Raw genomic sequence first — 57,427 nt, 5'->3', positions numbered from 1 at the left:
GCCGGTGCGCGTGCTGATCGTGGACGACGACGCGTTGGTCCGGGCCGGGCTCTCGATGATTCTCGGCGGTCTGCCGGACCTGGCAGTGGTCGGCGAGGCGGCCGACGGTGGCGAGGTGCCGGCGGCCGTCGCCGCGTACGCCCCGGACGTGGTGCTGATGGACATCCGGATGCCCCGCGTCGACGGGCTGACCGCCACCGAGGTGCTGCGTGCCCAGCCGCACCCGCCGGAGGTGCTGGTGCTGACCACCTTCGACGCCGACGAACAGGTGCTGCGGGCGCTCCGCGCCGGGGCGGCCGGTTTCCTGCTCAAGGACACCCCGCCGGCGGAGATCGTGCGCGCCGTACGCCGGGTCGCGGCGGGTGAGGCGACGCTCTCGCCGACGGTGACCCGGACGTTGATCGCCCACGTGACCGCCGCCGCCCCCGGCCCGGTCGGCCCGGACCCGCGCCGCGAACGGGCGCTGCGGTTGCTCACCGAGCTCAGCGAGCGGGAGCGGCAGGTGGCGGTCGCGCTGGGGCGGGGCCACACCAACGCGGAGATCGCGGGGGAGTTGTTCATGAGCGTGGCGACGGTGAAGGCGTACGTCTCCCGGCTGCTGACCCGACTGGAGCTGAACAACCGGGTCCAGGTGGCGCTGCTCGTGCACGACGCCGGCCTCGTCTGACGGTCGGTCGGCCGGCTTGTCGGCGGAGGATCTGCTTACCGCGTACCGGAATTGAACTTTCGTCCGGTGTCCGCCGTACCCATGGCCGAGGATGTCGGTGCGGTAGGTCCGCCGTACCGCTGCCGAACTGCGGGAGGCCTGCCGTGCGAGTTGGTGAGCAGTCGACGGATCCCATCGATCAGGTACTGGGTGAGGTGCCAATGCCGGCACCACTGACCCCGGAGGATGTCCGGCTCGCGGTCCGGGCGGTGGTCGTGCACACCGCCGAGGAGTGGCCCACCGGGCCGCTGTGCCGCAACGACGGCGCCTCCTACCCGTGCCGTCTGCACCGTTGGGGGCGTCGGGTGTTGGAGACACACGGGCTCAACGAGCGGCAGATCGAGGCGTTGATCCGGCATGGCAATCCGTTTGTGCACGTGCCGTTCCCGTTCACGGCGACCGGGCCGTCGCGGCAACAGGCCGCGCGAGTCGTCCCCCAGGGGGTACGGCCCACCGCTGCTGGCCGGCCGGTGACTCCCCCCGTCACCGCGCCGCGCTGGCCCCGGGCGAGCTGAGCGCGCCACCCCTCCGCCCATCCGACCCGGGGCGACACGACGTCGGCCCGGCGCGAAGATTCCCCCTCCGCGTCGGGCCGACGTCGCTTCGAGCGGGTGGGCTCAGTTGCCGACCCCGCAGTCCGGGGCGGACCAGCTGGTCGTGTTCGAGCTGTCGTCGCTGTTGTTCTCCCGACGCGAGTCGACGTGCACGTGGTCGTCGTGGTCGGGGTAGCCCGGCCCGTAGATCCCACTGAAGCCGTTGTTACGGGCGCCGCGGGCGACCTGGCACAGCGAGGACGTCCGTGAGGTCACGTCAGCCGCGTTGCCGTACAGGTGTTGGCTGTCGGACGCGCCGCCGACCTGGTTGTTGCAGGCGCGACTGCGGAACCCACTCGACACGTAGAGCGGCTTGTCACCGAGGCCCTTGCGCAGCGCCTCCAGCTTCCACATGGTGCGCAACGCGTTCTGCTTGGTCTGGTTCGCCGACAGCGGGCCGCCGCTCCACCCGCTCCCGCCACAACCGTTGTCCAGCTCGCCGTAGTTGAAGTGTGCGGGCGTGCAGTCGTTGTCCTGGAGTTGGTACAGCTTGGCGAAGGTCTGTGGGCCGGCGATGCCGTCGGCGCGCAGCCCGTACGCCTGCTGGAACCGCTTGACCGCGGCGGCGGTCTTCGGCCCGTAGCGGCCGTCGTTCTCCACGATGTCCCGGTAGCCGGCCCACCCGGCGACCCGGATCTGCAACTGGCGGACGTCGTCGCCGGAGCGCCCCTGGGTCAGGGTGCGGTTCCAGGTGTAACAGCCGTCCGCGTGCGCCGCTGGTGCGGCGATCACTGTGGCGATCGCGGCCCCAGGCAGTGCCAGGGCGAATGCGACGGCGACCCGCTTCAAGGTGTTTACGCGCACAGAAGTCCTCCCGATAGGAGAGCGAATGGGGTGGCTCCAGGACATCGACCGAGAAGTCCCGTGATTTCCACCCTCGCACTGATCAGTGCCGTTGGAGGTGGTTAACGAGAATCGTGCTCACAATCCGCTGTCCCTGGGTATTGACTGGGAATTCGGCTGATTTGCGAAACAGCCATTTCCCACCGATCACCCCTCCTGCGGCCAAGTGCACCGAACGTCGCAATCTGCCCCACGGAGGGTGATGTTCCCGGGGCGGTGGCGGCCGGTAACGTCAGCTCCGGGGCGGCAGACTGGCGGAGGTGCGCGTGGCACGCGGTGGCGTCTTCTGTGTCGAGGGTCAGTGGCACCGTGACCTCAACGAGCGGGGCTCGGTCCTGCCCACGCTGGAGCTGCTGGAGCGGCTGGGCAAGATCCGCTTCATCCACAAGGACGCGGCCACCCGCGACGAGTTGTTCTACTTCCTGGACCGTTGGCTGCTCAAGCAGTACGCCGACCACCGGGTCGGCTTCTTCGCCATGCACGGTGAGCCGAGCCGGCTCTGCCTGACCGACTGGCAGTCGGTGGAGTTGAACGAGGTGGCCGAGCTGATGGCCGGCCGCGCGGAGGGGCGGCGACTCTATTTCGGCAGCTGCTCGGTGCTGCGCGCCTCGGACGCGGTGCTGCGCGAGTTCCTGGAGGTCACCGGAGCCGCTCTGATCTGCGGTTTCACCCGGGAAGTCGACTGGGTCGAATCGGCGGCGTTCGAAACCGTGCTCCTCGACGTGCTCGCCAACGGCCAGCGACACAATGCCGCCGAGCTGCGGATGGGCTCCGCCCACTGGGCTCCGCTCGCGTCGTACCTCGGCTTTCGGGTGATCTACGCCAACGGTCGGGCCTGGCGTCCGTCCGGCCGTCCCCGGGTGCCCACCCAGGCGGTGCACCGCGCCGCGGCTCGACCCCGCTGACCCGCCGGCGCCGCTGCGCCCGCACCCTGGTAGGAACGGGGAATGGCACGCAGCATCGCAAGGAACACCCGGGTCGACCGGGACGGCCTGCTCGACTTCCTCCGGCCGCGACACCGCGTCGTGCTGATGACCACCCGCGCCGACGGGCGACCGCAGTCCTCCCCGGTCTCCGCCGGGGTCGACGGACAGGGGCGGCTGGTCGTCTCCACCTACCCGGAGCGGGCCAAGGTGAGCAATCTTCGCCGCGACCCCCGGGTCTCGGCCTGCGTGCTCAGCGACGACTGGAACGGCCCCTGGGTGCAGATCGACGGCACCGCCGAGGTGCTCGACCTGCCCGAGGCACTGGAGCCGCTGGTCGAATACTTCCGCAGCATCTCGGGTGAGCATCCGGACTGGGACGACTACCGGGCGGCCATGGTGCGTCAGGGCAAGTCGCTGATCCGGGTCACCATCGACGCCTGGGGTCCGATCGCCACCGGTGGCTTCCCGGCCCGCCTCGCCGACTGACCGCGGCTGGCCCCGCAGCCGGGTCAGTACGCGGCGGTGAAGCGGGCGTTCGGGTGTCGCGGCTGCTCGATCTCGTCGATGATCGCCACCGCCAGGTCCTCATAGGTGAGCACCGAGCGGCCCTGAGCATCGGTGACCGGCTGGTCGGTGCCGGTGCGGTAGTGCCCGGTGCGAGCGCCGGGGTGGAACTCCAGCGGGGGCGGCGAGACATATGTCCAGTTCACCCCGTCGGCCGCGGCGCGGTAGTAGTCCAGCGCGTCCGCCTGGCCCAGCGCCGATTCCCGGTACTCCGCAGGGAAGTCCGGTTCGTCGAGAATGCGGGTGCCGCCCGGGGTGAGCAGGGTGGACCCGCCGCCCAGGTGGATGATCCGCGGTGCGGCAGGCATCCCGCGCAGCGTGGTCACCAGGTTCTCCGCCGCGTTCCGCCACAGCTCGCGCTCGCCGCCGCCGATTGCCACGACCAGCGCGTCGGCGTCCGGCGCCAGTTCCCGAACACTCCGCTCGCTGGTCGCGTCGCCGGTGACCGTCCGCACCCCGGCCGGCAGATACGAGGTGGCCTCCGGGCGACGGACGGCGGCGATCACCCGGTGCCCCCGGTCGACCGCCTCGGCAACGACCCGCGAACCGGCGGTGCCGCCCGCGCCAAACACGACGATGGTGCTCACCAGCTCAGGCTAGGGACTGGTCCAGCTCCCGGTTGGTGGAACGACGATCCCGTCAGTCGATCAGGGCGGCGTAGACGAGCTGGCGCAGCTGGGAGCGGAGCGGGTAGGTGCTCGACGGCATCAGCTGCGTGAACAGCAGCGCGGTGATCTCCTCGGCCGGGTCGACCCAGAACGCGGTGCTGGCCACCCCGCCCCAGTAGTACTCGCCGACGCTGCTCGGCACCCGGCTGGGGATCGGGTCGTCGACCACCGCGAAGCCGAGGCCGAAGCCGATCCCGTCCAGGGTGGTCTCGGCGAAGCCGCCGGTGGACAGGGTGCCCAGGTCCTGACCGCCGGGCAGGTGGTTGCGGGTCATGAACCGCACAGTGCGTGGCCCGAGTAGCCGGACGCCGTCCAGCTCGCCGCCGCGCAGCAGCAACTGGGTGAATCGGTGGTAGTCGGCGGCGCTGGAGATCAGGCCGCCACCGCCGGAGAGCAGGGCCGGCTTGCTGAACGCGAGCGACCCCAGGCTGTCGTAGCGGACGGCCCGGCCGCTGCGCGGTTCCGGTACGTAGAGCGCTGCCAGCCGCTCGGCCTCGTCGCCCTCTACCCACCAGCGGGTGTCGGTCATGCCGAGGGGGCCGAAGATCCGGTCGGCGAAGAACGCGTCGAGGCTCTGCCCGGAGATCACCTCGACGAGTCGGCCCAGCACGTCGGTGGCGACGGAGTAGCCCCACGCCGAGCCGGGCTGGAACAGCAGCGGCAGCTCGCCGAAGGCCGCGCAGGCGCCGGCCAGGTCGACGTCCGCCGGCGGGTACAGGTCGTAGCCGGCGGCCCGGTAGAGGCCGTCGACCACCGAGGTCTGCATGAAGCCGTACGTCAGGCCGGCCGTGTGGGTGAGCAGGTGCCAGACCCGGATCGGCTCGACCGCCGGCACGGTGTACGGCTTGAGCGCCGACCCCTTCGAGTAGACCCGCAGGTCGGCGAACTCGGGCAGCCAGCGGCTGATCTCGTCGGTCAGCTCGAACCGGCCCTCCTCCCACAGCATCATCGCCGCGACCGAGGTGACCGGCTTGGTCATCGAGTAGATCCGCCACAGGGTGTCGGCCTCGACCGGGGCGCCCGACTCCCTGTCGCGCAGCCCGTACGTCGAGGAGTGCGCCACCTCGCCGCGACGGGTGACCACCACCTGCCAGCCGGCCAGCCGGCCGTCGTCGACGTACCGGCCGAAGTGCTCGTCGATCCGCGCCAGCCGCGCCCTGTCGAAACCGATCTGATCCGGGTCCCTGCTCCGAGCCACACTCACGCCGCCGAACGTACTCGCCCGTACACCGCCACCGGAAGGGGGCCGGCGCCGGCCTGCCGGCCGTCGGCTGTCGGCGGCGCCCACTAGCCTGGCCGGATGCCGGAGTTGACCGAGGACGTGACCTTCCGCAACGAGGACTGGTACGGCGAGGAGCTGACCGACCGGCACTTCGTGGGTTGCGAGTTCTTCGGGGTGGATCTGACCGAGGCGGTGAGCAGGGGCGCGGTCTTCACCGGGTGCACGTTCGGCAACGTGGCGTTCAACGCCTCCCGACATGTCGACTCCGCCTTCACCCGTTGCGTCTTTCGGCGGTGCAACTTCTTCGAGGCAGAGTTCACCGGCTGCAAGCTGGTCGGCAGCACCTTCAGCGAGTGCGATCTGCGCCCGTTGACGGTGGACGGCGGTGACTGGTCCTTCGTCGCGTTGCCCGGTGCCGACCTGCGTGGCGTCCGACTGACCGGGGTGCGCATGCGCGAGGTGGACCTCACCAGGGCCAACCTCACCGGTGCTACGGTCACCGCTGTCGATCTTTCCGGGGCGCAGTTGACCAACGTCCGGCTCGGCGGTGCCGACCTGCGGGGCAGCGATCTCACCGCGCTGGACCCGACGGTCGTCGAACGGGCCGGTGCCGTGATCGACGTCGAGCAGGCCGTGGTCGTCGCGCAACTGCTCGGCTTCCGGATCGGCTGAGCCGAAAGGCGCTCCTGGTCTGCCGAAGTGCCCGTCCGGGCGGGCCGGGTTGTCCGACAGCGTCCCATTGTGGGCTGGACACGTCCGGCAGTCCGGATCTAGCGTGTCGTCCACGCTCGGGTAAACGTGAAACTGCCCACAGTGGATGGTGTGGTCCTCGGCGGTGCAAGACGGCCGGGCGGCGGAGTTGGAGGGGTCGGTGGCGGACGAAGACCGCACGCGGGCTGGTTCGAGGGCTGGCGACGCGCCGCCGAAGCACCGTCCGCGTGCCATTACCGCCGGGTTGACCCGCAGCCTGTTGCGCCGCGCCCGACAGCGGCGGCGCTGGGCGGTGGAGGGAGCCGCCGTGCTCGTCTGCCTGGTGGCGTTGATCTCGTACCTCGCCACCCGGTCTGGTCCGGCGCCCGACGACGACCAGGCGGGTCCGGGCGGCGTGCCCGCCGGTGCCGTACGTTCCCCCGGTTTCCCGGCCGCCGACGGGCGCACCGGCGAGGCGGGGCCGGCGACGCCCGGCCTGCGTCCGCGTCAGCGCCCACCCTCGCCCGACCCGACGCCGTCGGCCAGCACGCCTGCCCCACCACCGGTGAAGCCCCATTCGCCGGCGCTGACGGTGAGCCGGGGCGAGATGCCCGCCATCGTCGACCTGACCGCCGTTGGCGCCCGGGACTGGGTGCACTGGGGGGAGCGCGGCGCCAGGTCGATGAACCGCAAGCGCTCCGGCTCCGGCGAGATCATCGACGGGGGTGGCCCAGGCCGGCGGGTCGGTTGGGACGGCAACCAGGAGTACGTGCGCTGGACCGACGGCACGCCGGAGCGGTCGACGAACGGCAGTTCCAACGGCGTCTACGCCTGCGGTGCCGGGAACGGGTTCAGCCTTGCCGTCGCCGGCAGTGGTGAGCCGCGCACGGTCCAGCTCTACGGCGGCATCTGGATGGCGCGGGGGCGACTGGAAGCGCGGCTGTCCACCGGCGGGCCCGCCAGCACCGCCCGACTGGAAGACCCGTACACCAGTCAGAGCGCCCAGTTCACCATCCGCTTCACTGTGCCGAAGGGTGCCCGGCTGCTGCTGAGCTGGACCGTCGAGAAGGTCTTCACGCCGCACTGCGGCAACGTCGGCCTCCAGGCCGTGACGGTGCGTTGACTGACTGACTGATCGCTGCGCGTTCGGACGGCGGGACAGTTTGTCCGTCGCGGACTGTCGAATGCGTCGTAACTTTCTGCTGTCCCCATCCGACCATCCAGTGTGGAGGCAGCGGAGATGAGTAGCAGCACCGCCCACCGCGTCCGTCGTGCCGCTTCGTCCGGCACCGGTGAAGCGTCTGGGGAGGTTCTTCGCGACATCCCCCTGCCGCCGTACGTGACGGGCGAGGACACCCAGTTCGCCGTACGGGCGGTGGTGGTGCACGCCCCCCGACGATGGTCCGGGGGTGTGGTCTGCCGTAACGATGCCAGCCCGCACCCGTGCCGCCTGCACCGCTGGGGCACCCGGGTGCTGGCGCTGCGCGGGCTGCGGGCCGCTGAGATCGCCGCGCTCATCGAGCGAGGTGACCCGACGGCGGTGGTCCCCCCACCGGACCGTCCGGCCTGAGCGCTCGCCGGGCCGGGAGGCGCGTTCGCGCCTCCCGGCCGTCGCTCAGCAGGTGATCGGTTTGACCCAGGAGCACTCGACGCCCTCCGGGGTGCGCGGCGTCTCCGGCACCGCCGGCGGGGCCACCCGTGCCGTCGACGCACCACCCTCGCGGAAGCCGGCCAACGCCACGGCGATCTGGTCCTCGAGCGACTTCACCGACGCCGTGAGGTAGTTGTTCAGCAGGATGGAGAACGCCAGCAGGCGACCATCGGCGCTGGTGACGTAGCCGGAGAGCCCGGAGACACCGGTCAGGCTGCCGGTCTTGGCGTGCACGTTGCCCGCGGCCGGCGTTCCGGCCATCCGGCTGCGCAGGGTGCCGCCGACGAATCGCTCGGGCTGACCGGCGATCGGCAGCGCCGCGTACCAGGTCGCGAACCACGGTTCGGCGCGGACGGCGCTCAGCAGGTCGACGAATTCCGTCGCCGGGATCAGGTTGCGCCGGGACAATCCTGAGCCGTCACGCTGGCGGAGTCTCCCGGTGTCCATTCCGGTGTCGGCGACATACTCGCTGATCGCTGTGAGACCGGCCGTCCAGGTGCCCGAGCCGGAGAGCACCCGCCCGATCTCCTTGGTCAACACCTCGGCGTGTCCGTTGTTGGACAGCTTCAAGAACGGCGTCATCAGCTCACCCAGGCTCATCGAGTCGTGGCGCGCCACCGGCTGGGCCGTCTCCGGGGTGGGCTGGCCGAGCACGGTCCGGCCGAGCACCCGCACGCCGTGCCGGTGCAGCGCCGCCCGGAACACGTCGGCCGCGTAGCCGGTGGGCTCCCAGACGGTGACCCAGTCGCTGGCGGGCTCGCCGCCGACGGCGATCTGACCGGTCACCACGACGGTGTTGCCACCGTGCTCGCGCTCGATCGAGATCGAGGTCTCGCCGTCGCTGACCGTGTGGGCGCGGTTGTCGACGCGGACGTACCCGGTGGCGGGGGTGGTGGTGACCACCGGCGGGGCGCCGGCCCGGTCGGCCGGTGCGGCGTGCACGATCACGGTGCCCGCGTCGTAGTCGGTGTCCGGGGCGACGGTCAGCGCGGAGACCTGGGCGGCGTAGTAGTAGGGCTCGTCGTCCCAGGTCCAGTCGGGGCCCAGTCGGGTGCGGTCGTAACGGGTGTCGTCGGCGACCAGGTTTCCGGTGACCACCCGCACGCCGTCGGCGGCGACCTGCGCGGCGAGCGCGTCGTAGTCGGTGGCGAGCATTGTCGGGTCGCCCCCGCCGCGCAGGTAGAGGTTGCCGGAGAGCAGGCCCGCACGGCGCTTGCCGCTGGCCCGTACGTCGGTGCTGAAGCGGTGGCCCGGACCGAGCAGCTCAAGGGCGGCCGTCGAGGTCAGTAGCTTGGTGTTGGACGCCGGAACCAGCCGGCGGTCACCGTTGCGGTCGTAGAGCGTCTGTCCCGTGCTGGTGTCGACCACGACCACCGACGCCTGCGCGCCGGCCAACCGGGCGTCGGCGAGGATCGTGTCGATGGTCGCACGCAGGTGGGTCGTCGCGGGGGTGGGCGACTCGGCCGTGGCACCGGGCGCGGCAGCCGTGGCCGCGGTGGCGACCAGCGCGAGCAGTGCGAGGGCCCGGGGAAAGTGACGGCGATGCATCTGCTGATGCTGCCACGGAGATATTCGCCGGAGAAGGCCCTCAGGCGAAAGATATTGCCGTCTGGGTTATTTCGGTGGTCGAAGCCGGGATGGCAGGCTGTGATCGGCGCGACGGTCGAGGCGGGCACAGCGGTGACATCCGGGGCGTTGTAGCCCACGTGGACACCCACTCCGCGGACGTCGTGGTGATCGGCGCCGGTCAGGCCGGCCTGAGCGCCGGCTATCACCTGCACCGCACCGGCTTCGCGCCCGGCAGCGGCTTCGTCATCCTCGACGCCGACAACGGGCCCGGCGGCGCCTGGCAGCATCGCTGGCCGACGCTGGTCTTCGACCGGGTGCACGGCTTCCACGACCTGCCCGGGCTCCCGCTCCCGCCCACCGAGCCGCAGCGCCCGGCTTCCGAGCAGGTCCGCGCCTACTTCGCCGCGTACGAGAGGGCCTTCGACCTGCCGGTGCGGCGACCGGTGCGGGTCCGGGCCGTGCGCTCCCGCCCCGACGGCCGGCTGGATGTGCACACCGACCAGGGCACCTGGACCGCCCGCGCCTTGATCAACGCCACCGGTACCTGGACCCGACCGTTCTGGCCGCACTACCCGGGCCGGTCGACGTTCCGGGGACGCCAGTTGCACACCGCCGACTACCGAGGGCCGGCCGAGTTCATCGGCCTCCGCGTGGTGGTGGTCGGCGGCGGCACCTCGGCCGTGCAACTGCTCGGCGAGGTCTCCACCGTCGCGGCGACCACCACCTGGGTGACCCGCCGGCCGCCGACGTTCAACGACGAGGAGTTCGGCCCCGAACTGGGTCGGGCCGCTGTGGCCCGGGTGGACCAGGCGGTCCGGGCCGGCCGACCGCCGGGCAGTGTGGTGGGCGTGACCGGTCTTCCGGTCACCCCGGAGGTACGCCGACTGCGCGAGCACGGCGTCCTCGACCGGCTACCCATGTTCGACCGGATCACGCCCGACGGGGTGGCCTGGACGGACGGGAGGTTCGTGCCGGCGGACATGATCCTGTGGTGCACCGGCTTCCGGGCGGCCATCGACCATCTCGCCCCGCTGGGGCTGCGCGCGCCCGGCGGCGGTATCACGATGGACGGCACCCGGGTGGTCGCCGACGCGCGGGTTCACCTGGTCGGGTATGGCCCCTCGGCCAGCACGATCGGTGCCAACCGGGCCGGCCGCGCGGCGGTCAACGAGATTCGCGCCTGGCTGACGCCGGCCCCCGCTCTCCACTGACCTGGCTCTATTTGACGGATGGTCCGCCAGCGGGCACGGTGGGAGTGACGGGGCCATCAGCTGCCCCGATTCGATGCGACGGCGATGACCGTTCGCCCCTCTGCCGCCTCCCACGTGTGCTCGTACGCGGGCCGACTGTCCGGTCCGCGCGGTATCCGACCGCGAGCCGAGAATCCACGAGGAGTTCCATCAATGCTCACCATGACCGACAACGCCGTGCTCGTCATCCGTGACCTCGCCAACCAACAGGACGTCGCCCAGGACGGCGGTGTGCGTATCGCCGCCGACACCGAGGCGGGCTCGCTCACCGTCGAGCTGGTGCCCGAACCGGTACAGGGCGATCGGGTGGTCGACAACCAGGGCGCCCGGATCTTCCTGGACGAGGACGCCGCCGAGCTGCTCGGCGACGCGTCGGTGGACGCCACGGTCGACGACGAGGGCGTCATCCAGTTCGGCTTCACCGAGAAGCAGTAGAGCCGGCTTCACCGCAGCGATCGTCCCCGCTGCGGTGGTGGCCCCTGCCCGGGGTGCCACCGCGGCGCGCCGTCGCCGGCTCGATGCAACAGCGTGGCGAGCACGTGGGCCAGGTGGTGCGAGGTGCTCCACGCCGCCCAGTTGGCGGTCGAGCCGGCCCCGGCGCCCCGGCGGGCCCGGCGCAGCAGCTCATGGTCACCCCAGGAGAAGGCCGCCCCGGTGGTAGGCCAGTGCGGTGCCGACACCAGCGTGCGACACAGGTCGGCGAACCTGTCGTCGCCCCGGCCGCCGCGTCGCGCCCAGCGGTAGACCCACCAGCTGCCGTCGTCGGTGTAGCGCACGGTCGGCAACCGGTCGCCGGGGTCACCGGTGCCCCGCCCGGCCGGCTGGACGCCGTAGTCGCCGTAGTCGACCCCGGCGTCGGCCAGTCGTCGCCACAGTTGCCAGTCCCAACGGTCCAGCTGGACCGGCTCGTCGGTGGGCAACCGGGACAGCGTCGGCGGCATACCGCCCGCCGCCACCGTCACCGACCGCCAGGCGTGTCGGCGCGCCCAGTCCAGCAGGTGGCGTACCCGGGGCTCGGCGGTCCGCACGTCCGCCGGGCAGCAGACGTCACCCGCGTCCACCAGCAGGTCGCACTCCTCCGGGGCGAGGCCGGTGAACCGCCAGATCCGTTCCACAGCGGTGGTGCTCGCATCCGGCCCGGCCCGGTCCTGGCCGGCCCGCAGCCGGATGAGTGCGCGCCGGCCGTACGCCCGCGCCGCAGCGCCGTGCGCGACCAGCCGGTGGTCGCTCTCGCAGAGACCGATCACCGGCACCACCGGTACGCCCCAACGCGTCAGCTCCGCCTCGGGGATGTCGGGCAGTGCGCTGACGTCGATGGCGGGCAGCAGCCCGGATGGCAACCGTCGAATGGTGTCCAGCGTGGACCGACCGATAGCGCCGATCTCCAGGATCGGGGCGACCAGTGCGGCGTACGCGGGATCGAGGTGGCTCAGGGCCTCAAGCTCGCCTCGTCGGCTGGCGAGGATGGGGCGGTAGACCGGCGCCGCCGCCCGGCCCCCGTGGGCGGGCACCATAGTTCAATCTAGCCAGGCGTACGCACATCCCCCAGGAATGTAAGCCGGAATTCGGCTGCTGCACTGTCGGTTCGGCGACTACCATCCACCGATGCCCACGCCGATTCACCGTTACCAGTCCGACGAAGAGGACAGCGCGCGGTGGACCGGTTTCCCGTTCCGCGACGGCGACATCGTGATCAGCACCCGGTCGAAGAGCGGCACCACCTGGATGCAGATGATCTGTGCGCTCCTGGTGCTGGGCACCCCGGAGTTGCCGGCGCCGCTGACCGTGCTGTCGCCGTGGCTGGACTGGTTGGGCGAGCCGCAGGCCACGGTGCACGACCGGCTCGCCGCCCAGCCACACCGGCGGTTCATCAAGACGCACACCCCGCTGGACGGGGTGCCGCTCGACCCTCGGGCGCACTACGTGGTGGTGGCCCGGCACCCGCTGGACATGGCGGTCTCCCTCTACCACCAGAGCGCCAACCTGAACCGGGCGCGCATCGCCGAGTTGACCGGCCAACCCGCCCCGGCCGGGCCACCCCGGGGGCGGCCTCCGGTGCGGGAGTGGTTGCTGAGCTGGGTCGACCGGGAGGTGGACCCCCGCGTCGAGCTGGATTCGCTGCCCGGGGTGCTGATGCACCTTAACGACGCGTGGGCCCGCCGGCACGAGCCGAACGTCGAGCTGGTGCACTACGACGACCTGCTGGCCGATCTGGGCGGTGAAATGCGCCGGCTGGCCGACCGGTGGAAACTCCCGAGCCCGCGGCCGGAGTTGGTTGAGGCCGCCACCTTCGGTCGCATGCGGGAGCGTGCCGACCGGCTCGCACCGGACACGCTCGGCGTGCTGCGTGACCGGCAGGCGTTCTTTCGCCGGGGAGGCTCGGGTCAGGGACGTGACCTGCTGGACGAGGCCGGTCTCGCCCGCTACCAGCGACGGGTCGCGGCGCTGGCTCCGCCGGACCTGCTCAGCTGGCTGCACCGCTAGTCCGTTGGGCACACAAGAGCGCGCGGCGCCGTTTCGACAGTGGTCGGAACGTCGCCGCGCTCTGGCCGTCTCCCACCACCGCAGCCGTTCGGCGGTACGCCAGCGGGGACCTGGCTCGACCGGCCGTTCGTGCCGGTCCGCTTCTCGATCCCCGGTCCGTGCGGATCCAAACCCGCCAACCGTGGGGAATTCCACCATCCGCCAGTCCCGGCGTGACGCGCCGCCGGACGGGGTATGAGCGTGGACATGGAGCATTTCACTATCGCGACTGTCGCCGAGAAGAGCCCGGATTTCCGGCGCGTGCTGTGGACCGGTGAGCACACCCAACTGGTCATCATGACCATCCCCGCCGATGGGGAGATCGGCGAGGAGGTGCACGAGGACATCGACCAGATCCTCACCTTCGTGAGCGGCGTCGGCGAGGCGCGGGTCGCTGGCGCGAAGCGGAAGGTCGTCGCGGGCGACCTGGTCGTGGTGCCAGCGGGCACCAAGCACAACTTCGTCAACACCGGTCCCAACCCGCTGGTGCTGTACACGGTCTACGGGCCGCCGGAGCACGCCGACAAGGCCGTGCACAAGACCAAGGAAGAGGCCGACGCGGCCGAGGCGGCGGGCGAGGACGAGCCACCGACCGAGTGAGCCGTCCGGCCTGATCCGGGCCGATGCGGGTACCCCCGGCGGGTGGAGCAGCAGCCGCAGATCTCCGACTACGGGTTCCTCTCGGACTCTCGTTCGGGCGCCCTGGTCGGCAAGGACGGCTCGATCGACTGGTGGTGCCCGCACCGGTTCGACGGTTCGTCGGTGTTCGCGCGGCTGCTCGACCCGGGAGCTGGCCACTTCCGGCTGGCGCCGATCGGGGTCGGCGGCCCGGGTCACCGGGTGGAGCGCGCGTACCTGCCGGACACGTTGGTGCTGCGGACGGTGCACCACACCCCGCACGGCAGCGTGGCGGTCACCGACGCGCTGGCCGCCGAGGTCGGCGCACGCGCCCACGAGCTGGGCAAGAACTCACCCGCCGTGCTGATCCGGGTGGTCGAGGGGCTCTCCGGGCGGGTGCGGATGGCGTTGGATTTCGCGCCCCGCCCGGAGTACGGCCTGCTCACGCCGTACCTGCACGAGCAGCCGGACGGCGGGGTGCTGGCCGGCGCCGGCCCGGTGGTGCTGGTGTTGCGCGCCGGGGGTCTGCACCTGCGGGCGGGCACCGACCGGGTGACCCACGAGTTCGAGGTCTCGGCCGGTCAGGTGATCGGGATGGACCTCGCGTTCGGCGAGGCGTACGGCGAGCCGCCGGCCCGAGTGGACCCGCTGACCACCCTCGCCGAGACGACGCAGGCGTGGCGGGCGTTCCGGGAGACGCACACGTACTCCGGCCGCTACCCCGAACTCGTCACACACAGCTCGACGGTCCTGACCGGCCTCACGTACGCCCGCAGCGGCGCTGTCGCCGCCGCGCTGACCTCATCTCTGCCGGAGCAGATCGGCGGCGACCGGAACTACGACTACCGCTACTCCTGGCTGCGGGACTTCTCATTGACCATGCGGGCGCTCTGGGTGGCGGCCTGCCCCGACGAGACGTCCCGGCTGTTCACCTGGGCGACCCGCTCGATCGGCCGGTTCGGCGACGAGCCCGTGCCGGTGCTCTTCGGGCTCGAGGGAGAGCGTGACCTCTCCGAGCACCACTGCAACCACCTGCGCGGCTACCGCGACAGTCGGCCCGTGCGGGTCGGCAACGACGCCTGGCGGCAACGGCAGCTCGACGTGCCGGGTGAGGTGATGTCGGCGGTGTGGCGGCTGCGCGACTACCTGGGCGCGCGGTTCGAGGACGAGCTGCGGGAGATGGTGCTCGGGTTGACCGAGCAGGTGGCCGCGACGTGGCGGCTGCCGGACCGGGGCATCTGGGAGACCCGCGACGAGGAGCGCCACTACGTCTCGTCCAAGGTGTCCTGCTGGTTGACCATGGACCGGGCGGTGGGGCTCGCCGACCGGCTCGGTGATCGGGCCGACCCCCGTCGCTGGGCGCGGGTACGCGACGAGATCCGCGACACAGTGCTGCGCGAGGGGTGGAACGACCGGATCGGGGCGTTCACCGGCGCGTTCGGGTCGGCGGAGCTGGACGCCTCGGTGCTCGCCCTGCCGGTCACGCACTTCCTGCCGGCCACCGACCCGCGGATGCGCTCGACCATCGCGATGGTCGAGCGCGAGCTGGGCACCGAGGACGGCCTGCTGCGCCGCTGGACGACCGACCCGGCCGGATTCCTGCTGTGCTCGTTCTGGCTGGTGGAGTGCCTGGTGATGACGGGCGAACCGCAGCGCGCCGAGGCGCTCTTCGAGCGGGTCGTCGGGTACGCCAACGACGTGGGGTTGTTCAGCGAGCAGATCGACCTCACCACCGGGATGCAGCTCGGCAACACCCCGCAGGCGCTCTCGCACATCGGGCTGATCAACGCGGCCTGGCGGATCACCGAGCCGGAGAGCTACTGATCGCTCAGCGTTACGTCGCGGCCGGAATCCTGCAACAGACCTGCAAGCGCCAGGCATTGACGCTGATGGTTGGACCGTCCTAGCCTCGAAGCATCGGGAAAGCCCTTTCCCCAGGGCTTCGATCCCGCTTCACTCCGCTTCGGATCCGGGCGTCCGGCGGAGGCGCACACCGATCCCGTTCAGCGCAGCACGCCGATGCGAACACGTCTCGGTACGGCGGCCGAGGGATCACCACCACATGCGTCAAGGAGGACACCTGTGCAGAAAAGACGACTCTCCGGCCGCCGACCACTCCTGCTGGCGGTGGGTGCCGGGGTGACCGCGGCGGCCCTCGCCGCCGGCATGAACTCGGCCTTCGCGGCCACCGTCTTCAACGACGACTTCAACGACGGCAACACCTCCGGCTGGTCCAAGTCCGGCGGCACCTGGACCGTCGACGGCTCTGGCGTGCTCAACCAGTCCAACGCCGGCAGCGAGCTGGCCCGCCAGTTCGCCGGCCAGACCAGCTGGACCAACTACTCCGTGCAGGCCCGGGTCAGGCCGACGAGCTTCGGCTCGTCCAGCGCCCTGGTCGGGCTCGCCGCCCGCTCCACCAGCAGCACCAAGATGTACCGGCTGGCCCTGCTCGGCTCCGGCCGGACCGAACTCCAGGCCGTCAACGGAAGCTCCGTCACGGCGATCGGTTCCGCCTCGATCGGGGTCGGCGCCGGCACCTGGTACACACTGCGCATCGAGACCAGCGGCAGCACCATCCGCGGCTTCGTCAACGGCACCCAGATCGCGTCCGGCAGCAACAGCCTGGCCGGTGCGGGCCGGATCGGCCTGGTCACCGCGTACGCCAGTGGCGGCTTCGACGACGTGCTGGTCGACTCGTCCGGCGGCGGCACCCCGACCACACCGCCACCGACGACCACTCCGCCCCCCACCACTCCGCCGCCGACCACCACACCTCCGCCGGCTGGCTGGCCGACACCCACCGGCAGCCAGAAGGTGGACGCCACGATCCCGGTCTCCGGCTCCTTCGACGGTGGGCTCAAGCGCTACTACGGCATCGGTGACGGCGGGCAGAGCGAGAGCCAGGACCCGATGTTCGAGCTGGCCGCAGGCGCCACCCTGCGCAACGTGATCATCGGTGCTCCGGCCGGCGACGGCGTGCACTGCGAGGGCAACTGCACCCTGATCAACGTCTGGTGGGAGGACGTCGGCGAGGACGCGGCGACCTTCCGCGGCGGCACCACGTACACCGTCGACGGCGGCGGCGCCCGCTCCGCCAGCGACAAGGTCTTCCAGCACAACGGCTCGGGCACCGTCTACATCAAGAACTTCCGGGTGGAGAACGCCGGGAAGCTCTACCGGGCCTGCGGCAACTGCTCCACGTCGTACCAGCGGCACGTGGTGATCGACAACGTGATCGTCCGCAACACCGACGCGATCGCCGGCATCAACACCAACTGGGGCGACACCGCCCGGTTCAGCCGGATCACCATCGTCGGCGACCCGGACCGGGAGACCTCGATCTGCGTGAAGTACAAGGGCGTGCCGAAGGGCAGCGAACCGACCGAGATCGGCGAGGGCGCCGACGGCGTCAACTGCCTCTACTCGCCCTCCGACATCACCTACCAGTAGACCGGCACGACGGCACCCCGCGAACCGCCCGGTCCGCGGGGTGCCGCCATGTCACCCCATCAGGGGTACGCCGGAGACGTCGACAGTGTCCGGATACTTCAGCCCGGCACCGGTGTTGAGCACCACCACCCGTTCGCCGGCCCGGATCCACCCGCCCGCCCGCAGTTGCCGGGCCGCCGTGAGACAGGCCGCCCCCTCCGGGCAGAGCAGCAGCCCCTCCCGGGCGGCGAAGTCCCGCAGATCGGCCAGGATGTCCGCGTCGTCGACGGCGACCGCCGTGCCGGAGGACTCCCGCAGCGCTGCCAGGATCAGCTCGTCGCCCAGCGGGGCCGGCACGGTGATGCCGAACGCGACGGTGTGCGCGTCCGCCCACGGCTGCGCCCGATTCTCGCCGGCGGCGAAGGCCCGCACGATCGGCGCGCAGCCGGTGGACTGCACCGCCACCAGGCGGGGCAGCTTGTCGCCGATCCAGCCCAGCTCGCGCAGCTCGTGCAGGGCCTTGTGGATGCCGATCAGACCGACCCCGCCGCCAGTCGGATAGATGATCACGTCCGGCGTCTGCCAGCCGAGCTGCTCGACGATCTCGTACCCCATCGTCTTCTTGCCCTCCAGCCGGTAGGGCTCGCGCAGGGTGCCAGCGTCGAAGATCGTCCCGTTCGACTCCGCGATCAGCTCGGCCACCCGCCGACCGGCGTCGCCGATCAGCCCGTCGACCAGGCGCAGGTCGGCACCGGCGGCGACGCACTCGCGCCGGCAGATGCCCGGCGCCTCCAGTGGCATGACGATTGTCGCGCCCATCCCGGCCCGCGCGGCGTACGTGGCCCAGGCCGACCCGGCGTTGCCGTTGGTGGGCATCGCGATCCGCTCGACGCCCAGCTCGCGGGCCCGGCTCACCCCGACCGCCGCGCCCCGGGCCTTGAACGAACCGGTCGGGATCAGCCCCTCGTCCTTGACCATCAGGTCCGCGATGCCGATCTCGGCGCCGTACGCCGGGGCGCGCAACAGCGGCGTCCAGCCCTCGCCGAGCGTCGTGACGTGCCGTGGGTCGCCGACCGGCAGCAGCTCGCGGTAGCGCCACAGGTCAGCCGGACGCAGCGGGAAGCGTTCCGGGGTGACCGCCTTCGCCACCGCCGGCAGGTCGTAGCGGGCCAGCACCGGCGAGCCGCACCCGCAGAGGTTCTGCAACTGGTCGGCGGAATGCTCCCGCCCGCAGCGCGGACAGTCCAGGTGAGTCAGGTACACGTCGCTCCTCGCCGTCACACAGCGTCGATGCTCAGCCAGTGCCGGCTGCGCCGCCCCGGCTGGTAGACCGAGTCCAGTCGCTTGGCGACCACGCCCGGCAGGCCCTGTTCCCGACCGGCACGCAGGGCCTCGTCGCCCGTGCCCGGGAACCACGGCGGAGTCTGCCAGTGCGTACCGGACAAGACCAGCCCATCGAGCAGCTCCCGGCGTTGCGCGTACGGCACGTCGACGCTGCTCACGCCCTCCAACCAGAGCAGGTCGACGATCAGGTACTGGGCGCCGGCGGGGACCCGGCTGCCGGTGGCCGGCCGGACCGGGCGGACCCGCCCGGCACCGTCGATGCGGACCAGCACACCGTCGAGCACCGCCTCGGTGGGCGCGAGCGCCTCGGACATCGGGCGCAGCCACGGATACCCGGCGGTGATCTCCTCGTCGGTCTCGGAGAGCAGCCGCAGCCGCCCGCCGGAGACGTACGCCATCGCCCGGACGCCATCCCAGCGCAGCTCGTACCCCCAGGCGGCGCGGTCGCGGGGGAGCCCGGCGGCGGACGTGGCGTGCATCGGTCGGACCAGATCCGGCATCGCTGTCCAGCCCGGCGGCGCGGGGTCGGTGCGGCGGACCATCCAGTCCCGCCCGCCGGTGGCGAAGAGGACGTAGCGGCCGGCGGTCCGCTCACCGGAGAGCGTCACGATCACCTCGTCGTCGCGCCACTTCTCGCAGCGGTAGGTGCCCCGGTCGTGGATCAGCATCCGGCCGCCGCCGTACTCGCCGGCGGGGATCTCGCCGGCGAAGTCGAGGTACTCCATCGGGTGGTCCTCGGTGTGTACGGCGAGGTGGTTGCGACCCGGATCGCGGGGGAGACCGCGTGGCACCGCCCAGGACGCGAGCACGCCATCGCGTTCCAGGCGCAGGTCCCAGTGCAGGCTGCGGGCGTGGTGCTGCTGGATGACGAAGCGGGCGGCGTCGGGGCCGGCCGACGGAGGGCTCTCCAGCGGCACCGGCTCGGGCGTGCGGGCCGCGTTCCGCCGTCGCCGGTACTCCTCCAGCCGGTCGGTCACACAGGCATTCTCCGGCAAACCGGACCAGCGCGCTGGACGCCGGAGTGTCCGGTTCGCTCGGCGACCAAGGGCGCGGCGGGGTAGAACGGACCTCATGGACCTCACCGACCAGCCCACCGCCCTGCTCCCCGGTGACGTGCGGATGCCCCTGCTCGGCTTCGGCACCTGGCAGGCCACCGGCCAGGCCGGTTACGACGCCGTGCTGGCCGCGCTCGACACCGGCTACCGGCACCTCGACACCGCCACCGTGTACGGCAACGAGCGGGAGGTCGGCCGGGCGGTGCGGGAGAGCGGGCTGCGCCGGGAGGACCTCTTCATCACCACCAAGCTCCCGCCGGATCGGGTGGGCCGGGAGCGCGCGACGCTGGAGGCGAGCCTGGAGGCGCTCGGCGTCGAGCACGTCGACCTGTGGCTGATCCACTGGCCGCCGTCGTCGCCGGGGGACAGCATCCCGCTCTGGCGCGAGCTGCTTGCCGCCCGCGACGAGAACCTGGCCCGGGCGGTCGGGGTGAGCAACTACAGCACCGCGGAGATCGATGAGCTGATCCAGTCCACCGAGGAGAACCCGGCGGTCAACCAGATCCGGTGGAGCCCGTCGCTGTACGACCGGCAGCGGCACGCCGAGCACCGGGACCGGGGCGTGGTGCTGGAGGGGTACAGCCCGTTCAAGACCAGCGATCTCAGCGACCCGGTGCTGACCAGGATCGCCGGCGCGCACGGCGTCTCCCCGGCGCAGGTGGTGCTGCGGTGGCACATCGACCACGAGATCGTGGTGATCCCGAAGTCGGTGACCCCGGAGCGGATCACCGCCAATTTCGACGTCTTCCACTTCTCGCTCACGGCGGAGGAGATGCGCGACATCGACGCGCTCGGCGAGGTCTGATCGGCGGTTTCTTTCAGCCTGCGGCCCGGTGATGAAGGGTATCGACATCGACGTACATGACGGTATAGCGTCCCCGTCATCACGTTCGTCGATCCGTTCGTACCTGCCGTCGCTGGAGGATCGCCATGGCCCGAACCCCGTCCATCCGTCTGCCCCGCCGTGGGGTGCTCGGCATCCCCGCCCTGGTGGCCGCCGCGCTGACCGTCGTCGCCCGCCCCACTGCGGCGAGCGCCGCGCCGAAGGCCGAGTGCCTCGCCGACCTGCTTCAGGACGCCTGATGGCGACGATTCCCTGGCTGGTGGACGTGCTGCGCGCCGCCGGCGTCCAGGTCGTGGTCGAGGGGGACTGGCTCAACCGGATGCGGCCCGGCTCGTTCGACCCGATCGGGGTGCTCTGGCACCACACCGCCTCGACCTCCAGCGCCAGCAACCCGCACCCGGCGCTGGGCATCTGCATCAACGGCCGGTCCGACCTGCCGGGCCCGCTGTGCCAGGCGCTCGTCGACTACAACGGTGTCTTCCACGTCATCTCCGCCGGCCGGTGCAACCACGCCGGGGTCAGCGGCGGCAGTGGGCCGATCCCGGCCGGTGACGGCAACACCCTCATGATCGGGTGGGAGATCGACTACAACGGCGTCAACCAGGAGATGACCGCCGCGCAGTACAACGCATCGCTCGCCGCCACCGCCGCCGTGCTCACCCGGCTCGGCCGGGACAGCAGCTACGCCCGGGGCCACCGGGAGACCAGCACCACCGGCAAGATCGACCCGTCCTTCATCGACCTGAACGTCATGCGCGCCGACGTGGCGGCGAGAATGGCCGGCGGCGGGACAGCCTGGTCCTCCACCGTGGACAACACCACCGGCGGTCGGTTCACCGCCAGCGCCAACTGGGGCGTGTCGTCATACTCCAGTCAGCGCTACGGCGCCGACTACCGGTACGCGGACCCGGTCGCCGCCAGCGACGTCGCGTGGTACCGGTTCAACGTCCCGGCCACCGCCAACTACCGGGTCGACGCCTGGTGGCCGGCGAACTCGGGCTACAACAGCGCCGCCCCGTACATCGTCGCCACCAGCACCGGCAACCAGACCGTGCGGGTCGACCAACGGGTCACCGGCGGGCAGTGGCGAATCCTCGGCACGTTCACGCTGCCGGCGGGCGACGCCAACCGGGTCGGCGTGAGCCGGTGGAGCAACGCCGCCGGCCTGGTCGTCGCCGACGCCGTACGCCTCACCCGCGTCTGACCCCGACCTCGTGAGCGGTGGGGGCGCGACCGGATGGTCCCGCCCCCACCGTCAGTTCAGGAGCGGGAGCAGGTTGCCCCGTTGAGCGAGAAGCTGGTCGGCGACGAGTACGACCCGCTCAGCGTCCCCTGGTAGCCGAAGCTGGCCGTGCCGCCGGGTGCGACCGACCCGTTGTGGCCGACGTTGCGGGCGGTCACCGTCGACCCGCTCTGGCTCACCGTGGCGTTCCAGGCGTTGGTCACCTGCTGACCGCCGGGCAGGCCGTAGGTCAGCGTCCAACCGTTGATCGCGCTGGAGCCGGTGTTGGTGATCTGCACGTCGGCCGTGAAGCCGTTGTTCCACGAGTTCGCCGTGTACTTCACCGCGCAGCTCGCGCCACCGCCCGGCGGCGGGGTCGTCGGGTTGGTCGGCGGCTGGCCGCCACCGTTGACGTTGGCCGAGAACGAGGTCACCGCGAGGCCGACGCCACCCTGCCAGGGCTCGAAGCCGGCCTGAATGCTGGTCAGGTACCAGGAGTTGGTGATCGCGCCCCGGTTGCGGGTGTCGTTGATGAAGTCCAGCACGCTGAAGTTCAGGCTGGAGATCGCCGACGACGCGACGTAGGAGATGACGTTGTTGGAGCCGTTGCTGCCCCGCCAGACCTCCCAGGTGCGGCCGGCCAGGTTCGTGGTGCCGACGACCGAGCCGATGGGCTGGATCGGGCCCTGCCGGTTGAGCCAGATCATGATCTCCATCTGGTTCACCCCGTCCCGCTTGGGCGACGGGTCGAGCCAGATGTCGTACGACGCGTTGTAGGTGGCGCCGCTGACGTAGCGGTAGGAGATGCTGCTGGTGGCGCTGCTGATCTGGCTCACCTGGATCGGCAGGTTCGTGCCGGGGGAGCAGTTGGTGTAGTGACAACCGAAGAACACCGAGGGGTACGCCGTGGGCGCCCCGTTGGTGGGGCTGCTGCCGTTCTGGGTGGTGATCTCGAAGCCGTTGCTGGTGACGTTGATGCACTGCTGGGCGGTGGTGCCCCAGCGGTTGTTCTGCACCACGTAGCGGCCCTGGATGGTGGTCGAGCCGTACTGTTCGCAGATCAGGGTGTCCGCGGAGGCGCTGCCGCCGAGGGCCACTGCCACCAGCGAACTGGCGACCAGCAACCCGGCGGCGGCCAGGGCCCGAAGTTGACGTTTCATGACGCTCCTTGACTCGGCGCGTGCCGGGCGCCGGATGTGGTGGGTACTGCGGGAGCGCTCCCACGCTCAACGACACATTTACATGTCTGAAACTGGTACGCAACCGTCCGCGTCGAACTGGTGAATTGTGAGGATTGCCATGCCCCGCCGGACGGCTGGCGACGGACGGCCAGCCAAGCGGTGCGGTCGCCGACGAGCGGCGGGGTGCGGACCGATTGGGCCTGGTGTGCGCCGATCGCTCCGAGTAGCGTGTTGCCTCCAACGCGTTCCGCTCCCCCTCCGGAGGCGTACACCACCATGGGTGGCTCCCCCCTGCGCATCCTCGTCGTCGGCGCGGGCATCGCTGGCCTCGCCGTGGCCCGGGCGCTGCGCCTGGCGGGCTTCCGGCCGGACGTCACCGACAAGCTGCCACCGGGGGAATCTTCCGAGACCGGCCTCTACCTGCCCGGTAATGCCGCCCGGGCACTGCACCGGCTCGACCTGCACGACCCGGTCCGGCCGACCGGGCAGGTGATCCACCGGCAGCGGTTCTTCGACGCCGCGGGCGCGCAACTCTGCGAGGTCGACCTCGACGCCCTCTGGGCTGGCGTCGGCGAGTGCCGCGCACTGCCCCGGGCCGACCTGCACCGGGTGCTGCTCAGCGGTGCTGGCGGCGCCGTCCGGCACGGCGCCGAGGTCCGCACGCTGAACCTCCTCCCGGGCGCGGTCGGCGTCACCTTCACCGACGGCACCACCACGGAGTACGACCTGGTCATCGGCGCCGACGGGCCACGCTCCTCGGTCCGCGCGCTGGCCGCGCTCGGTGGGCCACCACGCCCGGTCGGGCAGGTGGTCTACCGGGCCGTCCTGCGCGACGGCCCACCGGTCACCGAGTGGACCGCACTGCTCGGCCAGCGCTCCGGGTTCCTGATGGTGCCGATCGGTGCCGGGCGGCTGCACCTCTACGCCGACGAGGCCGGCACCGAGGAACCCGCCGACCCGCTGGCCCGGCTGCGGGACCTCTTCGCCGACTACCGCGGCCCGGTGCCCGAGGTGCTGGCAGCCCTCGACGAGGTGCACGTCGGGATCACCGACGAGGTGGAGTTGGGCCGCTGGTACCGGGGGCGCGTCCTGCTGGTCGGCGACGCGGCGCACGCCACCGCGCCGACACTGTCGCAGGGTGCGGCCATGGCCCTGGAGGACGCCGTGGTGCTGGCCGAGTCGCTGCGCGCCGCCAACAGCGTGGAGGCTGCGCTCGTGGCGTACGAAAGTCGTCGCCGTCCGCGTACCCGATGGGTGCGGGACCGGACCCGGGACCGCAACCGGACCAGGGACGTGCCGCCGGCGCTGCGCGACCCGCTGCTGCGCGGACGCGGCGACCGGATCTTCGGGGAGCACTACCGGCTCCTGCTCGGCCCGCTGTAGGCCCGTAGTAGATCGTGTCACGCCACCCCACGCGGCGCTGCGACCTGCCGGGGACTATCCTCCTTGCGGATGACGGCCCGCCGATAACCAGCGTGTGCCGAGCGGGACAACCGAGAACCGGAGGCCACTCGTGACCACCGTCGCACCCAAGCCGGTCGTGACCCGGCCCTGGCCGGTCCGGGAGCCGGTCAAGGGGTCGGCCATCGCGCGGCTGCTGCGAACCACGGACGCGAAGCAAATCGGGATCATGTACATGGTCACCGCGTTCGTGTTCTTCATGATCGGTGGCCTGATGGCCCTGGTCATGCGTGCTGAGCTGGCCCGACCCGGGCTGCAGTTCCTGTCGCCCGAGCAGTACAACCAGCTCTTCACGATGCACGGCACGATCATGTTGCTGTTTTTCGCGACGCCGATCGTGTTCGCGTTCGCGAACTACATCGTGCCGATTCAGATCGGCGCGCCTGACGTCTCCTTCCCCCGACTGAACAGCTTCGCCTACTGGCTGTACCTGTTCGGCGGGACGATGGCGACCGCCGGATTCATCACCCCGGGTGGCGCCGCTGACTTCGGCTGGTTCGCGTACGCGCCGCTGAGCAGTGTCGAGCACTCGCCGGGCGTCGGCGCCAACATGTGGATCATGGGTCTGGCCATCTCTGGCCTGGGCACCATCCTCGGCGCCGTGAACATGATCACTACGGTGCTGACCCTGCGCGCACCCGGCATGACCATGTTCCGGATGCCGATCTTCACGTGGAACATCCTGGTCACCAGCCTCCTGGTGATCCTGGTCTTCCCGCTGCTGGCCGCCGCGCTCTTCGCGCTCGCCGCGGACCGCATCCTCGGCGCGCACGTGTACGACCCGGCAACCGGTGGGCCGATGCTCTGGCAGCACCTGTTCTGGTTCTTCGGTCACCCCGAGGTGTACATCGTCGCGCTGCCGTTCTTCGGCATCATCAGCGAGATCATTCCGGTCTTCTCCCGCAAGCCGATCTTCGGCTACAAGGGTCTGGTCGCCGCCACCATCTCCATCGCGGCGCTCTCCATGAGCGTCTGGGCGCACCACATGTTCGCCACCGGCCAGGTGCTGCTGCCGTTCTTCAGCTTCCTGAGCTACCTGATCGCCGTGCCGACCGGTATGAAGTTCTTCAACTGGATCGGCACCATGTGGCGGGGCCAGATCAGCTTCGAGACGCCGATGCTCTGGTCGGTCGGCTTCCTGGTCACCTTCCTCTTCGGTGGTCTCACCGGTGTGCTGCTGGCCAGCCCGCCGATCGACTTCCACGTGTCGGACTCGTACTTCGTGGTGGCGCACTTCCACTACGTGCTCTTCGGCACCATCGTGTTCGCGGTCTTCGCGGGCATCTACTTCTGGTTCCCGAAGATGTTCGGCCGGATGCTCGACGAGCGCCTGGGCAAGGTGCACTTCTGGCTCACCATGATCGGGTTCCACACCACGTTCCTGGTGCAGCACTGGCTCGGCAACGAGGGCATGCCCCGTCGGTACGCCGACTACCTGCCCAGCGACGGCTTCACCACGCTGAACACGATCTCCACGATCGGCGCGTTCATCACCGGTATCTCCACGCTGCCGTTCATCTACAACTGCTGGAAGTCGTACAAGACCGGCCCGGTGGTCGAGGTCAACGACCCCTGGGGTCACGGCAACTCGCTGGAGTGGGCGACCAGCAGCCCGCCGCCGCTGCGCAACTTCGACCGGATGCCCCGGATCCGCTCCGAGCGGCCGGCGTTCGACGCGAAGTTCCCGGAGTTGGCGGCCGGTGGCCAGAGCCTGGCCGGCCCGCCGGAGGGTGGTGCCAAGCCGCTCACCAGCGAGTCGGACGGTGGAGCCAGCTACCGCGAGGACACCGCGAGCGACGCCGACCGGCACTGACGCTCAAGCTCAGCAGTACGACGGGCGCCGCCCCCGGGACACCGGGAGCGGCGCCCGTCGCCATGTCCAGCCCACTGTCACTCCCACCGCTCGCCCTCGTTGCGGCCGCTCCCCATCGCTTCCCCCAGGCCGCTCGGCGTCGACTCGGTCCGGCCTGGCGTCGGCCTGGCCTGGCCTGGCGTCGGCCTGGCCTGGCCTGGCGTCGGCCTGGCCTGGCCTGGGGTCGGCCTGGCTCGGCTCGGCTCGGCCCGGTGCTAGGCCCGGCCTGGCGTCGGTTTGGCCCGCCCGGCCCGGCGTGGCCCCAGGGCAGGCCATGTCCCTAGTGAGCGTGATGCCTGTGAGTCATTGTGATGACTCACAGGCATCACGCTCACTGGCGTGTATGCCTGCCGGCTGTTGGGCGGACACCGCGACGCGCAGTTGTCCCGGCACGCCTGGAACTGGCCGGGCCGATGTAGCTGCGTCAGACATGAACGCCTTGGCCGACATTGCCCCGCCCGGTTCGCTCCGGGCCGACACTGCGCGGCCCGGCCCGGCCGACACTGCGCGGCGCGGCCCGCAGTGCCCGGCCCGGCCGACACTGCGCGGCCCGGCCCGCAGTGCCCGGCCCGGCCCGCCGCCCGGGGCGCACACGGCGCAGATGGCCCTGTCCAGGCCAGGCCGCCGAATCTGGGCCCGGCCGTTAGTGGGCGGCGGAAGTGAGGTCGGCTTCGACGGGTGGCGGGATGGCCGTGGCGGCGATGCGACGGCGGCGCAGCTCGATCGGGAGCACCACCAGGGTGACCAGCGCGCCGAGCGCACCGGTCACCACGAAGCCCCAGAGTGGCGCGCTGGCGTCGATCACCGCGCCGGCGAGCGGCGCGCCGACCGCGATGCCGACGGTGACCGCGGAGCCGTGCAGACCCATCGCCTCACCGCGTACCTCGGCCGGAACCAGGCGGCTGACCGCGTCCGAGCCGGCCGCGATGGTCGGCGCGCAGAGCGCGCCGGCGGGGATCAGCGCCAGGCACAGCAGCCACCAGTGCGCACCGCCCAGCCCCACCGGAATGGTGCACAGGGCCAGTGCGGCGGTCAGCGCCAGCGGTGAGAACGAGCGGTGCACCGCCCCGTACGCGAAACCGCCGGCCAGCGAGGCGATCGCCCAGATGGCCAGGACCGCGCCGGTCCACCCGACCTCGCCGCTCGCCCGCAGGACGGCGACCACCGCCACGTCGGTGCCCCCGAGCACCAGGGTCGCGGCGGCGCTGAGCGCCAGGACGGCGAGCAGTCGGGGGGTCAGCCACTCCCGGCGCGGCACCCGGCGTTGTGGGCCGGTGGGCTCGGTGGCCTCCCGGATCGGTGGGTTGACCACCCACAGGGCGATCCCGGCGGCGACGATGCCGCCACCGACCAGATACATGGTGGTCTGCGCGGAGATCGCGGTGACCAGGGCCACCGCCAACGCCGGGCCGATCATGAAGGACAGCTCCACCGACATCGAATCCAGTGCGTAGGCCGGCCGGCGTTGGTCCTCGGGGACCAGCGCGGCGATCGACTGACGGACCACGGAGAAGATGGGCAGGGCCAGGGAACCGGCCACGAACGCGGCCGGCAGGAGCGCGGGATACGTCAGCGTCGGCGCGGTGGACCAGAAGATCGCCTCGGCGATGGCGGTGAGCACCAGGACCGGGCGCAGTCCACGCCGGTCCACGAGTCGGCCGAGCAGCGGCCCGCCGATCGCCGCGCCCACGGTGACCGCCGCACCCACCAGGCCGGCCGCCCCGTAGCCCCGATCAAGATCGAGCACCACGTGGAAGGTCAGCGTCACCCCGGTCGCGGTGAGCGGGATGCGGGCGAGGACGGCAACCACCAGCAGCGGCCGCAGGCCGGGCAGGGCGAGCGCCCGCCGGTAAGGCTTCATGTTCACGTGGGTCCGTACCTCCGGCGACATCCTCGACCGGCGGCGGCCCGTTGGCCAACCAATTAGCGCCTCATGCGGCCCTGATCACAGGCTGGCCGTGCATGATCACCCCGGCGCTCTCCATCGCGCGCAGGGCCACGTCGGTGGTCGCCGGGGCGACGGCGGCGGTCAACTCCAGCAGCACGGTGGTGGCGAAACCCTCCCGGGCGGCGTCCAGCGCGGTCGCCCGGACGCAGTGGTCCGTGGCGATGCCGACCACGTCGACCCGGTCCACGTCGCGCCGGCGCAGCCAGTCGGCCAGGCACTCGCCGTCGTCGGCATGCCCCTCGAAACCGGAGTACGCCGCCGCGTGCTCGCCCTTGTGGAAGATCGCCTCGACCCGGGCGGTGTCCAGTTCCGGGTGGAACTCCGAACCGCTGGTGCCGACCACGCAGTGTCGGGGCCAGGACTCCACGAAGTCCGGCGGATCGCCGAAGTGGGCACCCGGGTCGACGTGGTAGTCCTTGGTGGCGACCACGTGCGTCCACCGGTCCGGCTCGGCGGCGAGTAACCGGGAGATGCCGGCGGCCACCCCTGCGCCGCCGGCGACGGCCAGCGAGCCGCCCTCGCAGAAGTCGTTCTGCACGTCCACGATGATCAGCGCGTTGGCCATCGGGGTTTCCTCTCTCCGCACGGTCGGTCGGTGGCGCTCCGGGATGACTCAGCCAGCGGGTACGACGGTGACCGGCACTGCCGGATCGCCGGCCGAGAGCTTCAGCCCTTCCCACGGGATGGAGATCAGGCACTCCCGCAGGTGCTCCCGTGACTCGTCGAGGGTGGGCAGCGGCACCGACTCACCGGCGACCACGTACGACTGCTGGAGCAGACGGTCGTTGGGCTGCCGGTCGGGAACGCCCTGCGGGACGATGACCTCCTCGGTGGCGGTGCCGGTCGGCTTGTGCCGGCGGACCGCGACCTTCCGGCCGCCGATGGTGGCCTTGTGCTCGGAGCGCTTCACCACCGGCCGTCCCTCGACCTCGACCAGTTTGTAGACCAGCCCGGCGGTCGGTGCCCCGGAGCCGGTGACCACGGCCGTGCCCGCGCCGTACATGTCCACCGGTTCGGCGGCCAGCGCCGCGATCGCGTACTCGTCCAGGTCACCGGAAACGATGATCTTGGTTTCGGTGGCGCCCAGCGAGTCGAGCAACTCCCGGGACTGCTGAGCGATCACCGCGAGGTCGCCGGAGTCGATCCGTACCGCCCGCAGGTCCGGCCCGGCCACCGCGATGGCGTTGCGGATGCCCTGGCTGATGTCGTAGGTGTCGACCAGCAGCGTGGTGTCCTTGCCCAGCGTGGCGACCTGCGAGGCGAACGCCGCCCGCTCGTCGTCGTGCAGCAGGGTGAACGCGTGCGCCGCCGTGCCCGCCGTCGGGATGCCGTAGCGCGCGCCGGCGGCGAGGTTGGACGTGAACCGGAACCCGGCCAGGTACGCGGCCCGCGCCGCGGCAACCGCCGCCTCCTCGTGTGCCCGACGCGACCCCATCTCGATCAGCGTCCGGCCCCGCGCCGCGGTCACCATCCGGGCCGCTGCGGCGGCCACCGCGCAATCGTGGTTGAGCACGGACAGCGCCAGCGTCTCCAGCACCACACACTCGGCGAAGCCGCCGGAGACGGTGAGGATCGGTGAACCGGGGAAGAACAGCTCACCCTCGGCGTATCCGTCGATGTCGCCGGTGAAGCGGTAGTCGGTGAGCCACGCCGCCGCCGTCTCGTCGACCACCCCGGTCCGCAGCAGGAACTCGACCTCGGCGGGGTCGAACCGGAAGTCGCGGATCAGCTCGATCAGCCGGGCCGTCCCGGCGACCACGCCGTACCGGCGGCCGCTGGGCAGCCGGCGGCTGAACACCTCGAAGACACACCGGCGGTCGGCGGTGCCGTCCTTCAGTGCCGCGCTGACCATGGTCAGCTCGTAGTGGTCGGTCAGGAGCGCGGGGCGGTGGATGCTCACCGCCCCAGCCTAAGGTTCAGCTCGGGTCGCCGCCGTCGTGGCCCGGGATCGAGCGCAACGCCGCCCACAGCTCGGCCCGGCCGGTGACGCCGAGCTTGGCGTAGATCCGCTGGAGGTGGTTCTCCACCGTGCGCGCCGAGAGGTAGAGCCGTTCGGCGATGGCCCGGCTGGGAGCGCCGTGCGCGGCGAGGCGCGCCACCTGCCACTCCCGCTCGGTGAGCACGGGCGCGCCGGCCTGGAGCGCCGGCGTCCGGATCAGGTCACAGCGTCCGAGCAGACCGGCCAGGCGCTCCCGGGCGTCGTTGGCGGCAGCCGAGTGCTGCCGGCGCAGCCGCTGGACGGCCTGGGAGGTGGCCTCGGCGGCGTACACGGTCAACTCCAGGGCGGCATAGTCGTCGGCGACCGCGAGCAGATCGGTGGGGGAGTCGGTCACCGCGGCGCGGGCGTGCCGGGCCAGCAGCGGCGGGAGCACCCCGTCGACCCGCTCGGAGAGCTCGGCGAGGCGCTGCGCGACGGTGCGCCGACCTCCGTCGGAGCAGGTGGGGCCGACCGCCATGCCCGCCTGGTCGAGGCGGACGAGGTCGTGCAGGACATGTACCTCGTGCCCGGCGAAGCTGTCCGAGCGCAGCCGGTCCACCAGGTCGCCGAGGTGTTTGACAGCGCCCGGCAGGTCGCCCGAGGCGGCGAGCGACGCGCCCCGGGCCTGCTCCAGCCAGGGGTAGAGCACCGCCATACCTGGCGAGTGGGTGCGGTCGGCTTCGGCCATCGCCGAAACCGCCTGCGCGGCGTCACCGCGCAGCGCCGCCGCCTGGGCGCGTTCGGCCTGAGCCAGACCGGCGTAGACCCGACTCGTGGCCAGCACCGCGCAGGCACCCAGGGAGGTCCGCATGGCTGCGTCGCTCTGCCCGCGCAGCCGGGCCGCGTATGCCTGAAGGATGGCCAGGTAGCCGGTGCCGAGGCGGAAGTCGCCGGCTCCGGCGAGGTCGGCGAACTCGTCGGCCACGATCGCGTCGATCCCGGCCAGGTCGCCGGTGAGCATGAGCCGGGTGCCTCGGGCCAGCTCCAGGGCCAACTGGAGGTACGGCATGTCGGTGCGCCAGCTCGCCGCGGCCGAGTGCACCTGGGCGATCGCCGTACCGCTGCGGGTCAGCTCGCCCTGCGCGGCCTGGACGTAAGCGATGGTGGAACGGGCCAGTTCGCGGGCGGCGACGCCGGCCGCCGGCCGGTCCAGTACCCGTCGGCTGAGCTGCACCGCGGTGGTCGTGTCCAGTCGGTGCAGACGCATGATCGCCTCGAAGGCGTGCACCCGGGACCGGTCGGCGGAGTCGCTGAGCTGCTCGACCCGGCTCGCGATCTCCTCCACCGTGGACTCCCGGCTCAGCCCCCAGTAGCTGACCATGCCGCGTACGGTCAGCCAGCGGCAGAGCCGCCGCTCGTCGCCGGGCTCGGGGGTGACCGCGTCGAGGACGTCGATCGCCTCTTCGGGCCGGTCGGCGAACATCAGGATGGTGGCCAGCAGCTCCGCGGCGTCATAGCCGCCGTCGGCGTTGAGCGCGGCCCGCGCCAGACGGGTCGCCAGCGGCACGTCGTAGCGGGTGAACGCCTGCACCGCTGCGTCCAGCAGCAGAGCCGGATCCTGTGCGGTGCCCGAGTCGAGTCGCCAGACGGCCACCCGCAACAGGTCGTCGCGTCGGCGTTTGCCAACCTGCTCAAGCAGCTCGGCGAGGTGTGCCTGAAGTCGGCGGGTGCGGCTGACCGGGCAGCGACGGCGCATCACCTCGCCGTAGAGCGGGTGCGCCAGCCGGACGTTGGTGCGCCGGTCGTGCTGAATGACGGTGATCAGCCCGCGTTCCTCGGCGGTCTCCACGTCCGACTGCTCGGCGGCCTGCCTCAGGAGGTGCAGGCCCAGTGGTTCGCCGAACGCGACCAGCTCGACGACCGCGCGGACGCCGTCGGTGAGCTTGCCGACCCGGGTGTCGATGAGGTCGGTCAGGTTGGGCGCCAGTTCCAGTCGCCCGGTCCACTTCCAGATTCCGTACGTGCGCTTCAACTCGGCGCTGCCGTTGGCGGCGTGCACCAGCTCGCGCAGCAACAGCGGGTTGCCGGCCGACAGCCGGCCGAGCCGGTCGGCGGAGCCGGCGTCGACCGGGCCGCCCAGGATCGCCGCCAGCAGGTCGGTGGTCTCTTCCTGCGGCATCGGGGTCAGCTCGACGTGCTCGACCAGGTCGTCGGTCCAGAGTGCGCGGATCGGCAGTGGGATCTGCTCGCCGTCGCGCAGGGTGCCGACCACTGTGGCGTTCTCGGCGCGGGCGACCAGATGCACGAGTGCGGCCGAGGGGGGATCGAGCAGGTGGGCATCGTCGATGGCGAGCACGATCCGTCGGCCGGCCGCCTGCTGTTGCAGCACGTTGAGCGCCCAGCGCAGGATGCCGGCGGGGGAGAGGCCCTGGGGCTGCTCGGCGGGGAGGACCTGGACCAGCCCACCGAACGGCAGCGCCGCGGTGGTGGCGCTGGCGGCGATGGACCAGATCGCGAACCGGTCGGTGGGCAACGCGCCAACGCCCTCGCGCAGCAGCCGACTCTTGCCGATGCCAGCGCTGCCGCTGAAGAAGAGCCCGCGGCCGGCCTCACCGGTCACCGCCTCCAGCAGGCGGTTGAGCTCGCCCGTGCGGCCGACGAACTCCCATCGACTCATTCGCGCAGCATATCGACCGGAATCCGTCCGCGCCCGCACCGTCACAGTGCGAAGTTGAGTAATCGCACAATTACCGGTGAGTATTCGAGGTGTTCCGCCCGGTCGTCAGCCCGCCCGTAGTCTTCCGACATCCGGTTGACGCACCGGAATTTTCGCGACCGGACGTCCGGTCACCTGCAACGGGAGGCACCTGATGAAGCAGGGCCCTCTCCCCTCGGTCGATTCGCCGGACGACATGACCGGCCCAACCGACCTACCCACCTGCGGCCCTCTCCCCACTCGGGTCGGCGTGTCCCGCGCCGCCCCGGACGAGCCGCTCGGTGTGGTCGCCGTCGGCCCGGCCGGTGCCGAGCGGCGTGCCGTGCTCGCCACAGTGCTCGGGCTCGACCCGGTCATGCTCACAGTGCCGGCGGGCAGCTGGTTGGTGGTGCGCGACGCCAAGGTGCCCACCCGCGCGGCGTTCGTGCCCGGTTACCGCCAGCCGCACTCGTACGGCGCGGACCGGGACGCCGCCGGCCCGGCGTTGGCCCGCCCGCCCCGGCGGGTCGAGCTGAGCGTGCCCCAGCCGCTGCTGCGGCACTTCACCCTCGTCGACGTTCCGGACACCGCCACCCTCGGCGTGTCCGGCACCCGGGTGCTGCTCGACGCGGCGGGCCGAGCCGGCGCGCTGCTCTTCGTGATCGCCGCCGACCAGGCCTTCACCGCCGCCGAGTTGAACCTGCTCGCCGAAGTCGCCCCGACCTCGGTGGAGGTCGTCTTCGCGGTCACCCCCGGCGCGGCGGGGTGGGCTCCGCTGGCCGACGGCACGGCGACTACGGAGGGCGCGGGGGCGTCCGTCCCGCCGGTCGGGGGTGCGGAGACCGAGGTGGACGCGGTCGCGGTGACGGTGGAGGCGCATCGGGCGGCACTCCTGGCCGCGGTGCCGGCGCTGGCCGGCGCGCGGTGGTTCCCGGTCGACGGCGCCGACACCGCCGCCGACCTGCGGCGGGCGCTGGTGGGTTGGGCGTCGCGTGAGGGGTTGCAGCGGGCCAGCGTCGACCCACCGGTTCTGCCGGGCCAGCAGGGCCGCGTCGCCGTGGCCGCCGATCCGGGTGACTGGTCCGAGCGGCTCGACCGCCACGCCCGCTCGTGTGCTCAGCGGATCCGCCAGCATCTCGCCCTGGAGTTGGCGAACATCCACCTTCGGGCCGTTCAGGAGATCGTGTTCGGAGTCGGCTGTGCCGGCCTACCGGATCTCCTCGACCGGGAGATGGCGGCGTTGTCGTTGTTGGCCACCGCGCAGTGCGATCAGGCGGTGCGCGGCATCATGACCGACGTCGCGTCCCAGGTGCTCGGCGCGCCGCCGGCCGAAGGCGTGCGCCGCCGGATCGCCGCCGCTGTGCAGTACGGCCTGGCCGACCACCGGCCCGGCCAGGAATTGGACAAGGTGCTGTTGATCACCAGCACGGCCGGCGTGGCCGAGTTGACCGGCCTGGAGGCGATCGACGCCGCCGCCAGCTATCCGGTGGCGTCCCGGGACGAGGTGCTCCCGCCCATTGCGGTGGCGCTCTCCGGCGGGTGCTGGCAGCAGTGGCGTACGCCCGGCAACGGCGACCACAGCGCGGCGCGGGCCTGGTCCCAACGGGCGGTGCGCGAGGTCGAGTTGGGGTTGTCCAGGGAGATCTCCCGACGGTTCGAGGTGATCCGCCTCTCGCTGGGCGTGGTGCTCTCCGATGCAGTCGATCACGGCATACTGCTCGCCTGACGGCGCGCCCACCGGTTGGTCCGGGTCCGGGCCGGACCCCACCTCCGATGGCGTCCGGGGCGGGTCGGGAGGGCCCGGGGCGGGTGATCCGCGCCGGGCCGGCGTTCCGGTTCCTCGGTTCCGGGAAACCGGTGGCACGATGGGGGGCATGGCGGCTCCGCAGGTTGCACCGGTCGAGACGCCGGACACTGACGAGGTGCCGGCGTCCGACCGGCAGTGGGTGACGATCGTGTGGGACGACCCGGTCAATCTGATGACGTACGTGACCTGGGTCTTCCAGAAGCTTTTCGGCTACAGCCGGGAGAGGGCCGAACAGCTGATGCTGGACGTGCACCACAAGGGCCGTGCCGTGGTCTCCACCGGTGCCCGCGAACGGATGGAGCACGACGCGTCGCAACTGCACGCGTACGGGTTGTGGGCGACGGTGGACAGATCATGAGCATGTTCCATCGCCAGTCCGGTCACTACGTCGCCGTCTTCGCCGTCGACGAGGTGCGGGTGCTGCGTAAGGTCGCCTCCGAGGTGGTGGGTCTGCTCACCGATGGCTTCGACCACACCGACCCGGTGGTCGGTCGGCTCTTTCCGGCGGTCTACCCACAGGACGCTCCGGGCACCGCCGAGTTTCGCCGCTACACCGAGGGCGACCTGAAGACCGCGAAGATCGATCAGGCGGGGGCGATCCTGGCCGCGTTGCCGGACGACGCCGGTGGCGAGGTGCGGCTGGACGCCGAGGCCGCCGAGGCGTGGTTGCGGGCACTGAACGACGCCCGGCTCGCGATGGGCGTCCGCCTGGAGATCAAGGACGGCACGGATCTGGGCGAGGAGTTGGACGACGCGGTCGCCGAGGACCCGGGTTCCAGCCGGGTGTTCCAGCTTTCGGTCTACGCCTATCTCGGATATCTACAGGAGTCGCTGCTCAACGCCTTGATCGACTAGGGGTGACCGGCACCACTTCGGCCCGCGCCCGGCAGGCGTTAGGCTGGTGCACGTGCTGAGCATCGACCGGTCGATCATTGACGCGATCGTCGCCCACGCGCGCCGGGATCACCCTGACGAGGCGTGCGGCGTGGTCGCCGGTCCCGTCGGCAGCGACACCCCGACCCGGCACATCCCGATGGACAATGCCGCGCGGTCGATGACCTTCTACGAGTTCGACTCGATGGAGCACCTGCGCGTGTGGCGGGAGATGGACGACCGGGACGAGGAGCCCGTCGTCATCTACCACTCGCACACCGCGACCGAGGCGTACCCGTCGCGGACGGATGTCTCCTTCGCCGGTGAGCCGGGGGCGCACTACCTGCTCGTGTCGACCCGTGAGCCCGACTCGGAGGAGATCCGGTCGTTCCGGATCGTCGACGGCGTGGTCACCGAGGAGCCGGTCCGTGTCGTGGAGGCCGGTGTCGACCCGCACGCCGTCCAGTCCTACATGTTCGGGCAGAGCCCGGCGACGGTCGATTACGAGTGTTCCGGCCGCTGACCTGTCAGCGCCGCAGCCGTCTCGTCCCGTCACCGTAGGCACACCCGATCGAGGAGTTCCCCATCATGGCTATTGAGGTTCGCATCCCCACCATCCTGCGCAGCTACACCGGCGGCGCCAAGGTCGTCGACGGCACCGGCGACACGCTCGCCGACCTGCTCACCGACCTGGATTCCCGGCACGGCGGTCTGCGCGGCCGGCTGATCACCGACGCGGGCACGCTGCACCGCTTCGTCAACGTCTACGTGAACGACGAGGACGTCCGCTTCCTCGGCGCGCTCGACGCGAAGCTCTCCGACGGCGACAGCGTCACCATCCTGCCGGCGGTGGCGGGCGGTGCGTTCGGCTTCGCCGCGGCGGCGGCGATCAGCTCGCACAGCATTAGCTCGCAGCGTGCCGCCGCCGCGGTGGCCGGCGACGCCGTCGCGGCTCGCTGAGGTCGGCCGCCATGGCGCGGTACGACAGCCTGCTCGACGCCTGCGGGGGTACGCCGCTGGTCGGCCTGCCCCGACTCTCCCCGACGGTGCCCGACGGGGCCCCTCCGGTGCGGCTCTGGGCCAAGCTGGAGGACCGCAACCCCACCGGCAGCATCAAGGACCGCGCGGCGCTGTTCATGGTCCGGGCGGCGGAGGAGGCTGGCCGGCTCCGCACTGGTGACACCATCCTCGAACCGACGAGTGGCAACACCGGCATCTCGTTGGCCATGGTGGCGAAGCTGCGCGGCTACCGGCTGGTCTGCGTGATGCCGGAGAACGTCTCCACCGAGCGGGTGCAACTGCTCCGGATGTACGGGGCTGAGATCATCTTCTCGCCGGCGGCGGGTGGTTCCAACCAGGCGGTCGCCACGGCGAAGCAGATCGCCGTCGAGCACCCCGACTGGGTGATGCTCTACCAGTACGGCAACGAGGCGAACGCGCGGGCGCACTACGAGACGACCGGGCCGGAGCTGCTGCACGACCTGCCCAGCATCACGCACTTCGTGGCCGGGCTGGGCACCACCGGCACCCTGATGGGCACCGGGCGTTACCTGCGGGAAAAGGTCGAGGGCATTCAGATCGTGGCCGCCGAGCCGCGCTACGGCGAGTTGGTCTACGGCCTGCGCAACATCGACGAGGGGTACGTTCCGGAGCTCTACGACGCCTCGGTGCTCTCCCGGCGGTTCTCGGTCGGCACCCGGGACGCGGTGTTGCGTACCCGCCAGCTCGTGGAGGTGGAGGGCATCTTCGCCGGGTTCTCCACCGGTGCGATCCTGCACGCCGCGCTGGCGGTGGCGCACGAGGCGGTGCGCGATGGCCGGCGGGCCGATGTGGCCTTCGTGGTCTGCGACGGCGGGTGGAAGTACCTGTCCACCGGCGCGTACGGCGGCACCCTCGCCGATGCCGAGGACGCCCTGGAAGGGCAGCTCTGGGCCTGACCGATCTGGTCTGCCGACTACGGGCCGTCGACATTCGTCGACGGCCCGTGCGCTTCCCGACGTACCGCGAGCGGGTGTCACGTTCGTGACAACTTCCGTTGGATGATTCTTGCTGCCGGGTGCGCCAGCGTAGGCTGCGCAGCGTGGCGTACGCGTCGGTAGAGATCATGGCCGGGACCATCGCCGGCGCGGGTGCTACTGATAGTGACAGCGAGACCACTCGATGCGACTGACCGTTCTGGGAAGCGCCGGCAGTTTCCCTGGCCCCGAATCGCCCTGCTCGGCCTACCTCGTCGAGGCCGACGGCTTCCGGCTCCTGGTCGACTTCGGCTCGGGGTCGCTGTCCAGTCTCCAGCGGTACGCGGGGTTGCACGCCCCGGACGCCATCCTGCTGACCCACCTGCACTGTGACCACATGTTCGACGCCGTGCTGTACGTGGTGGTGCGGCGGTACGCCCCGGACGGCCCCTACCCGGCGCTGCCGGTGTACGCGCCAGCCGGCGCACCGGACCGGCTCAGCGCCGCGTACGGCGACGACGGTTCGGTGGAGGACGTGTACCAGTTCTACGCGCTCCAGCCGGGCACCTTCCCGATCGGCCCGTTCGCCGTCACCGTCGACCGGGTCAACCACCCCGTGGAGACGTACGGTGTGCGGCTGGAGCACGACGGCCGTTCGCTGTGCTACTCGTCGGACACCGCGCCCTGCGAGGCGCTGCTGCGGCTGGCCCAGAACGCCGACGTGTTCCTCTGCGAGGCCAGTTACCTCGACGGCATGGACAATCCGCCGGATCTGCACCTGACCGGTCGGGAGGCCGGCGAGGCGGCGACCAAGGCTGCGGTGGGTCGGCTGCTGCTCACCCACCTGGTGCCCGCCTGGGGCAGCGAGGCGCACACGTTGGAGTCGGCCGCTTCCGCGTACACCGGGCCGCTCGAGGTGGTCCGGCCCGGCGCCAGCTACGACGTCTGACGCTGCACGCGCGGTTCGCGAGGCCCGGCGGCGGTCGCCGGGTTCCTCGCTGTGCACGGCGCGGACGTTCTCCGGGGCACCCCGAGCGAGGTGGATCGCCGCACCGCATAGGGTGCAGGGATGGCGCGACCTGACGGGCGAGGGCCCTCTCAACTTCGACCGGTGACAGTGACCCGAGGCTGGAGCACCCATCCGGAGGGCTCGGTGCTCGTCGAGTTCGGCGGCACCCGGGTGCTCTGCACGGCGAGCGTCACCGAGGGGGTGCCCCGCTGGCGCAAGGGCTCCGGGCTCGGCTGGGTGACCGCCGAGTACGCGATGCTGCCCCGGGCCACCAACACCCGCTCGGACCGGGAGAGCGTCAAGGGTCGGGTCGGTGGCCGTACCCACGAGATCTCCCGGTTGATCGGCCGTAGTCTGCGGGCCAGCATCGACCTCAAGGCGCTCGGCGAGAACTCGATAGTGCTCGACTGCGACGTGCTCCAGGCCGACGGCGGCACCCGCACGGCAGCGATCACCGGCGCGTACGTCGCCCTGCACGACGCGGTGGGTTGGCTCGCCGCCCGCAAGGCGTTGGCCGGCAAGCCGGAGAAGGTGATGCACCGCTCGGTGGCCGCGGTCAGCGTGGGGATCATCGCCGGGGAGGCCCGGCTCGACCTCTGCTACGAGGAGGACGTCGCCGCCGAGGTGGACATGAACGTGGTGTGCACCGGCGCTGGCGACTTCGTCGAGGTGCAGGGCACCGGCGAGGCGGGCGTGTTCGCCCGCGACCAGCTCGACGCCCTGCTCGACCTGGCCGTCGCCGGCTGCGCCGAGTTGGCCGAAGCCCAGCGGAAGGCCCTCGCGTGAGCGCGAGGAAGCTTGCGAGCCCCGCAGTCGCGAACAAAGGTGTCTCAGCATGAACAAGGTCCTGCTCGCCACCCGTAACCGCAAGAAGCTGGTCGAGCTGCAGCGGATCCTGGACGGCGCGCTCGGCGCGCACCGGATCGCCCTGCTCGGGCTGGACGACATCGAGCAGTACGCGGAACTGCCGGAGACCGGCCTGACCTTCGGCGAGAACGCGCTGATCAAGGCGCGGGAGGGCTGCCGGCAGAGTGGGCTGCCGACCATCGCCGACGACTCCGGGCTCGCTGTCGACGCGCTCAACGGCATGCCGGGGGTGTTCAGCGCCCGCTGGTCCGGCCAGCACGGCGACGACCGGGCCAACCTTCAGCTGGTGCTGGACCAGATCGCCGACGTCCCGGACGAGCATCGGGCCGCCTCGTTCGTCTGCACCGTGGCGTTGGTGCTGCCCGGCGGCAAGGAACACCTCGTCGACGGCCGGCAGTCCGGGCGGGTGCTGCGCGCGCCGCGCGGCGACGGTGGGTTCGGCTACGACCCGGTCTTCCTGGGCGACGGACAGGACCGGACCAACGCCGAGCTGACCCCGGCGGAGAAGGACGCCATCAGTCACCGGGGCAAGGCGCTGCGCGAGCTGGCCAAACTGATCGCCAAGGTGCTGCCGCCCGCCGCCTGACCCGCGGCGGACGACAGCGACCCGCCGGAGATCAGCCCAGCGGGCCGACCTCCCGTTCGATGGCGGCGCGCAACTCCGGCCCGGCGACGACGGCGCGGGCCGCCTCCATCACCGGGGCTAGGAACACGTCCGGGCCGGGCTCGCCGGCTGCCGCACCGAGCGCGGCGACGGCCGCCCGGCCGGCCGGTGACGGCTTCAGCGGGGCGCGCAGTTGGAGGCCGCGTACGCCGGCCAGCAGCTCCACCGCGAGCAGGCTGGTCAGGTTGTCCAGCACGGTACGCAGCTTCTTGGCCGCCGCCCAGCCCATCGAGACGTGGTCCTCCTGCATCCCGCTGGTGGGCAGCGAGTCCACCGAGGCGGGGGCGGCCAGCCGACGGTTCTCGGCGACGATCCCGGCCGCCGTGTACTGGGCGATCATCAGCCCGGAGTTGACCCCGGCGTCGGGGGAGAGGAACGCCGGCAGCTCCCGGGAGCGGGTGACGTCGAGCAGCCGGTCGACCCGCCGTTCGGCGATCGCGCCCACCTCGGCGGCGGCGATGGCGAGGAAGTCCGCGGCGAAGCCGAGCGGTGCGCCGTGGAAGTTACCTGTCGACTCGACCCGGCCGTCCGGCAGCACCACCGGGTTGTCCACCACAGACACCAGCTCCCGGCCGGCGACAGTGCGGACGAAGTCCAGGGTGTCGCGGGCCGCGCCGGCCACCTGCGGCGCGCAGCGCATCGAGTACGCGTCCTGCACGGCGTGCGCCAGGTCGTCGCGGTGCGAGTCCATCACTCGGGAGTCCTGCAACAGGCGGTGGATGTTCGCCGCCGACGCCGCCTGACCGGGGTGCGGCCGGATCGCGTGCAGCTCGGGCAGGAACGGCCGCTCCGAGCCGAGCATCGCCTCGATGGCCAGCGCTGCCGTCACGTCGGCCATGGCGAACAGGTGCGCCGCGTCGTGGATGGCCAGCAGCAGCATGCCGAGCATGCCGTCGGTGCCGTTGATCAACGCCAGCCCCTCCTTGGCGGCCAGCTCGATCGGCTTGAGCCCGGCGGCGGTCAACGCGTCGGCCGCGTCCTGCCGCTCACCGGCCGGGCCGAGCACCCAACCCTCGCCGAGCAGCACCAGTGCGCAGTGCGCCAGCGGCGCCAGGTCACCGGAGGCGCCCAGCGAGCCGTGCTCCGGCACCCAGGGGGTGATGTCGTGGTTGAGCAGGTCGACCAGGGCCTCCGCGACCAGCGGCCGGACCCCGGATCGGCCCAGGGCGAGGGACCGGACCCGCAGCAGCATCATGGCCCGGACCACCTCGCGCGGCATCGGGGCGCCCACCCCGGCGGCGTGCGAGCGGATCAGCGCGTGTTGCAGCTCGGCCCGCCGCTCCGGGGCGATGAAGGTGTTGGCCAACGCGCCGAACCCGGTGGAGACCCCGTAGACAGGACGGCCCGACGACTCGATGTTGTCCACGATGGCCCGGCTGGTCGCCATCGCCTCGATGGTGGCCGGGGCGAGGACGACCGTGGCGGTGCCGCGGGCCACCGCTAGCACGTCGTCGGCGGTGATCCCGGTGGGCTGGATGGTCACGTTCGTCATTGTGGAACTCCGTTGCGTATTACCTGGCGGATCAGGGGGACACCGGGCCGGTAGGCCAGGTGCAGGTACGACGGCGCGTCGAGGACGACGAGGTCGGCCCGCGCGCCGGGGGTGAGGACACCGATGTCGTCGCGGCGCAGCGCCCGCGCGCCACCGGCGGTGGCGGCCCAGACCGCCTCCGCCGGGGTCATCCGCATCTCGCGGACCGCGAGGGCCACGCAGAACGGCATCGACGAGGTATACGACGAGCCCGGGTTGCAGTCCGTCGCCAGCGCCACTGTGACACCGGCGTCGAGCAGCCGGCGGGCGTCCGGGTACGGCGAGCGGGTGGAGAACTCCGCGCCGGGCAGCAGGGTCGCCACGGTGCGGGTGCCCGACCCGTCGCTGTGGGCCGTGTCGGCCAGCGCGGCCACGTCGGCGTCGCTCAGGTGGGTGCAGTGGTCGACGCTGGCCGCGTCCAGCTCCACGCCCAACTGCACCCCGGGGCCGGGGCCGAGCTGGTTGGCGTGCAGCCGTACGCCCAGCCCGGCGGCCCGGCCGCAGGCCAGGATGGCGCGGGCGTGGTCCACGTCGAAGGCGCCCCGCTCGCAGAACACGTCGATCCACTTCGCGTACGGAGCGGCGGCGGCCAGCATCGGCCCGCAGACCAACCCCACGTAGTCGTCGGGGCGGTCGGCGTACTCGGCGGGCACCACGTGCGCGCCCAGGAAGGTGGTCTCGGTGCTGGTCTCGGCGGCGATCCGTAGCGAGCGGGCCTCGTCGGCGACGGTCAGGCCGTACCCACTCTTGATCTCGATGGTCGTGGTGCCCTGGCGCAGCGCCTCCCCGCGCAGCCGGCGCACTGTGGCACGCAGCTCGTCGTCGGTGGCGGCCCGGGTCGCGCCGACAGTGGTCCGGATGCCGCCGCCGGTGTAGGGCTGACCGGCCATCCGGGCGGCGAACTCGGCGGCCCGATCCCCGGCGAAGACCAGGTGGGCGTGGCTGTCCACGAAACCGGGCAGCACGGCGGCTCCACCGGCGTCGACGTGATGGTCGGCGGCCGGCGCGTACGCGGACGGCCCGACCCAGACCACCCGGCCCTCCTCGACCAGCACGGCGGCGTTGCGGCGGATGCCGAGCGGGCCCTCGCCGGCACCGTTGGTGACCAGCTCGCCGATGTTGTCGACCAGCAGGCTGCGGCTCATGCGGGCGTCACCGCCTCGATCGCGGACGACAGTTCGACCGGCACGTCCACGGTCAGGTGTCGGCCCTCGGCCACCACCACCCGGCCGTCCACCACGACCTGCTCGACGTCCGCCGCGCCGGCGGCGAAGAACGCGCCCACCGGCGGCACCCCGGCGGTGCGGGCGCTGTCCAGGCGTACCGTCACCAGGTCGGCGCGGGCGCCCACCGCGATCCTCCCGGCGTCGGCCCAGCCCAGCGCGGCGTGCCCGGCGAAGCTGGCCGCGTTCAGCAGGTCGAGCGGCGCGAAGTGGCCGCGTCGGCGGGTACGCAGCCGCTCGTCCAGCTCGACCGCGCGGGCCTCCTCGAACAGGTCGATCACGGCGTGGCTGTCGCTGCCGAGGCTCAACCGGATGCCCGCGTCGGCCATCCGGCGGGCCGGGCCGATGCCGTCGGCGAGGTCCCGCTCGGTGGTCGGGCAGAGGCACACCCCGGTCCGGCTGTCGGCGAGCAGGGACAGGTCCGCGCTGGTGGGGTGGGTGGCGTGTACGGCGGTGGTGGCCGGCCCGAGCACGCCGTGCTCGGCGAGCAGCGCGGTGGGCGTACGCCCGTGCACGGCTCGGCAATCGTCGTTCTCGGCGGGCTGCTCGGAGAGGTGCACGTGCAGCGGTGCCTGACGGTCGCGGGCCCAGTCGGCGACCGTGCGCAACTGGTCGGCCGGAACGGCCCGCACCGAGTGCACCGCCGCGCCCACCCGGGCGTGCGGGTCCGTCGGCTGGAACGCCGCCGCCCGCTCGGCCCAGCGGCCCGCGTCACCGTCGCCGAAGCGGCGCTGTGGCCCGGCGAGGGGCCGGCCGTCCACGCCGGAGGTCAGGTAGCAGGTGTCCAGCACTGTAAGTCGGATCCCGGCGTGCGCGGCGGCCTCCACCAGCGCCGCGCCCATCGCGTTCGGGTCGTCGTACGCGCCACCGTCCGGCCGGTGGTGCAGGTAGTGGAACTCGCCCACGCAGGTGATCCCGGTGAGCGCCATCTCGGCGTAGACGGCCCGGGCCAGGGCGAGATAGGTGTCCGGGTCCAGCCGGTCCGCGACGGCGTACATCTGGTCCCGCCAGGTCCAGAAGTCGCCCCGCCCGCCGTGGGTACGCCCGCGCAGCGCCCGGTGGAAGGCGTGCGAGTGCGCGTTCGCGAGGCCGGGCAGGGTCAGGCCGGGCAGCGGCACCGCATCGGCGTACACCTCGACCCCGGCGGGTGGCCTGCTGCCGGGGGTCAGCGGCGTCAACGCCGTGATCCGGCCGCCTTCGACCTCGATCAGCACGTCGGGCGTGGGTTCGGCGTGCTCGGGCAGCCAGGCGTACTCGGCGAGCCAGCGGGTCGGTGTCACCGGCATGTCAGCTCCTCCAGCACCCGGGCCAGCGCCCGTACCCCGGCCGCGCAGTCGTCGTCGGTGGCGGCCTCGGCGGGAGAGTGCGAGACGCCGGTCGGGTTGCGCACGAAGAGCATCGCGGTGGGCAGGTACGCGGCGAGCACGCCGGCGTCGTGCCCCGCCCCGGTGGGCAGCACCGGAGCGTCGAGCAGCGTGGCCAGCCGGTTGGCCAGCCCGCCGTCGAAGGCGACCACCGGGGTGGCCGACTCCTCGGTGACGGTCACCGTCGTACCGTCGCGGCGGGCCCGCTCGGCGAGCTTGCCGCGTACCGCGTCGACAAGCCCGGTCAGCGTCTCCGGGTCGGCCGCACGGGCGTCCAGCCAGCCGGTCACCTTCGACGGGATCGCGTTGGTGGCGTTGGGTTCGACGGCGACCCGGCCCACTGTGGCGTGCGCGCCGCGCAGCCGAGCCTCCTTGTTGGCCGCCAGCACCGTGAACGCGTAGGTCAGCATCGGGTCGCGGCGGTCGGCCATCCGGGTGGTGCCCGCGTGGTTGCCCTCGCCGACGACGTCGAAGCGCCACCGGCCGTGCGGCCAGATCGCGCTGGCCACCGCGACCGGCGCGTCCGTGTCGACGAGCGCGCGGCCCTGTTCGACGTGCAGCTCCACGAAGGCGCCGAACCGGCCCAGCAACTCCGGGCGGGCGCCCGCCGGCCGGTCACCGAGCGCCTCGGCGAAGCTCACCCCGGCCGCGTCGCGCAGGCCGGCCGCGCGTTCGGTCGACAGCGCCCCGGTGAGCAGCCGCGACCCCAGACACGGTACGCCGAAGCGCGCTCCCTCCTCCTCGACGAAGGCACCCAGCACCAGCGGCCGGCCGGGGGTGACGCCCGCGGCGCGCAGCTCGTCCACGGCGAGGAACGCGCTCACGATGCCGAGCGGCCCGTCGTACGCCCCGCCGTGCGGTACGGAGTCGAAGTGGCTGCCGGTGAGCACCGCGTCGGACCCTTCCGGGTCACCCCAGTGGGCGAAGAGGTTGCCGTTGCCGTCCTCGGTGACCGGCATGGCACGGCGTTCGGCCTGCGCCCGGAACCAGGCGCGCAGCTCCCGCTCCGGCGCTGTCAACGCGTACCGCAGATAGCCGCCGCTGTCGGCGTCCCGCCCGACCGGCGCGATCTCGTCCCACAGGGCCCGGAACCGGGCGGAAAGGTCGTCGGTCACGCGGGTTCGCCCTCGGTCATCGGGACCCGGACCCCGGTGCGGTCGGCGACCTCGCGGGCGCTCTCGTAGCCGGCGTCGACGTGCCGGATGACGCCCATCGCCGGGTCGTTGGTGAGCACCCGTTCGATCTTCTGACCGGCGAGGGCGGTGCCGTCGGCCACGCACACCTGCCCGGCGTGGATCGACCGGCCGATGCCCACCCCGCCGCCGTGGTGAATGGACACCCAGGAAGCCCCGCTGGCCGTGTTGACCAGGGCGTTGAGCAGCGGCCAGTCGGCGATGGCGTCGGAGCCGTCGGCCATCCCCTCGGTCTCCCGGTACGGGCTCGCGACGCTGCCGGTGTCCAGGTGGTCCCGGCCGATCACCACCGGGGCGGAGAGTTCGCCGGAGGCGACCATGTCGTTGAACCGCACGCCCGCCCTGTCCCGTTCGCCCTGACCGAGCCAGCAGATCCGGGCCGGCAGGCCCTGGAAGGCGACCCGCTCACCGGCCAGCTTGATCCAGCGGGCCAACGACTCGTTCTCCGGGAACAGGTCGAGGATGGCCCGGTCGGTGGCCGCGATGTCGGCCGGGTCGCCGGAGAGCGCCGCCCACCGGAACGGACCCCTGCCCTCACAGAACAACGGCCGGATGTACGCGGGCACGAAGCCGGGGAAGTCGAAGGCGCGCTGGTAGCCGCCGAGCTGCGCCTCACCCCGGATCGAGTTGCCGTAGTCGAACACCTCGGCGCCGGCGTCGAGGAAGCCGACCATCGCCTCGACGTGCGTCGCCATCGATGCCCGGGCCCGGTCGGTGAACTCGGCCGGCTTCGCGGCGGCGTAGTCCCGGGCCTCGGCCAGCTCCACCCCCACGGGCAGGTACGCCAGGGGATCGTGCGCGCTGGTCTGGTCGGTCACGATGTCGATCTCGACGCCACGGCTGAGCAGCTCCGGGAAGACCTCGGCGGCGTTGCCGACCACGCCCACGCTCAGGGCCCGGCGCTCCCGCTTGGCGGCGCGGACCCGAGCGATCGCGTCGTCCAGGGAGTCGGCGACCTCATCCAGGTAGCGGTCGTGCACCCGACGGTCGAGCCGGGTGCGGTCCACGTCCACGATCAGGCAGACGCCGCCGTTCATGGTGACCGCGAGTGGCTGCGCGCCGCCCATTCCGCCGCAGCCGGCGGTCAGCGTCAGCGTACCGGCGAGGGTGCTGTCGAACCTTTTGGCGGCCACCGCAGCGAACGTCTCGTAGGTGCCCTGGAGGATGCCCTGGGTGCCGATGTAGATCCACGAACCGGCCGTCATCTGCCCGTACATGGTCAGGCCGAGCTGTTCGAGGCGGCGGAACTCCGGCCAGGTCGCCCAGTCGCCGACCAGATTCGAGTTGGCCAGCAGCACCCGGGGCGCCCACTCGTGGGTGCGCATCACACCGACCGGGCGGCCCGACTGCACCAGCATCGTCTCGTCCTCGCGCAGGTCGGTCAGCGTGCGGACCAACGCGTGGTACGACGGCCAGTCCCGCGCCGCCTTGCCGGTGCCGCCGTAGACCACCAGGTCGTCGGGGCGTTCGGCCACCTCGGGGTCGAGGTTGTTCATCAACATCCGCAGGGCGCCCTCCTGCTGCCACCCGCGGGTGGTGAGCTGGCTGCCCCGTGCGGCACGAATGGGTCGGGTCATCTCTGGTTCTCCTCCGGTCAACCGAGGAACAACTGTCGGCGGGCCGCGGAGGCTTCGAACGCCTCCAGTCGGCGCTGGGTGTCGGCCGGCGTGGCGTCGCAGATCGCCTGCAACAGCACCATGGCCAGGGTCATCGGGGCGGTGTGCAGGTCGAAGACGAGCTGCGCGCCGACCGCGGCGGCGAGCACCACGTCGGCGTGCTCGGTGGCCGGGCTGACCGGCGAGTCGGTGATCGCCACCACTGTCAACCCGGCGTGGCGGGCGTCGCGCAGCGCGTCCAGGGTTTCCCGGGGGTAGCGGGGCAGCACGAAGGCCAGAACGGCGGACGCCCCGGCCTCGGCCGCCTGCTCCAGGCGGTCGGTGAGCAGGCTGCCGCCGTCGTCGAGGACCCGTACGTCAGGGTGCACCTTCGCCGCGAAGTAGGCGAAGTACGCGGCCAGCGGCGCGGCGGCGCGCAGGCCGAGCACCGGCAGTGGGCGACTCTCGGCGAGCAACCGCCCGGTCTCGGCGATCCGGTCCCGGTCGGCGAGCTGACCGGCCAGTCGGTCCAGGTTGCCCATCTCCGCGCGTACCGCCTGCTGGAGTTCGTTGCCGGCGTCCGTCGATCCGCCCGGAGTCGAGCCGGTGAGGTCGCGCAGCCGGCGGCGCAGCGCCGGGTAGCCGTCATGGCCGAGCGCGACGGCGAACCGGGTGACCGACGGCTGGCTCACGCCGGCCAGTTCGGCGACCTCGGCGGCGGACAGGTACGCCACGCCGGGGGCGTGCTGCACCAGACAGTGCGCGATTCGGCGCTGGGTGGGCGTGAGCCGCACGCCTTGGAACAGGTCGAGCACCCGGTCAGCGGGTGCCGCGACAGCTCCTTCATTCATGAGCTGACTCTATGCATAGAAACTTTCATAGACAACCACCTCGGGTCACCCCTGCCCCCCGTTCAGCCGTCGGGACTCGTAACATGCGGGCGGCCAGCGTGATCAGGATCGCGTCATCGAGAAGGAGCGCCGTGGTCGCAGTCGAGGACGCCCCGCCCATTCGCGCCTCTCGTCCGGCACCTCCTCGACGCGTCCGGGCGGCGGTCGGGGAGACGGTGCCGGTCATCGCCCTGCTCGGCGCGTTCTTCGTCGTCAACGACATCCGGTCGTGGCTGACCGCCCAGTACTGGGGCGACGAGGCGTGGGTCGCGCTCTCGGTCCGCTTCCCCCTCACCGACCTGCCGGTGACGACCTCGTCGAGCCCGATCGGGTGGAGTTTCCTGCTCCGACTGGTCCCGGACATCGACGACCTCCGGGTCGTACCCCTGGGTTTCCAACTACTGAGCGTTGTCGCCGCCTACTTCTTCGGTCGTGCTGTTGGCCGGAACCGTGCTCAGGGCATCCTCATCGGCCTCGTGGCCGGGCTCGCCGTTCTGCTCCTGCCGGCCCAGCAGACCCGCCACGACCTGAAGCAGTACACAGCTGACGCTGCCGTGGCGGTCTGCCTGCTCGCCCTGGCCGCCTGGACCGAGCAGTCGTGGTCCCGATGGCGGCTTGCCGTCGTGGTAGCGGTGGTCTTCGTAGGGATGCTGGTGAGCCACACAACCGCGATCATCGCGCCCTGCGTGTTCGGTGGCCTGCTATTCGCCGCTGCGGTGCTCTCTCGACACCGGTCGAAGACTGTTCGAACAGCGGTCGCCGGCCTCGCTGCCGGAGGGCTTGCGGCTGCTGTCTACTTCGGTGTCTCCGTCCGCGCGGACAACGACGCCATGCACGGCTACTGGACCTCCTACTTCCCGACCCTCGCCTCGCTTCCCGGATACCTCGTAGCCCGGATCAGCAATCTGCTCCCCCTGCTGGGCGTCCCCGGATGGGTCCTCGCCTCGCTGCTGCTGCTCGGTGTGCTGACCCTGGTGCGTCAGGGCCGCCCTGGTACAGGCGTTGCCGTCCTGCTGGTACCGGTGGTGGCTGCCGGGCTGGGGCTCGCGCAGATCTACCCCCTTCTCGACCTTCGCACGTCGCACTTCCTGCTCGTGCTCACCGCGGTGGTCGCTGGCGTTGGCGTCGCGGGACTGGCTGACCTGGTCGCGATGGCGGTCCGTCGTAGTCGGCCGGTCGTTGTCTCCAGCGTGATCTGCGCGCTGCTGCTGTCCAGCTACGCGGTTGCCAATCAGCGGTGGTGGCGCTTCGATGGCGACGAAGCCGGCCTCTGGCGCAACCACAGCGCGGTGACGACCATCGGGTCCGCTACCCGCTACGTCGCCACCCACGCCGGCCCGAACGACATAGTGGTTGTCGCCGGACCGGCCTGGTTTGGATTCGCCCTCTACTCCGACGATCCACTCGAACTGGTCGCGCCCGTCGCCAGCACCGTGGGCTTCACTGTGGGCATGCCCAACCGACCGAACGTGGTGCTTCCTCAGGTCGACCCGGCCGGCGGCGCGCGGAGCATCCAGCGGGCCCTGGACGAGATCCTGGCGCAGGCATCGACGCGGCCACCGGGAACGCAGGTGTGGCTGGTACGGACCTATACCCATCCGAGCGAGCCGGACTGGCGCGCAGCGCTGGCCGCCTACCAGGTGCGCTCGGTCACCGCCGGGCCGGAACCGGTCGTCGTGATCAGCAGGAGGTGACGGCGGGAGCGAGCGCCCCTTCGGGGACCGCAGACCGGCATCGGCTCGCTAACAACCTGCACGACGGTTGATCTTTCCTTCCGTCGACCGGCGGGTGGCAAGTTGTGTGCCGCTCGGTACTATCCGCAGGGCGTCGAGCGGAGGAGTGCCAATGCAGCCGGAGGGCCCATACCGGTTTACCCACATGTTGGGCGGATCGCCGGTGGGTAAGGCATGGGCCGCGATCGATGGGCAGGGACGTTTCGCTACCGTGGCGGTGCTGGATGCCGCTGTGGCCGCCGACGTCAAGTGGCGACAATCGTTCGTCAGCGTGGCGAACGCTCTCGCCCAGTCGAGCGACGGGCCCGCGTTCGCGTACGCGGACTTCTCCGCAGCGAGCCCGTGGGTCGCGTATCCCGCTGAAGCTGGGCCTGGAGCGGTGCGACTGTTCCAGGCCCTCGGCGTCGAGTACCAGGCAGTTGACGTCGCACCGCAGCCCGTATCGGGTCTGCCGCATCCTGTGTCGGGTGTGCCGCAGCCCGTGTCGGGTGTGCCGCAGCCCGTCTCCGGGGGCCCGCCAGCGCCGTGGGCCATCCACGGCAACCCGATCCCTGGCCAGGTGGCCGACTCGACCACCCAGCCCGTCTCGGCTGCCCCAGCGTCGCCCGCTGGCGAAACGGCCTCCGCGCACACGGTTCAGATGCCAGCTGTCCAAGCCGGCATGCAGAGCGAGCTGCCCACGCACGATCCGTTCGCCGCGCCCGTCCGTCGGATCAAGCCGTCCGCGCCACCCAAGCGGCGCACCGGGCTGTGGGCCGCGCTCTCCGCGCTGGCCGTGGTTGTGGTCGTGGGAGGTGGAGTGGGCATCTGGGCGGTGACGTCCGACGACCCCTCAGATCCAGTGCCCACGCCCCCGGTGACGTCCACTGCCTTCCCGGGGGAGGCGCAGGCGCTTCCTGGCCTGAAACCCTGGGCAGAGGCCGCCCTGCGTAGCCCCGAGGAACGGGCGTTGGCGGTGGCTGGACCGTCCATGGTGTTCCTTGAAGCAGTCTTCACCGGGTACCTCCGAAACAAGACCGACAACGCGCTGCTGCGCGAGGGCCCGGTCACCGTCAGCCGGCGCTGCAGCGGGTTCGTCATCAACCACGGCGGATACGTCCTCAGTAACGGGATCTGCCTGCAACCGCCGCCCGAGATCCTGCTCGGCGGTGCCCTGAACACAGTGGCCAATGTGCTGGTTTCGGAGGGACGACTCGCCGCGAAGGACGTGGCTGCCTTCGTCAGGGACCGAGTGAAGACCTCGGCCTTCACCGGCATGGGTGCGGCCGATCAGCCGGAGTTGAAGCTGTATGGACAGCTCAACCTCGCCAAGGGTGACGTGACGGCGGCCCCAGCGGTGAGTGGCGCGGTGGTGCGGACACTTCCCGTCGAAGCGGGCAACCTCACACTGGTCAAGCTCGCACAGGAGAATCTACCGACCGCTGAGCTGAATCCGTCTGCCGTCGTCGCCCCGGACACCTCTGTCATGCTCCTCGGCTACGACACCACGGATACCACCTACCGGTCCGCCGAATACAGCGTGGAAACCAAAACGGTGACCGTCACCGGGGTGGACGATCGCTCGGCACTAACTGTCTACCGCGTCAACGAGGACTTGGGGCCGTACTCGAAGGGCGGCGTAGCGATCGACCCGAGTGGACGCATCATCGGCATGGTGGATTCCGACCTGCTGCGAACGGACAAGGCCAACCGCATCCTCGTGCCCGTCTCCACAATGGTGGGTCTGCTCGGTGCCGCGGGAATCGGCAACGATCTCGGCCCGGCCGACAAGGTCTATCGCAGCGGGCTGGAGGCGTACTTCGCCGGCGACGATTCGACCGCCGCGGCACGCTTCGACGAGGCGGCCAGGTCGTCGCCGACCAATCTGCTGGCCCAGTCCTATCGCGAGGCAGCCATGGCGAGCGGTCGGAACGGTGGCACGTCGGACCGGCCCGCATGGGCGGTGCCGTTGCTCGCCGGTGCCGGCGGGGCCCTGGCCGTCGGGCTCGTGGTGCTCGTGGTGCTTGTGCTCGGGCGCCGTAGAGGCAGCTACTAGGAGGTCCACGGTTGCCCGGTCCCATTCCCGTACTGGGCCGTCTTTGGTCGGTGCCTCGCCTCGCCTGGGTGGCTGCCGGTGTTGTCGGGTTGCTGGTGGCAGTCGTCGTCGCGATTGGCTGGGCACCGTCGCACAGCGGCCGGCCCACCGCCGCCTGGTCGGCGCCGGAGTTCGACGACGCGCAGCGACCGGTGACGCCAATCGACGACACCGCCTGCTCCGCCAATGCCGGCGGCATGGCCGGGTTCCTCCCAGTTAGTGCCGTCGACCTACCCGAACGAGGGGACGGTCGGCCCCCGGCCCCCGTCTTCGACAGATCCGCTACCATCACCGGCGGATTCGACCGGGTCGGCTACTGCCTCGAACTGGACCGCCCACCCGGCCGACAGTGGGTATGGACGGCAATGGCACCCTTCACCGACGACGTACACCGGCTGGGCCTGCCCAACCGATCTGACCCGATCGTCCGGCAGCGCGTCGCCGACCTGGAAGTCGCCACGAACGTCCCCGGCCTCACCACCGGGACCGGGCTCACCGGCTATCTGGAGATATGGCCCAACAGCTATCGTCCTATCGCCTCCCGCCAGATCCCCGCCGCCTCGACTCAGCAGTACGACGCCGACGACGATCCCCAGATCGCCGACTTCTATGGCTCATTCCAGGTGCATCGGGTGGCCGCAAACCGGCCAGCCGCCGAGGTGCCACAGACGATCCTGGCCGTCAACGGCTTCACCCAACGGGGCCGGCCGCTCTCCCTCGGCATCGGATCGGCGCCGGCCGGTAGCTCCGACTGGACCTTCGCCGACAACGCAGGTGCGTTCGGGCAGCGGCGCCTGACCGTGTATGCCCGCCCAGCTCTCCTCGCCGTCGATCAACATCCTGCGGATCGGCAGTTGTACCAGCGAGACGAAGCAGGCGGCGCGACGGTGCTGGTGGCCGGGCGGGCCGTGAACGCTCAGGCCGTCGCAGTGCGGATGAAGGTCGTCAGCGGTTCCGAAGCCTGGGAGGAGAGCGCGGTGATCCGTCCCGGTGGCGCTTTCTCACTCCGCCACCGGATCTCCGCAGCGCTGCGTACGTACCGGTTCGACCTCTACGTGCTCGGCGATGGTGTGCACCGTCGCGTCGCCCGGTGGGAGGGTGTCGTTACCGGCGACGTGTACGTGATCCAGGGCCAGTCGAACGCGGTTGCGGCTGCCTACCGCGGATCATCAGGGGAGGAGGAACACGAGTTCATTCGCAGTTTTGGTTCGTCGACCCCGGACCCGAGCTTCTCGGCGGCCGAGCGGAGTTGGAACTACGCGGTTTCCGACATCATCCTGCAACCTGGGTCGGTGGGTCAGTGGGGGATCCGGACAGCACGGCGGCTGGTAGACGCCTACCAGGTGCCGGTGGCCATCCTCAACGGTGGTTTCGCCGGAAAGACGGTGTCGTACTTCCAACGCAGCGACGTCGACCCCGCGGACGTACGTACCAACTACGGTCGGCTGCGCCAGCGTCTCCTTGCCGCAGGCCTGTTCGGCCAGATCCGGGCGGTCTTCTGGTACCAGGGCGAGGCTGACCGGAACGACGCCGCTGGGCACGTGGTCGGTTTCACGAACCTGCTGCGTAACTGGCGTGCCGAGTTGGGGACGGACAGCCGCTACTACGTCTTCCAAGTACGGACGTCACCCTGCGATGACAGCTCGCCTGGCCCGCTCCGAGAGGCCCAGCGGCGGATGGCGGACACGCTGGGGGTGACGGTGCTGTCCACCAGCGGCCTTGCCGGCCGAGAGAACTGCCACTTCGCGTGGGAGAAGGGTTACCGGGAACTCGGTGATCAGGTCTTTGCGACGGTGGCTCGTGATCTTTACGGGGGTGCGGGCGCCGGTGTGGCGGCGCCGAACCCCCGGTCGGCGGCATTCGTCGACGGCCGTACCCGGGTCGTCATTCAGCTCCGCGACAACGACCGGCTCACCGTCAACCCCGGGGCCGCGGCCGACTTCCGAATCACCCGCAGCGGGGTTGCGGTCAGCAGCGTGGAGTACCGCGACGGTGGCCAGTTGGAGCTGACGCTCACCGGCCCTGCATCCCCCACGAGCGGCGTCAGCTATCTGGGCCGGACCGCGCCGGGGATCGTCACTGGTGTCGGGGCCGGCCTGCTGGCCTTCCAGGACCTGCCGATCGGTGATGCCTAGCCGCCGGGCAAGGCGGCGGGGGCCGTCAGCGCCTTGGCCAGCAAGGGCCGCAGAGCTGCCGTCAACAGAGGCGCGATGCTGCGGGCGTACTCGCTGGTGATGTGCGACGCGTCCCGCCGTACGACCACGCCGTTCACGAACGCGGGACAACGATCGTCAGGGGCGCAGAACCAGGACCGTGTCTTCACGTACGCGGATCCCGGTTCGCTCCAGACGCGTTCGTCGGCCTCCGCGTACGACTGCCACAGCGCCGGAATCTTCGCCACGCAGTCCTTCGGGCTGGAGAAGCGGGTGGCACAAGCGGTCGGGTTCATCGCCGGAGGCGGGGGCTGAAGGGCAACCACCTCGCCAGCGGGTGAAAGCCACTCCCTGGCCTTCCTGGCCGATGCCTCCCAGATGGGCAGCGAGGGCTTCCCGCCCTCTGCCTGCAGCCGCTGTGCGTAGGTGTTGGTCACGATGACCAGCGCCGGCTTCACGTCGGCGATGAACGACCGCACGATCTCCTTGTGGGCCGGGCAGGCCCGGGTGATGCTGTCGTCGTCGGCGATTGTCGTCGTCGACAGCAGCGGGCAGCCGACGTAGGTCATCGGGTGGACCGTCCAGCCCTGCGGCTCCAGCGCAGCCCGGATGGCTGGCAGCCACGCGACGGCGGTCGAGTCGCCGACCACCACGGCCAGGCGTCGTGGATCGACGTTGACAGCGGAACAGTCGCGGCCGCGCGGCGTGGCCGGTCCGCAACCCTGGGAGTCCTGCCGGGCGAAGCCCTGCCGACCCACCTCGGACAGGGCGGGGGTGACTGGTGGCCATTCTTTCGCCCGCAACGCCTCCTTGACCTCGGCGGCCAGTGCGGTCTCGCTCGTGAAGGCGGCGGGGTTCGGTGCGGGCGGACGGGATCCGGGGCCGAAGGCGACCACGGTGACCAGGACCACGCCTGCGGTGACGGCCGCGACCGGCGCGCCCCACAAGAGGCCACGCACCCGGGAGCGGGGACGGCCCGGTTCTCGCGGCTTGCTGTCCAGCCACGAGGAGCGCCGGATCGGGTCCTCCAGGAGGTGGTACGAGGCGACGGACAACAGAGCGGTGCCGGCGAGCACGACGAGTTGCGTCTTGGTGCTCTCTGCCGGCAGCACCGCGCCGATCAGGACGATCAGTGGGAAGTGCCAGAGGTAGAGGGAGTAGGAAATATCGCCGACGTACCGTGACGCGGGATTCGTGAGCGGAAACATTCGCGGCGCGCCGCCGGCACCGCCTGCCACAACCAACACCGCGGCGAGCACCGGCAGCACCGCACCCGGGACCGGGAATGGTGTCTGAGGCCCCACGAGGAAGAGGGAGGCGATCAGACCCACGAGACCGACCCACTGCATGGCGAGCCGGACCCGGGCCGGTAGAGCCGCCCACCGGTGTGCCGTCAGCGCGATGAGCCCACCCACCGCCAGTTCCCAGGCGCGGGAGAAGGTCGAGTAGTACGCGTCGGTGGGGGCATGTCCGGTCTGCCACAGGCCGAAGGCGACTGAGGCGAGGGCTAGCACCGTCATGATGCCGCCGAGCACCCACAGTGCCTTCGGTGCGGTCCAGCGGAGCCGTTGGGCGGCGAAGCCGAGAACCAGTGTGATCAGGACCGGCCAGACGAAGTAGAACTGCTCCTCGACCGAGAGCGACCAGTAGTGCCGTAGCGGCGACACTGGCCCGTCCGCTTGGAAGTAGTCGGTGCCGGCGGCGGCGAAGCGCCAGTTGGCCGAGAAGAGGCCGGCGGCCAGGGCATCCCAGGCTGTCGAGCGCAGGCGCTCGCCGATGAACAGCAGTGACGCCGCCAGATAGGTGGTGACAAGAACCAACAGCGCCAGCGGAAGGATCCGCCGGATCCGGCGTCGATAGAAGTCCGTGAAGGAGATCCTGCCGGTCCGCTGGTGTTCCTTGAGCAGGAGGCCGCTGATGAGAAACCCAGAGATGACAAAGAAGACGTCGACTCCGACGAAGCCGCCAGCCGGCCAGTGGAAGACGTGATCGGCGATCACTACGACGACGGCGAAGGCTCGGAGCCCTTGAATATCCGGACGGAAACTGGAAACCGCGACCGTCGCACCAGCTGGCATGGACGTCCCGGTGCTGGCCGGTGGTGCCGCGGTGGCATGATCCCGCCCCGTCAGCCGCTTGAGGTTGGCGAGCAGGCCTGGTCGGTCCACCAGGTCCACCGGTCCCGGCGCCGAGGTGCGGGCCGAGGATACGGACACCGAAGCGGTCAGCATCAGCAGCATGGCGATCCAGGTCAGCCCGTCAGCCGACAGCGGATTCCACACGACTTCGGTGAACGAGTAGATGACAAAGAGGACGAGTGGGGTCTTTGCGGAGAAGGCCCGCCCGTCGACGACTGGTCGGTGCAGCAACGCAGCCAACCAGAGGCCCCACAATGTCAGCGCGACGAAGCCCCCGGAGAAGATGGCCAAGACATAGCCGGAGTGGAAGAAGTGATGCGGCGCCTCGCCGATGTCCCGGAGGTAGTACCACTTCGAGACCCCGACGCCGGTAACCTCCGACCCTGCAATGTAGTCGCGAACGTGGACCCAGATGTTGCCACGGTTGCTCAGGGTGGTCTTGGACGCGCTCCAGGTCAGGTAGGTGGCCGCTCCCACGGCGCCGACGACCAAGGCAACGCAGAACGCGAAGTTGATCTGCGGGTACGCACGCCGTCGCTCGAGGAGCGAAGCGCCGAGCAACCATCCGCCCACCGCTGCGAGGGCCAGGAAACTGGTCCGGGATCCGGTGGCAATGATGATCAGCAGGCAGAACGCCACAGCGGACCACCGCTCCCAGCGACGCAGGCCGCAGACCGCCGCCACCGCGGTGAAAGAGGCGATCATGGCAACGTAGTTCTCAGAGTCGTAGAAACTCTTGAACAGTGCCCCGGCCAGCGAACACTTCTCCAACTGCCCGCCGGTGCAGGTTCGCCACGACTGCTCGTACAGGGCGGTCGGGATGGCCAGCAGCGCCAGGACCGCCAGCCCGGTGTAGGCCACCGCCCGGACATTCACTGCGGTGCGGGCAGCCATCAACCAGATGGCGAGCAGCACTAGCGCGGCGGCCGAGTAAGCCGGCAACCGAGAATCGTAGAACCCGTCACCGGTGAGGGCGTCGACGCCGGCCGACCAGGCCAGCAGAGCGCCGGCCATCGCGATCGAGATCCGCAGCCACACGTCGGAAGGGCCGCGCAGAACCGCACGGCCGGAGAGCACCAGCCAGGCCAGCAGAGCGATCAGCAACACGCCGATCAGCGCCGAGCTCCTGTCGCCGACGAGCGCGGGCGCCGCGTTGGTGAGCACGGCGAACCCGACCAGAGCGACAGCTGTCGCACTGTCGCCGAAGGCGGCGGCGATGTTCCGCGGGACTCGGACCAACCACAGGGCTACCGCGACGCCACCGACGGTCAGCAGGACACCGAAGATGGTGGTCACGTCAGACCCTTTCTCGGTCAGCTGCCGATGCCGCCTCAGCATCGGCCTCGTGGGGCGGGTCGCGTCGCAGGGCAGCGACGAGGCACCCCCACAGCAGGACGGCGAGCAGAGCGTCGCACACCAGACTCGACACGACCGCACCCTGCCACCCGTACGCCGGAATCAGCCAGACGTTCAGGCCGGCGTTGACCACGCCTACCGCAATCTGGGCTACCGTCCGGCGTCCCTGCATCCGGGCACCGGACAGGGTATCGGCGGCGAGGTAGTGGATCGCCTTCAGTACCAGCAGC

At 71.3% G+C, this 57,427-nt stretch carries 50 protein-coding genes (2 of these 50 running past the window's edge); 30 read left to right on the top strand and 20 right to left on the bottom strand.

From position 1 onward, the window contains the following. Nucleotides 1–667: the 3' portion of a response regulator gene (locus ACIA47_RS04965; protein ID WP_396706369.1), read on the top strand. The gene continues 83 nt to the left of window position 1, outside the view; 667 of the gene's 750 nt are visible here — the last part of the coding sequence; its start codon lies beyond the left edge, outside the window; its stop codon occupies nucleotides 665–667. Between the two features lie 200 nt (nucleotides 668–867). Beyond that, a complete protein-coding gene (locus ACIA47_RS04960; RefSeq protein WP_225855057.1) occupies nucleotides 868–1,221 on the top strand; it encodes a hypothetical protein in 354 nt (117 codons plus the stop codon). Nucleotides 1,222–1,323: 102 nt separating this feature from the next. Here ACIA47_RS04960 and ACIA47_RS04955 read toward each other — a convergent pair whose 3' ends face one another. Next, the gene (locus ACIA47_RS04955; protein ID WP_396705585.1) at nucleotides 1,324–2,103 is read right to left on the bottom strand and encodes a D-Ala-D-Ala carboxypeptidase family metallohydrolase; all 780 of its coding nucleotides are present in this window, start codon (nucleotides 2,101–2,103) and stop codon (nucleotides 1,324–1,326) included. A 305-nt stretch (nucleotides 2,104–2,408) separates the two neighbouring features. Between ACIA47_RS04955 and ACIA47_RS04950 the strand changes: the two genes are divergently transcribed. Both ACIA47_RS04950 and ACIA47_RS04945 read left to right on the top strand, forming a co-directional pair. Then, a complete protein-coding gene (locus ACIA47_RS04950; protein ID WP_091393643.1) occupies nucleotides 2,409–3,047 on the top strand; it encodes a DUF6642 family protein in 639 nt (212 codons plus the stop codon). A gap of 42 nt (nucleotides 3,048–3,089) precedes the next feature. Next, nucleotides 3,090–3,554: a PPOX class F420-dependent oxidoreductase gene (locus ACIA47_RS04945; protein ID WP_112582263.1), complete on the top strand. Its 465-nt coding sequence runs from the start codon at nucleotides 3,090–3,092 to the stop codon at nucleotides 3,552–3,554. Between the two features lie 23 nt (nucleotides 3,555–3,577). Here ACIA47_RS04945 and ACIA47_RS04940 read toward each other — a convergent pair whose 3' ends face one another. Together ACIA47_RS04940 and ACIA47_RS04935 are read right to left on the bottom strand one after the other, a co-directional pair. Continuing rightward, on the bottom strand, nucleotides 3,578–4,219 hold the full coding sequence (locus tag ACIA47_RS04940; protein ID WP_203120957.1) for an NAD(P)H-binding protein: 642 nt from the start codon (nucleotides 4,217–4,219) through the stop codon (nucleotides 3,578–3,580). Nucleotides 4,220–4,271: 52 nt separating this feature from the next. Continuing rightward, nucleotides 4,272–5,504, bottom strand: coding sequence for a serine hydrolase domain-containing protein (locus ACIA47_RS04935; protein WP_203120958.1), 1,233 nt, complete (start codon nucleotides 5,502–5,504; stop codon nucleotides 4,272–4,274). Between the two features lie 96 nt (nucleotides 5,505–5,600). Between ACIA47_RS04935 and ACIA47_RS04930 the strand changes: the two genes are divergently transcribed. The 3 genes from ACIA47_RS04930 (at nucleotide 5,601) to ACIA47_RS04920 (ending at nucleotide 7,782) form a co-directional block, all read left to right on the top strand. After that, on the top strand, nucleotides 5,601–6,194 hold the full coding sequence (locus ACIA47_RS04930) for a pentapeptide repeat-containing protein (protein WP_396705582.1): 594 nt from the start codon (nucleotides 5,601–5,603) through the stop codon (nucleotides 6,192–6,194). Between the two features lie 199 nt (nucleotides 6,195–6,393). Continuing rightward, nucleotides 6,394–7,335, top strand: coding sequence for a hypothetical protein (locus tag ACIA47_RS04925; RefSeq protein WP_396705580.1), 942 nt, complete (start codon nucleotides 6,394–6,396; stop codon nucleotides 7,333–7,335). A gap of 117 nt (nucleotides 7,336–7,452) precedes the next feature. Continuing rightward, nucleotides 7,453–7,782: a hypothetical protein gene (locus tag ACIA47_RS04920; protein ID WP_030331319.1), complete on the top strand. Its 330-nt coding sequence runs from the start codon at nucleotides 7,453–7,455 to the stop codon at nucleotides 7,780–7,782. Nucleotides 7,783–7,827: 45 nt separating this feature from the next. On the opposite strand, the gene dacB is transcribed toward ACIA47_RS04920, so the two are convergent. Next, nucleotides 7,828–9,411 (bottom strand): D-alanyl-D-alanine carboxypeptidase/D-alanyl-D-alanine-endopeptidase, encoded by a 1,584-nt coding sequence (dacB, locus tag ACIA47_RS04915; protein WP_396705578.1) that lies wholly within the window; start codon nucleotides 9,409–9,411, stop codon nucleotides 7,828–7,830. A gap of 158 nt (nucleotides 9,412–9,569) precedes the next feature. Between dacB and ACIA47_RS04910 the strand changes: the two genes are divergently transcribed. Both ACIA47_RS04910 and ACIA47_RS04905 read left to right on the top strand, forming a co-directional pair. After that, nucleotides 9,570–10,643, top strand: a complete 1,074-nt coding sequence (locus tag ACIA47_RS04910; protein ID WP_396705576.1) for an NAD(P)-binding domain-containing protein — start codon at nucleotides 9,570–9,572, stop codon at nucleotides 10,641–10,643. 192 nt (nucleotides 10,644–10,835) lie between these two features. Next, entirely contained in the window at nucleotides 10,836–11,117 is a 282-nt protein-coding gene (locus ACIA47_RS04905; RefSeq protein ID WP_030331312.1) for an adhesin, read from the top strand. Between the two features lie 8 nt (nucleotides 11,118–11,125). Here ACIA47_RS04905 and ACIA47_RS04900 read toward each other — a convergent pair whose 3' ends face one another. Then, nucleotides 11,126–12,196 (bottom strand): hypothetical protein, encoded by a 1,071-nt coding sequence (locus tag ACIA47_RS04900; RefSeq protein WP_396705573.1) that lies wholly within the window; start codon nucleotides 12,194–12,196, stop codon nucleotides 11,126–11,128. 91 nt (nucleotides 12,197–12,287) lie between these two features. Between ACIA47_RS04900 and ACIA47_RS04895 the strand changes: the two genes are divergently transcribed. From ACIA47_RS04895 to ACIA47_RS04880, 4 genes are all read left to right on the top strand, one after another. After that, nucleotides 12,288–13,166, top strand: a complete 879-nt coding sequence (locus ACIA47_RS04895; protein ID WP_396705571.1) for a sulfotransferase domain-containing protein — start codon at nucleotides 12,288–12,290, stop codon at nucleotides 13,164–13,166. Nucleotides 13,167–13,412: 246 nt separating this feature from the next. Next, nucleotides 13,413–13,805: a cupin domain-containing protein gene (locus ACIA47_RS04890; protein WP_091397116.1), complete on the top strand. Its 393-nt coding sequence runs from the start codon at nucleotides 13,413–13,415 to the stop codon at nucleotides 13,803–13,805. A gap of 42 nt (nucleotides 13,806–13,847) precedes the next feature. Next, nucleotides 13,848–15,647, top strand: a complete 1,800-nt coding sequence (locus ACIA47_RS04885) for a glycoside hydrolase family 15 protein (RefSeq protein ID WP_396705569.1) — start codon at nucleotides 13,848–13,850, stop codon at nucleotides 15,645–15,647. Between the two features lie 258 nt (nucleotides 15,648–15,905). Then, the gene (locus ACIA47_RS04880; RefSeq protein ID WP_396705567.1) at nucleotides 15,906–17,273 is read left to right on the top strand and encodes a pectate lyase; all 1,368 of its coding nucleotides are present in this window, start codon (nucleotides 15,906–15,908) and stop codon (nucleotides 17,271–17,273) included. 51 nt (nucleotides 17,274–17,324) lie between these two features. Here ACIA47_RS04880 and ACIA47_RS04875 read toward each other — a convergent pair whose 3' ends face one another. Continuing rightward, nucleotides 17,325–18,515, bottom strand: coding sequence for a threonine synthase (locus tag ACIA47_RS04875; RefSeq protein ID WP_396705565.1), 1,191 nt, complete (start codon nucleotides 18,513–18,515; stop codon nucleotides 17,325–17,327). 14 nt (nucleotides 18,516–18,529) lie between these two features. Next, nucleotides 18,530–19,573, bottom strand: a complete 1,044-nt coding sequence (locus ACIA47_RS04870; protein WP_396705563.1) for a DNA polymerase ligase N-terminal domain-containing protein — start codon at nucleotides 19,571–19,573, stop codon at nucleotides 18,530–18,532. A 94-nt stretch (nucleotides 19,574–19,667) separates the two neighbouring features. Between ACIA47_RS04870 and ACIA47_RS04865 the strand changes: the two genes are divergently transcribed. From ACIA47_RS04865 to ACIA47_RS04855, 3 genes are all read left to right on the top strand, one after another. Next, nucleotides 19,668–20,456 (top strand): aldo/keto reductase, encoded by a 789-nt coding sequence (locus ACIA47_RS04865; protein ID WP_203120964.1) that lies wholly within the window; start codon nucleotides 19,668–19,670, stop codon nucleotides 20,454–20,456. Nucleotides 20,457–20,581: 125 nt separating this feature from the next. Beyond that, complete coding sequence (locus tag ACIA47_RS04860; protein ID WP_396705561.1) at nucleotides 20,582–20,734, top strand: hypothetical protein; 153 nt, start codon at nucleotides 20,582–20,584, stop codon at nucleotides 20,732–20,734. Then, complete coding sequence (locus ACIA47_RS04855; RefSeq protein ID WP_203120965.1) at nucleotides 20,734–21,699, top strand: N-acetylmuramoyl-L-alanine amidase; 966 nt, start codon at nucleotides 20,734–20,736, stop codon at nucleotides 21,697–21,699. Before ACIA47_RS04860 ends, ACIA47_RS04855 begins: the two co-directional genes overlap by 1 nt. 56 nt (nucleotides 21,700–21,755) lie before the next feature. Here ACIA47_RS04855 and ACIA47_RS04850 read toward each other — a convergent pair whose 3' ends face one another. Further along, nucleotides 21,756–22,877 carry a cellulose binding domain-containing protein gene (locus tag ACIA47_RS04850; RefSeq protein ID WP_396705558.1) on the bottom strand — a complete coding sequence of 374 codons (1,122 nt, stop codon included), beginning with the start codon at nucleotides 22,875–22,877 and terminating at the stop codon, nucleotides 21,756–21,758. Nucleotides 22,878–23,174: 297 nt separating this feature from the next. Here ACIA47_RS04850 and ACIA47_RS04845 point away from each other — a divergent pair, with 297 nt between their 5' ends. Both ACIA47_RS04845 and ctaD read left to right on the top strand, forming a co-directional pair. Beyond that, nucleotides 23,175–24,281: an FAD-dependent monooxygenase gene (locus ACIA47_RS04845; protein WP_203120970.1), complete on the top strand. Its 1,107-nt coding sequence runs from the start codon at nucleotides 23,175–23,177 to the stop codon at nucleotides 24,279–24,281. Nucleotides 24,282–24,411: 130 nt separating this feature from the next. Beyond that, nucleotides 24,412–26,172 (top strand): cytochrome c oxidase subunit I, encoded by a 1,761-nt coding sequence (gene ctaD / locus ACIA47_RS04840; RefSeq protein ID WP_396705556.1) that lies wholly within the window; start codon nucleotides 24,412–24,414, stop codon nucleotides 26,170–26,172. A 682-nt stretch (nucleotides 26,173–26,854) separates the two neighbouring features. Here ctaD and ACIA47_RS04835 read toward each other — a convergent pair. Genes ACIA47_RS04835 through ACIA47_RS04820 form a run of 4 tightly spaced genes read right to left on the bottom strand, consistent with a single transcriptional unit; the run spans nucleotide 26,855 to nucleotide 32,754 of the window. Further along, entirely contained in the window at nucleotides 26,855–28,102 is a 1,248-nt protein-coding gene (locus tag ACIA47_RS04835; RefSeq protein ID WP_396705554.1) for an MFS transporter, read from the bottom strand. A gap of 40 nt (nucleotides 28,103–28,142) precedes the next feature. Beyond that, nucleotides 28,143–28,724 carry an isochorismatase family protein gene (locus tag ACIA47_RS04830; protein WP_396705551.1) on the bottom strand — a complete coding sequence of 194 codons (582 nt, stop codon included), beginning with the start codon at nucleotides 28,722–28,724 and terminating at the stop codon, nucleotides 28,143–28,145. A 48-nt stretch (nucleotides 28,725–28,772) separates the two neighbouring features. Beyond that, entirely contained in the window at nucleotides 28,773–30,059 is a 1,287-nt protein-coding gene (locus tag ACIA47_RS04825) for a nicotinate phosphoribosyltransferase (protein WP_203117875.1), read from the bottom strand. Between the two features lie 16 nt (nucleotides 30,060–30,075). After that, a complete protein-coding gene (locus ACIA47_RS04820; protein WP_396705549.1) occupies nucleotides 30,076–32,754 on the bottom strand; it encodes a LuxR C-terminal-related transcriptional regulator in 2,679 nt (892 codons plus the stop codon). 193 nt (nucleotides 32,755–32,947) lie between these two features. Between ACIA47_RS04820 and ACIA47_RS04815 the strand changes: the two genes are divergently transcribed. The 9 genes from ACIA47_RS04815 (at nucleotide 32,948) to rdgB (ending at nucleotide 39,869) form a co-directional block, all read left to right on the top strand. Then, nucleotides 32,948–34,498 (top strand): hypothetical protein, encoded by a 1,551-nt coding sequence (locus tag ACIA47_RS04815; protein ID WP_396705547.1) that lies wholly within the window; start codon nucleotides 32,948–32,950, stop codon nucleotides 34,496–34,498. 148 nt (nucleotides 34,499–34,646) lie between these two features. Further along, complete coding sequence (clpS, locus tag ACIA47_RS04810; protein WP_088946433.1) at nucleotides 34,647–34,937, top strand: ATP-dependent Clp protease adapter ClpS; 291 nt, start codon at nucleotides 34,647–34,649, stop codon at nucleotides 34,935–34,937. Further along, nucleotides 34,934–35,434 (top strand): DUF2017 domain-containing protein, encoded by a 501-nt coding sequence (locus ACIA47_RS04805; protein ID WP_396705545.1) that lies wholly within the window; start codon nucleotides 34,934–34,936, stop codon nucleotides 35,432–35,434. The genes clpS and ACIA47_RS04805 overlap by 4 nt, the downstream gene beginning before the upstream one ends. A gap of 52 nt (nucleotides 35,435–35,486) precedes the next feature. Further along, a complete protein-coding gene (locus ACIA47_RS04800) occupies nucleotides 35,487–35,975 on the top strand; it encodes a Mov34/MPN/PAD-1 family protein (protein WP_030487200.1) in 489 nt (162 codons plus the stop codon). A 65-nt stretch (nucleotides 35,976–36,040) separates the two neighbouring features. After that, on the top strand, nucleotides 36,041–36,412 hold the full coding sequence (locus tag ACIA47_RS04795; protein ID WP_396705543.1) for a MoaD/ThiS family protein: 372 nt from the start codon (nucleotides 36,041–36,043) through the stop codon (nucleotides 36,410–36,412). Between the two features lie 11 nt (nucleotides 36,413–36,423). Beyond that, on the top strand, nucleotides 36,424–37,389 hold the full coding sequence (locus ACIA47_RS04790) for a pyridoxal-phosphate dependent enzyme (protein WP_203117889.1): 966 nt from the start codon (nucleotides 36,424–36,426) through the stop codon (nucleotides 37,387–37,389). Between the two features lie 223 nt (nucleotides 37,390–37,612). After that, nucleotides 37,613–38,356 (top strand): MBL fold metallo-hydrolase, encoded by a 744-nt coding sequence (locus ACIA47_RS04785; protein WP_030331266.1) that lies wholly within the window; start codon nucleotides 37,613–37,615, stop codon nucleotides 38,354–38,356. Nucleotides 38,357–38,476: 120 nt separating this feature from the next. Then, on the top strand, nucleotides 38,477–39,202 hold the full coding sequence (gene rph / locus ACIA47_RS04780) for a ribonuclease PH (protein WP_396705540.1): 726 nt from the start codon (nucleotides 38,477–38,479) through the stop codon (nucleotides 39,200–39,202). A gap of 49 nt (nucleotides 39,203–39,251) precedes the next feature. Then, on the top strand, nucleotides 39,252–39,869 hold the full coding sequence (rdgB, locus tag ACIA47_RS04775; RefSeq protein ID WP_203117893.1) for an RdgB/HAM1 family non-canonical purine NTP pyrophosphatase: 618 nt from the start codon (nucleotides 39,252–39,254) through the stop codon (nucleotides 39,867–39,869). 31 nt (nucleotides 39,870–39,900) lie between these two features. Here the strand turns inward: rdgB and hutH are convergent, their stop codons facing one another. From hutH to ACIA47_RS04745, 6 genes are read right to left on the bottom strand one after another with little or no spacing between them, the layout of a single operon-like run. Further along, complete coding sequence (gene hutH, locus ACIA47_RS04770) at nucleotides 39,901–41,439, bottom strand: histidine ammonia-lyase (RefSeq protein ID WP_396705538.1); 1,539 nt, start codon at nucleotides 41,437–41,439, stop codon at nucleotides 39,901–39,903. Further along, on the bottom strand, nucleotides 41,436–42,623 hold the full coding sequence (hutI, locus tag ACIA47_RS04765) for an imidazolonepropionase (protein WP_396705536.1): 1,188 nt from the start codon (nucleotides 42,621–42,623) through the stop codon (nucleotides 41,436–41,438). The genes hutH and hutI overlap by 4 nt, the downstream gene beginning before the upstream one ends. Next, complete coding sequence (locus tag ACIA47_RS04760) at nucleotides 42,620–43,987, bottom strand: formimidoylglutamate deiminase (protein ID WP_396705534.1); 1,368 nt, start codon at nucleotides 43,985–43,987, stop codon at nucleotides 42,620–42,622. Before ACIA47_RS04760 ends, hutI begins: the two co-directional genes overlap by 4 nt. Beyond that, nucleotides 43,978–45,180 (bottom strand): allantoate amidohydrolase, encoded by a 1,203-nt coding sequence (locus ACIA47_RS04755; RefSeq protein ID WP_396705532.1) that lies wholly within the window; start codon nucleotides 45,178–45,180, stop codon nucleotides 43,978–43,980. The genes ACIA47_RS04760 and ACIA47_RS04755 overlap by 10 nt, the downstream gene beginning before the upstream one ends. After that, on the bottom strand, nucleotides 45,177–46,835 hold the full coding sequence (gene hutU / locus ACIA47_RS04750) for a urocanate hydratase (protein WP_203117899.1): 1,659 nt from the start codon (nucleotides 46,833–46,835) through the stop codon (nucleotides 45,177–45,179). Before hutU ends, ACIA47_RS04755 begins: the two co-directional genes overlap by 4 nt. Before the next feature lie 17 nt (nucleotides 46,836–46,852). Continuing rightward, complete coding sequence (locus tag ACIA47_RS04745) at nucleotides 46,853–47,704, bottom strand: MurR/RpiR family transcriptional regulator (protein ID WP_112582219.1); 852 nt, start codon at nucleotides 47,702–47,704, stop codon at nucleotides 46,853–46,855. 131 nt (nucleotides 47,705–47,835) lie between these two features. On the opposite strand from ACIA47_RS04745, the gene ACIA47_RS04740 reads away from it, so the two are divergent. From ACIA47_RS04740 to ACIA47_RS04730, 3 genes are all read left to right on the top strand, one after another. Then, nucleotides 47,836–49,437 (top strand): hypothetical protein, encoded by a 1,602-nt coding sequence (locus tag ACIA47_RS04740; protein WP_396705529.1) that lies wholly within the window; start codon nucleotides 47,836–47,838, stop codon nucleotides 49,435–49,437. A gap of 151 nt (nucleotides 49,438–49,588) precedes the next feature. Continuing rightward, nucleotides 49,589–51,511: a trypsin-like peptidase domain-containing protein gene (locus tag ACIA47_RS04735; protein ID WP_396705527.1), complete on the top strand. Its 1,923-nt coding sequence runs from the start codon at nucleotides 49,589–49,591 to the stop codon at nucleotides 51,509–51,511. A 68-nt stretch (nucleotides 51,512–51,579) separates the two neighbouring features. Continuing rightward, nucleotides 51,580–53,685, top strand: a complete 2,106-nt coding sequence (locus ACIA47_RS04730) for a sialate O-acetylesterase (RefSeq protein ID WP_396705525.1) — start codon at nucleotides 51,580–51,582, stop codon at nucleotides 53,683–53,685. On the opposite strand, the gene ACIA47_RS04725 is transcribed toward ACIA47_RS04730, so the two are convergent. After that, entirely contained in the window at nucleotides 53,682–57,137 is a 3,456-nt protein-coding gene (locus ACIA47_RS04725; RefSeq protein ID WP_396705523.1) for an acyltransferase family protein, read from the bottom strand. The genes ACIA47_RS04730 and ACIA47_RS04725 overlap by 4 nt on opposite strands. 1 nt (nucleotide 57,138) lies before the next feature. After that, nucleotides 57,139–57,427, bottom strand: partial view of a polysaccharide biosynthesis C-terminal domain-containing protein gene (locus ACIA47_RS04720; protein WP_203117909.1) — the end only. It continues 1,073 nt past the right edge of the window; only the last 289 of its 1,362 coding nucleotides appear in the window; its start codon lies off the right edge, out of view; the stop codon is at nucleotides 57,139–57,141.

Source organism: Micromonospora sp. NPDC051227 (genome assembly GCF_044455385.1).
Taxonomy (GTDB): Bacteria; Actinomycetota; Actinomycetes; order Mycobacteriales; family Micromonosporaceae; genus Micromonospora.
The sequence above is the reverse complement of the archived record's forward strand: the minus strand, read 5'-3'. Positions and strand labels throughout refer to the sequence as shown.

Coding starts and splice junctions, on each gene's coding strand:
- ACIA47_RS04960 (WP_225855057.1), top strand. CDS start 868: ATGCCGGCACCACTGACCCCGGAGGATGTCCGGCTCGCGGTCCGGGCG.
- ACIA47_RS04945 (WP_112582263.1), top strand. CDS start 3,090: ATGGCACGCAGCATCGCAAGGAACACCCGGGTCGACCGGGACGGCCTG.
- ACIA47_RS04930 (WP_396705582.1), top strand. CDS start 5,601: ATGCCGGAGTTGACCGAGGACGTGACCTTCCGCAACGAGGACTGGTAC.
- ACIA47_RS04920 (WP_030331319.1), top strand. CDS start 7,453: ATGAGTAGCAGCACCGCCCACCGCGTCCGTCGTGCCGCTTCGTCCGGC.
- dacB (WP_396705578.1), bottom strand. CDS start 9,411: ATGCATCGCCGTCACTTTCCCCGGGCCCTCGCACTGCTCGCGCTGGTC.
- ACIA47_RS04905 (WP_030331312.1), top strand. CDS start 10,836: ATGCTCACCATGACCGACAACGCCGTGCTCGTCATCCGTGACCTCGCC.
- ACIA47_RS04900 (WP_396705573.1), bottom strand. CDS start 12,196: ATGGTGCCCGCCCACGGGGGCCGGGCGGCGGCGCCGGTCTACCGCCCC.
- ACIA47_RS04895 (WP_396705571.1), top strand. CDS start 12,288: ATGCCCACGCCGATTCACCGTTACCAGTCCGACGAAGAGGACAGCGCG.
- ACIA47_RS04890 (WP_091397116.1), top strand. CDS start 13,413: ATGGAGCATTTCACTATCGCGACTGTCGCCGAGAAGAGCCCGGATTTC.
- ACIA47_RS04865 (WP_203120964.1), top strand. CDS start 19,668: ATGGACCTCACCGACCAGCCCACCGCCCTGCTCCCCGGTGACGTGCGG.
- ACIA47_RS04860 (WP_396705561.1), top strand. CDS start 20,582: ATGGCCCGAACCCCGTCCATCCGTCTGCCCCGCCGTGGGGTGCTCGGC.
- ACIA47_RS04855 (WP_203120965.1), top strand. CDS start 20,734: ATGGCGACGATTCCCTGGCTGGTGGACGTGCTGCGCGCCGCCGGCGTC.
- ACIA47_RS04850 (WP_396705558.1), bottom strand. CDS start 22,877: ATGAAACGTCAACTTCGGGCCCTGGCCGCCGCCGGGTTGCTGGTCGCC.
- ACIA47_RS04845 (WP_203120970.1), top strand. CDS start 23,175: ATGGGTGGCTCCCCCCTGCGCATCCTCGTCGTCGGCGCGGGCATCGCT.
- ACIA47_RS04835 (WP_396705554.1), bottom strand. CDS start 28,102: ATGTCGCCGGAGGTACGGACCCACGTGAACATGAAGCCTTACCGGCGG.
- ACIA47_RS04830 (WP_396705551.1), bottom strand. CDS start 28,724: ATGGCCAACGCGCTGATCATCGTGGACGTGCAGAACGACTTCTGCGAG.
- ACIA47_RS04820 (WP_396705549.1), bottom strand. CDS start 32,754: ATGAGTCGATGGGAGTTCGTCGGCCGCACGGGCGAGCTCAACCGCCTG.
- ACIA47_RS04815 (WP_396705547.1), top strand. CDS start 32,948: ATGAAGCAGGGCCCTCTCCCCTCGGTCGATTCGCCGGACGACATGACC.
- clpS (WP_088946433.1), top strand. CDS start 34,647: ATGGCGGCTCCGCAGGTTGCACCGGTCGAGACGCCGGACACTGACGAG.
- ACIA47_RS04805 (WP_396705545.1), top strand. CDS start 34,934: ATGAGCATGTTCCATCGCCAGTCCGGTCACTACGTCGCCGTCTTCGCC.
- ACIA47_RS04795 (WP_396705543.1), top strand. CDS start 36,041: ATGGCTATTGAGGTTCGCATCCCCACCATCCTGCGCAGCTACACCGGC.
- ACIA47_RS04790 (WP_203117889.1), top strand. CDS start 36,424: ATGGCGCGGTACGACAGCCTGCTCGACGCCTGCGGGGGTACGCCGCTG.
- ACIA47_RS04785 (WP_030331266.1), top strand. CDS start 37,613: ATGCGACTGACCGTTCTGGGAAGCGCCGGCAGTTTCCCTGGCCCCGAA.
- rph (WP_396705540.1), top strand. CDS start 38,477: ATGGCGCGACCTGACGGGCGAGGGCCCTCTCAACTTCGACCGGTGACA.
- rdgB (WP_203117893.1), top strand. CDS start 39,252: ATGAACAAGGTCCTGCTCGCCACCCGTAACCGCAAGAAGCTGGTCGAG.
- hutH (WP_396705538.1), bottom strand. CDS start 41,439: ATGACGAACGTGACCATCCAGCCCACCGGGATCACCGCCGACGACGTG.
- hutI (WP_396705536.1), bottom strand. CDS start 42,623: ATGAGCCGCAGCCTGCTGGTCGACAACATCGGCGAGCTGGTCACCAAC.
- ACIA47_RS04760 (WP_396705534.1), bottom strand. CDS start 43,987: ATGCCGGTGACACCGACCCGCTGGCTCGCCGAGTACGCCTGGCTGCCC.
- hutU (WP_203117899.1), bottom strand. CDS start 46,835: ATGACCCGACCCATTCGTGCCGCACGGGGCAGCCAGCTCACCACCCGC.
- ACIA47_RS04745 (WP_112582219.1), bottom strand. CDS start 47,704: ATGAATGAAGGAGCTGTCGCGGCACCCGCTGACCGGGTGCTCGACCTG.
- ACIA47_RS04735 (WP_396705527.1), top strand. CDS start 49,589: ATGCAGCCGGAGGGCCCATACCGGTTTACCCACATGTTGGGCGGATCG.